Below are 57671 nucleotides of genomic sequence, written 5' to 3'. Positions count from 1 at the left end.
GGATGGCGGTCATCACGGACCGCGGCCGTATTCTGTATGCGAATGTTCGACGCAAGGATGGGGTCATACAGGAGATCAACCTGATCCGAGTGGTTTCCTTGCGTGCGCACAACGGCGCTGTTCTGATCGGCAGGCTCCGCGATTCCGAGGGGCTCGTGGTGGCACCTGACGGCACGGTCTATGTATCGTTCGAGGGTATTCACCGCGTGTCGCGCTACCGGCAGATCGATCGCGCATCAGAAAGCCTGAACAGACCCAAGGCCTTTCGCCTGTTGCCGAACAACGGTGGGTTCGAGGCGCTGGCAATGGATGATCGCCAACGCCTTCTGGCGCTGCCCGAACAGGCTTTCGATATCGACGGCAATATTCCTGTCTATCGCTGGGCCGATGACGTGTGGACGCAACCGTTCTGCCTGCCCAGCGACGGTGCGTTTCTGCCGGTGGGTGCGGATTTTGGCCCCGATGGTCGCCTCTACGTGCTCGAACGGGCGTATAACATCTTTGGCTTCCGCTCTCGCGTTCGAAGCTGGCGGATTGCGGATGACAGGGCCGTTGACGAACGAATCGAGATCCAGACCAGAACCGGCACACATGACAATCTGGAAGGGATTTCGGTCTGGCAGGACACACGGGGCCGATTGCGACTTACCATGGTCGCGGATGACAATTTCCTGTTCCTGCAACGCACCGAGTTTGTCGAATACGCCCTGATCAAATGACTTGCCTTGGGTGGTTCAAAGCGCTAGCAGCAGCCTGCTTGCCTCATGGCGGGCCAAGTCGCCGCAACCTTGAAAAAACGGGCATTCAGATGACACGTGCACATATTCCCGGCATTCTTGCAATGGCCGCCATCGTCGTGGCTTCCAACATCCTCGTCCAGTTCCTGTTTGGCCAATGGCTGACCTGGGGGGCATTCACCTATCCGTTCGCCTTTCTGGTCACCGACCTGATGAACCGGATCTACGGCGCGCAAGCGGCGCGCAAGGTCGTTCTGGCCGGTTTCATCGTGGGCATCATCTGTTCACTGATCGGAACCCGGATCGTCGGTGAATTCGGCCCGCTCGTGACACTGCGGATCGCCCTGGGTTCGGGCCTTGCCTTCTTGCTGGCGCAATTGCTGGATGTGAGCATCTTTTCCGCGCTGCGCGAGGGTCGCTGGTGGCGGGCACCGCTGCTCTCCACGCTGGTCGGGTCGTCGGTCGACACGGCGTTGTTCTTTACCGTCGCGTTCTCGGCGTCGCTTGTCTGGTTGGAGCCCTCCAACGATGTCGGTTGGGCGAACGAGGTATTGCCCTTGCTCGGCACTGGCCCGGCTGCACCGTTGTGGATGTCGCTCGCGCTGGCCGACTGGATGGTCAAGCTATCGCTCGCGTTGATCGCCCTGATCCCATTTCGCTTGATTTCTGAGCGCTTCAAGGCGACGCAGGTTTCGCGCTGACGATTTTTCTTTGCGATTTTAGTGAGCCATGGCAAGCTAAGGCCAACGTCAACAACGGAAAAGGAGGTGATCCAGTGTCAAGAAAGGTATTGGAGCGAGGTGTCGGAACAGCTTGGGAGGTTGCCCGGTAAGGCAGTCCTCGGCGGTCAATCCGCCCAAGGCGATCTGGCAAAGGTCTGACCGACCCTGCCTCCGAATGACTTTCGAAGGGGCGCCCGGGCAATCGGGCGTCCCTTTTTGATTCCGGTTTTTGATTTTGATCTGGGCCTGTATGCAGGGGCTATGTTGCGGATAAACGAAGATATCACCATTCAGGACTGGGAACTGTCCGAGAGTTTCATGCGGGCCTCGGGGCCGGGCGGGCAGAATGTCAACAAGGTTGCGACCGCCGTCGAATTGCGATTCGAAGCAGCCCGGTCGCCGTCACTGCCTCCAGCCGTCAAATCCCGGTTGAAACGTCTGGCCGGGCGACGCTGGACCAAGGAGGGCGCGCTGATCATCCAATGTGATGAAACCCGCAGCCAGGCGCGCAACCGCGACATTGCCCACGATCGCCTTGCCGACCTGATCCGTCGGGCGCTGATCGCTCCGAAACGCCGCATCGCGACGAAACCCACCAAGGGATCCGTGCGCCGCCGCCTGCACGCAAAAAAGGCACGCGGAGAGGTCAAGGCCCTGCGCGGATCGGTTCCGGACGAGTGACATTGTGATTGCGCGCGGCTTGCTGCTACGGTGCCGTCAAGCTGACAGATGACGTGGGGGGACACGGATGCGACTTGAGGGGAAAACTGCGATTGTAACAGGTGGGGCATCCGGCTTTGGCGCCGGTATCGTGCGCAAGTTCATCGCCGAAGGTGCGCGGGTGATGATCGCGGATATCAACGGCGATGCCGCCAGCGCGTTGGCAACCGAAATCGGCGAACGCGCCGTCGCGCAAACCGTCGATGTTGCCGATGGACTGTCGGTCGATGCGATGGCCACCACCGCGTTGGATCGTCTGGGACAGGTCGACATCCTCGTGAACAATGCCGGCGTGACCCACTTGCCGACGCCGATGGAAGACGTCAGCGAGGATGATTTTGACCGGGTCTACCGGGTCAACATGAAGTCGATTTACCTGACGGCGCGGGCGTTGGTACCGCATATGAAGTCGCGGGGGCAGGGCGCAGTTCTGAACGTTGCCTCGACGGCGGGCCTGTCGCCTCGCCCAAAGCTCAACTGGTACAATGCGTCCAAGGGCTGGGTGATCACGGCCAGCCGCACCATGGCCGTGGAGCTGGCCCCCGAAGGCATCCGCGTCAACGCGCTGGCCCCTGTTGCGGGCGAAACACCCTTGCTCAAGTCGTTTCTGGGAGAAGACACGCCAGAGATGCGCGCCAGGTTCCTGTCGACCATCCCCCTTGGCCGGTTCTCGCAGCCGGAAGACATGGGCAACGCCGCCTGCTACCTGTGCTCGGACGAGGCGAGCATGATCACCGGCGTTGTCATGGAAGTGGATGGCGGGCGTTGCATCTGATCCGTTTTCGGTCAGATGGCCGCAGGTCTCGTGAAGGCTGGCTGCCCGCCCCAAGTTTCACGCCGATGAGGACACGCGCATGATTCCCGGTCCCCGCAATCTTATCACCGATGTGCCGGGCCTGCTGGTTGGGAATGCACAGGACGAGTCCTTGAAATCCGGTACTACCGTCCTGCTTGGACCGGAACAACTGACCGGCTCCTATTGCGTCATGGGCGGCGCGCCGGGCACTCGCGAGACGGATCTTCTGGAGCCGGACAAATCTGTTGCGCAGATCGACGCGGTCGTCCTGTCAGGCGGCTCGACATTTGGGCTGGATGCTGCATCAGGGGTCGTGTCTGGCTTGCGCGAGCAGGGGCGTGGGTTTGCGCTGTTGCATCTGCGGATACCGTTGGTGCCTGCGGCCATCATATTTGATCTGCTGAACGGGGGCGACAAGGATTGGAGCGAAAACCCCTATCCGGCGCTTGGGCGCCATGCATTGGAGAATGCACGGGCCGACTTTGAAATCGGAAACGTAGGTGCCGGGACGGGGGCCTTGACCGGGATGCTCAAAGGCGGTCTCGGGTCGACGTCCCTGGTATTGGACAGCGGCGTCACGGTCGGCGCCCTGATCGCCGCAAATCCGGTCGGGAGCGTTACCACGCCGGGAGAGCGGCATTTCTGGGCGGCCCCGTTCGAAGTGGGGGACGAGTTCGGCGGCCTTGGGCCGGATCCGCGCGGCGGACTTGGCCGAAGCTTTGAAAGCCGCAAGGCCGGTGCATTTGCGCAATTGGCCCACACGGCCATAGGGATCGTTGCCACCGACGCCAGTCTGACTAAGGCACAGGCCAAACGGGTTGCGACGGTCGCCCATGACGGTCTCGCCCGGGCCATCGTTCCGTCGCATATGCCCAATGACGGAGACCTGATCTTTGCTGTCTCCACCAACAGCCGCCAGATGCACACGCCTGACGCTGACATTCGCGACATCGGTCATGCGGCTGCGCTCTGTATCGCGCGCGCTGTTGCGCGGGCCGTCTATCTTGCGCGTCCGGCACCGGGCGACCTGTTGCCCTGTTGGAGTGATGGCGAAACCTAGCGCATGGCGCTTGCCAGCGCTGGGACAGACCGTTACCTACAGATTTCCTGTCGCTAGGGACATTTTGCTACGTCATGAACGATCTGATCCCCGCCTGGGTCGACGGGGTCCTGACCCCCGTCGAAAAGCTCGCAGCCCATCGTGAAGGCATTCGGCACATGGCCGTTTCGGTCTTCGTGATCCGCAGGCACGACATTCTGATTCAGCGCCGTGCGCTGGGAAAATACCATACGCCGGGGCTCTGGGCGAATACCTGCTGCACGCATCCGCAATGGGGCGAGGATGCAGGCGACTGCGCTGTTCGGCGTTTGCAGCAGGAACTGGGCATCACCGGTCTTGAACCCGAGTACCGCCAAACACTCGAATACCGCGCGGATGTCGGCGGCGGCCTGATCGAGCATGAAGTTGTTGACGTTTTTTTGGCCCATGCGCCGGGCAATCTGGAGGTGACGCCCAATCCCGATGAGGTGATGGAGACACGCTGGATCAGCTATGAAGCGTTGCAGCAAGATGTCAGCGCACATGGTGACCGTTTCACGCCATGGCTGCGCATCTACCTGAGCGAACACTCCGAGGCCATTTTCGGATCGCACCTGGCATAGCGGCGGCCTGTGTCTCGATCCGATTGAGACATTGTCTTTCACATGTCGCGCCGGCGGTCCCCACTAAGGGCTTGAATAACCCTGAATCTCGGCCAGTATGGCATCGGAGTTGCCGCATAAGGCATCACGTCACCGACAGGGAGTTTAACATGAAATCCATTTCCGGGCTGGCCTTTGCCAGCGCCTTGGCCCTTGCCGCGTCGCTGGGCGCGGCGCAGGCGCAGAGCGACCTGACCGTCGCGCTGCAACTTGAACCACCTCATCTCGACCCGACCAGCGCCGCTGCGGGGGCCATCGACTCGGTGGTCTATTCCAACATCTTCGAGGGACTGACCCGCTTCATGGGGGATGGTTCGGTCGTGCCGGGGCTGGCCGAAAGCTGGGAGATTTCCGACGATGGGCTGGTCTACACCTTCCGCTTGAGGGACGGGGTAACGTTTCACGACGGTACGGCAATGGATGCTGAAGATGTGAAATTCAGCCTCGACCGTGCCCGCGGCGAAGACAGCGTGAATGCACAAAAGGCCTTGTTCGAAGCGATTTCTGACGTCGAAGTCGTGGATCCGCTGACCGTCAAGATCACGCTGAGCGAACCCAATGGTCTGTTTCTCTTCAATCTGGCCTGGGGCGACGCGGTGATCGTCGCGCCCGAGAGCATCGAGACGATCAAGACAAACCCGATCGGTACCGGCGCGTTCAAGTTTGTTGACTGGGTTCAGGGCGACAAGATCGAGATTGCCAAGAATCCGGAGTATTGGGGCACGCCAGCCGTTCTCGACACTGCGACGTTCAAGTTTATCAGCGACCCGACGGCTGCGTTCGCCGCAGTGATGGCCGAGGATGTCGACGCATACCCCAATTTTCCCGCGCCCGAAAACCTGCCGCAATTTGAGGCTGATCCAAGGTTTCAGGTGGTTTTTGGGTCCAGCGAAGGGGAAACGATCCTGTCGACCAACAACAAGCAGCCGCCGTTTGACAACATACTGGTTCGCCAGGCGCTCGCCCATGCCATCGACCGTCAGGCGATTGTTGATGGGGCGATGTTCGGACTGGGCACGCCCATCGGTACGCATTTTGCACCGCACCACCCTGCCTATGTCGACCTGACCGGCAATTCTGCCTACGACCCGGAAAAGGCCAAGGCACTGCTCGCCGAAGCGGGGCTTGCAGGCGGGTTTGAAACCACGCTGCACCTGCCGCCGCCGTCCTATGCCCGGCGAGGAGGCGAGATTGTTGCCGCGCAGTTGGCCGAGGTCGGGATCAAGGCCGAGATCATCAATGTCGAATGGGCCCAGTGGCTGGAGACTGTGTTTCGCGGCAAGAATTTCGGCTTGACCATTGTCAGCCACACCGAACCGATGGATATCGGGATCTACGCCCGCCCGGATTACTATTTCCAGTATGATAACAAGGCCTTTCAGGATCTGATGGCCGAGTTGAACCGCACCACGGACGCAGCCAAACGGACCGAGATGCTACAGCGGGCGCAAACCATCCTCTCCGAAGACTACGTCAACGGATATCTGTTTCAATTGGCTTGGCCTACGGTGGCAAGGACCGGGGTGCAGGGCCTGTGGCTGAACGCTCCAACGCAGGCAACGGATCTGACCGCCGTTCGCTGGGCAGAATAGCAACCTGATTTCCTCTGCGGCTGGCCTTGTCTGGCCCTAGACACGCCCTGTAGGAATCTGCCGCTGGACCCGGTCGGTTCAGCGGCATAACGTGCCTGCAATGCTGCGTTATACACTCAAACGCCTGATGTCGCTCCTGATCAGCCTGGCCGTGGCCTCGCTGGTCATATTCTTTGTGATCGAGGTCGCCCCAGGTGATCCCGCCAGCTTCATGCTTGGGATCAATGCCCAGCCGGACACGGTTGCCGCGCTGCGCAGTGAACTCGGGCTCGATGTCCCAAAATGGGCGCGGTACCTGAACTGGGCCGGTGGAATGCTCGGGGGAGATTTCGGCACCTCCTATACCTACCGCACGCCGGTCGCGGATATGATCGCAGACCGGCTCTGGGTCTCCCTGCCGCTTGCGCTGTATGCGCTGACGATCTCGACGCTCATTGCGTTTCCGGCGGGGATCTATGCCGCCGCGCGTCGGGGCGGCCCCGGTGACGTCGCGGTGATGGGCGCGACACAGCTGGGTGTCGCGATTCCGAATTTCTGGTTTGCGATGATGATGGTACTGGTCTTTGCCATCAACCTGCGCTGGTTCAACGCGGGTGGCTTTGTGGGTTGGGACAAGGGGCTCTGGGCGGGCCTGCACTCTCTCACGCTTCCGGCGATTTCACTGGCCTTGCCACAGGCGGCCATTCTTGCGCGGGTGATGCGCTCGTCGCTGCTGGATATCCTGGGAGAGGATTTCATGCGCACCGCCCGCGCCAAGGGGCTGAGCCGGCGGCAAACACTGTGGCGGCACGGGGTGCGCAATGCCTTGATCCCGGTTCTGACGATCATCGGATTGCAATTTTCGTTCCTGCTGGCCGGTGCGATCATCATTGAACAGGTGTTCTATCTGCCGGGGCTGGGGCGGCTGGTGTTTCAGGCGATCAGCTCCCGCGACCTGATCGTGGTCGAAAGCGTGGTGATGTTGCTCGTGTTTTCAGTCATCATGGTCAATTTCCTCGTTGATCTCGCCTATGCGCTGGTCGATCCCCGGCTAAGGGCGCGGACATGACGCGGAACCTGATCCTTGGCGTGGTCCTGTCCTCGCTGGTCTTGCTGATGGCACTGGTGTCCTTTGTCTGGACCCCATATGGTCACGCTTCGATGAACATCCCGGCCAAGCTGCAGGTCCCGAACGCGGCCCACTGGCTCGGAACGGACCATTTCGGTCGCGATATCTTCAGCATGATCATGGTCGGCGCCCGCACCTCGATCGCCGTGGCGTTGGTTGCGGTCGGCATCGGCATGCTGCTCGGTGTGCCACTGGGCCTCACGGCTGCGGCGCGCAAGGGCAGCTGGCTGGACGAGGTCATCATGCGCGGCAATGACCTCGTTTTTGCCTTTCCGAGCCTCGTCATCGCCATCCTGATCACGGCGGTGTTCGGGGCGGGTGCGGTCAATGCGATCATCGCCATCGGGATTTTCAACATCCCGGTTTTCGCCCGGATCACGCGGGGCGCTGCGCTGTCTCTTTGGGAGCGTGATTTTATCCTGGCTGCTCGTGTCGCGGGCAAGTCCGGAGCGCGCATCTCCATTGAACACATTCTGCAGAATGTTACCAACCTGCTGATCGTGCAGGGCACGATTCAGTTCAGCCTTGGTATTCTGGCCGAGGCCGGGCTGTCCTATGTCGGGCTGGGTGCGCAGCCACCGACGCCCAGTTGGGGGCGGATGCTGGCGGATGCGCAAACCATGGTCAGCATCGCGCCGCACCTGGCGCTGGCACCCGGCATTGCCATCGTGCTCACGGTGTTGGGCCTGAATCTCATGGGCGACGGGTTGCGCGATTATCTTGATCCCCGCTTGAGGATCAGCCGCGCATGAGTTTGCTTGAGATCGATAACCTGTCGCTGGCCATCCACAGAACCGAGATCCTCAGAGGCGTGTCGCTGACCGTCCAACCGGGAGAGATCGTTGCCGTAACCGGTGAGAGCGGGTCTGGAAAATCGATGACGGCGCTGGCCGTGATGGGGCTGTTGCCGACGCTCGCGCGCGCCAGCGGGACCATCCGACTTGAAGGCAGGGCAATCCTGAGCAGTACCGAAGCGGAGTTGTGCACAATACGCGGTCGCGCGGTTGGCATGGTGTTTCAGGAGCCGATGACCGCGCTGAACCCGGTCAAGACCATCGGTGATCAGGTCGCGGAAACCATCCTCGTTCACAAGGCGATGTCGCCCGATGCCGCCAAGGAGCGCGCGCGCGAGATGCTTGATCGCGTGGGATTGCCCGCGGAGCGGTTCCCGCTTTCGCGCTATCCGCACGAGCTGTCCGGAGGCCAGCGGCAGCGCGTGGTGATCGCGATGGCGATCGCCCTGCGGCCCAGGCTGCTCATCGCGGATGAGCCGACCACGGCGCTGGATGTGACGACACAGGCGCAGATTCTGGACCTGTTGAAATCGCTGGTTGCGGATTTCGGCATGGGGCTCTTGATGATCACCCATGACCTTGCCGTGGTCGCTGATATGGCCGACCGGATCGTGGTGATGCGTCATGGCGAGGTGGTGGAAACCGGGCCGACGGGTGAGCTGCTGGCAAACATGCAGCACCCCTATACCCGGATGTTGTTCAATGCGTCATCGCACAAGGTCGCGCTGCCCGCGCCGCCGCCGCCGGTGCCGCTGTTGGAGGTCAGGAACGTGGTGCGGGACTATCGTTTGCCCCGCACCACGCTGTTTGGCAATCCCGGCCATTTTCGCGCTGTCGATGATGCCAGCTTTATCCTGAACCGCGGCGAGCGCCTGGGTCTGGTAGGCGAGAGCGGTTGCGGAAAGTCGACGCTGACGCGGGCCATTCTGGGGCTGGAGCCGGTGCAAGCGGGACAGATTATGCTGAATGGTGCGCCGGTCTTTGCAGGAAACGCTCCGAACATTTCCGTCAGGCGCAAGATGCAGGTCGTGTTTCAGGATCCGTTCGGCTCGTTCAACCCACGCCACAGGGTGGATCGCCTGATCACCGAGCCGTTCCACCTGCTTGACATCCCGCCGCGCGGCACCGCGCGCCGCGATGCCATTGCCCAGGCGCTGACGGCGGTTGGCCTGCATCCGGAAGACGCAGAAAAATACATCCACGAATTCTCCGGCGGTCAGCGTCAGCGCATCGCCATTGCCCGCGCCCTGATCATCCGGCCCGAGTTGATCCTGTTTGACGAAGCGGTGAGTGCGCTTGACGTATCGGTCCGCGCCCAGATCCTCGATCTGCTCGCGGAACTCTGCGCCGCATACGACCTGACCTACCTGTTCATCAGCCATGACCTGAGTGTGGTGCGCACCGTCACCGACCGCGTTCTGGTCATGCAGGCCGGTCGAATCGTCGAGCAAGGCGTGACCGAAGCGGTGTTCTCTGACCCGCAACATCCCTATACCAAGTCACTGATCGCGGCTGCGCCGGTGTTGCCGGACTTCGACCGGGGGCAGGCGACTGGCTACTCAGAGATTTGATTTCAGCTTGCTGCCGATCCGGCTGGCAACTGTCGCACAGGCGGCGCAAATCGGAAGCAGCGCGAGAGGCTTGTTCTGGTGTTCTGCGGATCAGAAGCCCTAGACCAACACCTCGAGCCGCTGCTGATCCCCGACTCCGAATACACGCTTGTAGCGGTCGATCTCATCCGCAGGACCCATTGCCTTTTCCGGATTGTCCGACAGCTTGACCGTCGGATGGCCATTGGCGGAAACGGCCTTGCAGACGAGGGAAAACGGGGCCAACGCATCATCGGGAACAAGCCCGCGAAAATCATTGGTCAACAACGTGCCCCAGCCGAATGAAACGTTGGTTTCACCGGCAAACTGGCGGGATAGTTCGATGATCTTGTCCACATCCAGCCCATCGGAAAAGATCACCCGTTTCTGTTTTGGGTCCTCTCCGCGAGATTGCCACCAATCGATTGCAATGCGGGCGGCGGTGGCCGGATCGCCACTGTCGATCCGAATGCCGGTCCACCCGGCAAGCCAGTCGGGTGCGTTGTCCAGGAACCCCTGCGTGCCATAGGTATCGGGCAGGATGATGCGTAGATTGCCCTCGTGCTCTTCATGCCAATCCGATAACACCTCGTAGGGCGCGCGCGCCAAAGCCGCATCGTCCTGGGCCAGTGCGGCATAGACCATCGGCAGTTCATGGGCATTGGTGCCGATTGCCTCGACTTCGCGGCGCATGGCGATCAGGCAGTTTGAGGTGCCGGTGAATTTCTTGCCCAAACCTTCCAACATCGCCTGCACGCACCAATCCTGCCAAAGGAAGGAATGGCGGCGGCGGGTGCCGAAATCGGCAATTCCCAACGGTTCCACATCGCGCAACCGCTCGATCTTTTCCCAAACCCGGGTCATCGCCTGGGCATAGAGAACCTGCAATTCGAACCGCCCCATCCCGTCGAGAACCGCGCGCCCTCGCAGTTCCATCAGAACTGCAAGCGCGGGAATTTCCCACAACATGACCTCGGGCCAACTGCCTTCAAAGGTCAGTTCATATTGATCACCACGCCGTTCCAGATGATAGGCCGGCAGGCGCAGGTTCTCGAACCATTCCATGAAATCCGGGCGGAACATCTGGCGTTTGCCATAGAACGTGTTGCCCCGCAGCCATGTGCTCTCTCCCCGGCTCAGGCTGAGCGAACGGATATGGTCCAGTTGCTCGCGCAGTTCACCCTCGTCGATCAGATCGGCAAGCGGGATGCGGGTGGTGCGGTTGATCAGCGAAAACGCCACCTCGGTATCTGGCTTGTTGCGGAACACCGATTGGCACATCAACAGCTTGTAGAAATCGGTGTCTATCAGCGACCGTACGATGGGGTCGATCTTCCACTTGTGGTTATAGACGCGTGTGGCGATGTCGACCATGTGCGGTTCTCCTGCTGTTTGACACTTCTGCCAACCATCGACTGGGGGGGCAAGCCCTTCAGGGGGAGACATTTCGGCCGATGTCCGAAGCTCCCAGCACCACCGGGGCGAATTCGGAACGCGTTTGTCGGGTGCGATTGGCAGTTTATGTGCAATTGCCTTGGCGTTCGGCGCCGGGAAAGGGTTCGCCAGTAGGCCAGAACAAATATGCAACCTGTTAACGTATATCCTTGCGAACGGGCAGGTGGAATTGGCAGAATATCTATGCGCACAGGTCTTTGGGCAGCCAATTGTCGGGCTGGGACACTGTACGATTTGTTGGAAACGTGAGCGCCGTTAGAGGCGCTATTGTTGACATTTGAAGGGAAGAAGATCGTGATTTACCAATTCATTCGTAGTGCAGTTGACGAGCTTTCATCAACCGAACTCTTCGAGGAAATCCCCGCAGCGATTGCTCGGCAGATTTCAGGCGGCATGCCACCGGAAGACCCCAACGACTTTGATGAAGGCGATGAGGGAAACGAAGACAACGAGGGCGATGAGGGCAACGAAACGGGTGCCGACGAAGGCAACGAAGGCAACGAAGGCAATGAAGGCGACGAAGGCAACGAATCCGGTGCCGATGAAGGGAATGAGGGCAACGAAGGCAATGAGGGCGACGAAGGTAACGAATCAGGTGCCGATGAAGGGAACGAGGGCAACGAAGGCGCGGCTGATCCTTCGCAGGACGAAGGGAATGAGGGCAACGAGGGCAACGAAGGGGACGAGGGAGACGAACCCGGAGCTGACGAGGGCAACGAAGGCAACGAAGGCAACGAAGGGGATGAAGGGGACGAGCGTGGAGCCGACGAGGGCAACGAGGACAACGAGGGGGATGAGAACGACGAAGGCAATGAGGACGGCTATGACGAGGGGGATGAGGGCAACGAACCTGAACCCGAGGACGAAGGGAACGAAGGAAACGAAGGCAACGAGGGAGATGAGGGCAACGAACCCACGCTGGACGAAGGCAACGAGGGCAACGAAGGCGACGAAGGTAATGAAGGCGACGAACCGGGTGCCGACGAAGGCAACGAGGGCAACGAAGGCAATGAAGGCAATGAAGGGAACGAGGCCGGGAAGGATGAAGGGAACGAAGGAAACGAGGGCGGCGCAGACCCCACTCAGGACGAGGGCAACGAAGGCGACGAGGGCAACGAGAATGACGAAGGTGATGAGCGTGGTGCCGATGAAGGCAACGAAGGCAACGAAGGCAATGAAGGCGACGAAGGCAACGAACCCACGCTAGACGAGGGCAATGAAGGCAACGAAGGCGACGAAGGGGATGAAGGAGACGAATCCAACGCGGATGAAGGAGACGAAGGCAACGAAGGAAACGAACACGTCGGCCAGAACGAAGACAATGAATACAACGAAGGCAGCGAACACGACGAGGACAACGAAGGAAACGAATTCGACGAGGGGGACGAAGGTGACGAAAGCTGGGCCGACTCCGGTCCCGGCGACAATGAAAACACCGGTGACGAAGGCAACGAGGATAACGAATACAACGAAGGCAGCGAACACGACGAGGACAACGAAGGAAACGAATTCGACGAGGGGGACGAAGGTGACGAAAGCTGGGCCGACTCTGGTCCGGGCGACAATGAGAACGACGGCGATGAAGGTAACGAGGACAACGAATACAACGAAGGAAGCGAACACGACGAGGACAACGAGGGCAACGAATTCGACGAGGGGGACGAAGGTGACGAAAGCTGGGCCGACTCTGGTCCCGGAGACAACGAGAACAACGGCGACGAAGGTAACGAGGACAACGAATACAACGAGGGCAACGAACACGACGAAGACAACGAAGGCAATGAAACCGGCGTGAACGACGAAGGTAACGAAGGTGATGAGGACGACGAAGGCGATGAACTCGATGAGGGTGATGAAGGCGACGAGGATAATGAGGGCGATGAACGAGATGAGAACGATGAAGGCGACGAGGACAATGAAAACGACGAGCTAGATGAGGGCGACGAAGGCGACGAGGATAATGAGAAGGACGAACTGGACGAGCACGACGAAGGCGACGAGGACAACGAAGGTGATGAGCTGGACGAGGGAGATGAAGGTGATGAGGACAACGAAGATGACGAGAAGGATGAACACAACGAAGGCGACGAGGATAACGAGAACGACGAGAATGATGAAGGAAATGAAGGCGACGAGGACAATGAGGGCGATGAAGGCGTAGGCGAAGGAAACGAACATAACGAAGGCGACGAGCACGACGAAGACGATGAGGCCAACGAAAGTGACGAGGGGGATGAAGGCGACGAAAGCTGGGCTGACTCTGGCCCCGGCGACAACGAGAACAACGGCGACGAAGGCAACGAGGACAACGAATACAACGAAGGCGGCGAACACGACGAGGACAATGAGGCCAACGAGTTCGATGAAGGTGACGAAGGCGACGAAAGCTGGGCTGACTCTGGCCCCGGCGACAACGAGAACAACGGCGACGAAGGCAACGAGGACAACGAATACAACGAAGGCGGCGAACACGACGAGGACAATGAGGCCAACGAGTTCGATGAAGGCGACGAAGGCGACGAAAGCTGGGCCGACTCTGGTCCCGGCGACAACGAGAACAACGGCGACGAAGGCAATGAGGACAACGAATACAACGAAGGCGGCGAACACGACGAGGACAACGAAGGTAACGAGGGCGATGAAGGCGACGAGGGATGGAATTTTCCGGCTGCCGCCGCAGCAAGTGGTGAATGCGGTGGATATGCCTGTGGGGCGGATGGACTAGCCGAAGCCGAGATGTCATGTAGCGTCGATTCCTGTGCGCTGGATGCGGTTGGCGGCGAAGGCGGCGACCCTGACGAAGCCGTCATTGGAGCAGATCTGCTCGGTGGTCTCGACATCGATACCGGTGTCTGACGCCATTGCATTCAGCTTGGGTGTTCTCTTGTTGAACTGAAAAAAGAACCGTCCCGATCTCGGGGCGGTTCTGAAGGCTCAGCCGCCTCTCGTCATAATCCGGGGATCGCCGCGGGCAGGTCAGGCGCTTCGCGTGAAACTGGGATCATCTGGCATCACCTGACGCGTTGAAATCCATGAGTTCAGGCAGCGTCAGGTGTTGCAGGTTTGGGGTGAAACGCTCTAGTCGCCGGCTGGCAGTTGGCTGAGTTTCTGGATCTCACTGTCGACGTCCGTCGCGAACGGCGGCGGATTGTCGGGATTGATCATGGCCCTTACCTTCTGGAACTGTGCGAGGGCTTCTTCGGTCAGATCGAGCGCTGCCAGATTGGCCGCCAGATGGTACTGCACCGTCACATCCCTCGGCAAACCCTGGGCGGCGGCTCTCAGATGGTCCTGCGCGGCTTCATAGCTGCCGCGGCGGTGGGTGATCCATCCATACGTATCCTGAAACGCCGGAACGTTGCTGTCGCGCAGGCGGCGGGCTACCGTGTAGGCGCGCTGCAGGCTTTCGTCGTCACCGCGATGAGTCGCAAGCAGGCTTGCAAGGTTGTTGGCAACGATCAGTGAATCCGAGTTCACCGCATACATGGTCTCATAGATCTCGATGGCCGCGTCCAGATCGCCGGCGCGTTCGTATTCTCCGGCCTTGGCCCATAGCAACGTGCCATTTGTCGGAAGCTCGGCAAGAGCTTCTTCCAGAACGCCGTTGGCACCGTCCAGGTCGCCCGCCTGCTGCTTCATGCGATACAGCGCGATCCATACATTTGCGTATTTCGGATTTTCGGCGACCAATGCGCGGAACTGTTCTTCGGCCTCCGTGATTTCCTCGGCCTCGGCAAGAAAGCCGCCCTTCATGAAGCGCAGGGTCGGGTCTTCGGGGTTCTGGGCCAGCAATTCATTCAGATACGTTTCGGCAGCTTCCGGTCCGCTCGTTTCCAGCCGATTTCGAAGCAGCGCATATTGCGCACTCTTGCCCAGTGCCGGGTCATTCTCGAGCCCTTCCAGCAAGGCTGTCAGCTCCTCGGAGCGGTTCTGGCCAGTCAATTTGCGCGCTGTCAGTTCGGCGGCTTGGCGTCTGGCGTTCGGGTCGTCGAGCGCACCAAGAGCCGCAATCACATCGTCGGTTCGCGACCAGTCTTCCAGTCTGGTGTAGACATCTCCAAGCGCGCTCAGAAGTGCGGGATTCTGCGGGGTGAGTCGCAGCGCGTCGATCAGGATACCTTCCGCTGCCAGCAGATTGTCATTATCGGCAAGGGAACTGGCATAGCGCAGGGATTCGGCGGGGGCTTTGCCCGATGCCTGAACGGCCAGCGCCAGCATTTCAGAGCGCAGGTCCTGATTTCCTTCCCGCTCGTAGGCGCGGGCCATCAGTGACATGATGTCGGCGTCATCAGGGGAATCGTTCAGTGCATCCCGCAGCATGACAATCGCATCCGCAGTTTCATCGTCGTCAATCAGCCAATTCGCCTTGAGCTTGACCGCATCGGGTTGGGCGGGATCTTCGGCAAGGACCTTTTCCACCAGGGCCCGGGCACCAACGGCGTTGTCCTCCTGAAACAGCATTCGCGCAAGATCAACCTCAAAGCCGCGCGTCTGGTCGGTGCGCTCGGCATTCGCGGTCAGGTCTTCCATTTCGGCGATGGCAGAGTCGACATCGCCCATCTGGAATCTCAGCTTGGCACGCATGGACCGAAAGGTCGCGCTATCCGCGATGCCGGCGGCGAGCTGCGCTTCGACTTCTGCCAACGCCGCCTCTTGACCGCGCATCTGTTCCAGAAAGCTGATGAGAAACACCCGGTCATCGGGGCTGGCATCGTCACGCTCGGCCTCTGCCCGGATGAACGTTTCCGCCTCGTCGAGCTTTTTCTGTTTGATCAGAAAGCGGACCAGGGTCTGCTTGTATACGCCACGTTCCTGGGGGAAGCGTTCCATGAGGTCACGAAGCTGGGCATCGATTCCGTTCAGATCTCCGATCTGCTGCAGGATGCCCAAGCGAATGCTGTACAGCCCTTTTTGGTCAGGGTCGACCGCCAGACCGTCGTCGATTGCATCGAGCGCCGCGTACCAATCCTGTTTGCGCAGAAGGTTGTCGATCAGGACATTTCGCGCATTCTTGAGGCCGTTGTCGTCCGCGATCAAGGCTTGTGCCTTCACGATCGCCGCTTGCTGCCCCTCGTCCTCGCGCGCTTTGACGGCGTTGAAATAGTCAACGGCATTGTCGATGGAGAGCATCAGAATGTCGTCGGGGGCAAGCGCCAGAGCCTTGGCCACGTGAATTTCCGCATCAGACCAGTTTTGCGTCGTCGCGGCAATATCCGCCAGCGCGCGCTGACCTTCCACGTTTTCGGGGTACTGCTCGACCAGGCGAAGGTACTCGCCATACGCTTCGTTCAGTTGTCCGCGATCATGCAGTGCGCGGGCATAGGCGGCTCGGGCGCCCTCGTGGGTGCTGTTCAATTCAAAAACGTTGCGGAATTCGATCAGGGCGCGTTCAACATCGCCCTCTTCCAGTAGCGCCAGGCCGGATTGATAATGAGACTCGGCGCGTTCTTCGGACGAATCACATGCCGCAGCAACACTAAGCCCCGCCGTAAGAAGTATGGCGAGGCCTAAGCGACCGGCGCGCGCACGCACGCGGTTGATCCGAACATTCTGCACTCTACTAAACCTCGGGTTGTTGTGGTTACGGCGGAATCAGTATCCGGTTCCGCGGACCACGACAACAAAGGTTTTGGCAATGATCTTGCAGTCATTTGCGAATGACATGTTGTAGAAGTACTTGTCATCGTAACGCGCCCGATCGCTAAAGGCGCTTTCGTTGCGTTCGGTCACCTGCCAAAGGCCAGAAATGCCGGGACGCATCCAGTAGTAGGCACGCCCGGGATACATGTTCTCCTGGTCGATCATCATGGGGCGCGGTCCAATAAGGGCCATGTCACCCAGGAACACGTTGATGAGTTGAGGCAATTCATCCAGCGAACACTTGCGCAGATATGCGCCAATGCGCGTCACGCGCGGATCGTGCCGAAGTTTCTGGCTATGAGTCCACTCGTTGAGCGCCTGAGGGTGCTCTGACAGGTACTCGGCCAGCCGTTCATCGGCATTCGAGACCATCGTGCGGAGTTTGTACATGTTGAAGATACGACCGTTCTTACCGATCCGTTTCTGGACGTAGATCGGGGACCCTCCGTCACGCGCCACGAGAAAGGCCGTGAACAACATCAGAGGGATCGTGACCGGGGCGGTCAGCAGAACGATCATGATGTCGAAAACGCGTTTTCCAAGACCGGTATAAAGGTCTAGCTTGCGGCCATATGTGGATGGGACGAAATCGGAAAGAGACACTCCGTCGAGGCGTGTCGGTTCGTTAATTTGAATAGTCATCTAACACTCACTTAAATTTAACAAGGTTATTAGTTACAAGACACGACCAAAATCGGCCGCCACAGCTACACTAGCAATGATCTACAATTTAATGGAAATTTGCGCATAAACAACCGCTTTCTGTACTGCCATAAGTTGTGAACTTTAGGTAAGTGATTGAAAAATTGTAATCTTGTTGGATATTGTGGACATAAATTAATTGTGAGATCTGGCCAAACACCAGTTTCGCGCGCTGTTCAGGGTGCGGGCGCTGAGGCGAGCGGACGTTGCGTAACCCGGTGTTGCCACAATTTGGGCACACATCTTACATTGTTTCGATTTAGTTGACTATCATGACAACGGGGCCCGGGTGAAAAACGGGAGCTGAGTCGGCCCATCGGCGATCTGGCTGGGGCGAATCCTGTCCGTGCGCGGCAAGTATGTGCGACAAAACCACGTGTTTCGCCGTTTCAGGCGAGCACCTAGATCAAAGGTAGGTCAGTTCGTGTTGATTGATGGCGCATGCGGGTCTCTTGTATTCCGCAAAGGAATGACCCAAGTGGGTTTGGTGTTAACCGGTCTCAAGCAAGTCCGACAGTAGTGTATGAGTAGCAACCAGTTTTCAGGTACCTGATCCAAGATGACACAATCTTCATTCTACCTTGGCTATTTCGGCCTGACCGAGCGACCATTCACGCTCGTCCCTGACCCCGAATTCATCTATTGGTCCCCACAGCACCGGCGTGCCTACGCGGTGCTGGAGTTTGGCGTCCTGTCGCACGCGCCGATTACGATGCTGACTGGTGAGGTTGGCGCAGGCAAGACCACGCTGCTGCAAAACCTCCTTGGGCAAATGGAGGATGATGTGACCGTCGGCCTTGTATCCAACGCACAGGGAAGCCGCGGTGAACTCCTGCAGTGGGTGCTGAACGCGCTGGACATTCCGTTTGACGCAGACGACGCATATGTTCAGCATTTCCAGGCGCTTCAGGATTTTCTGATCAGTGAGTATGCGCGGGGCAAGCGGGTTGTGCTGGTTTTTGACGAGGCGCAGAACGTATCGCGCGAAGGCCTCGAAGAGTTGCGTATGCTGATCAATATCAACTCCAACAAGGATGAACTTGTCCAGCTGATCCTTGTTGGGCAGCCCGAATTGCGGGATATGGTGCGCCATCCAAGCATGAGCCAGCTGGCTCAGCGTATTTCGTCAAGTTTTCATCTCAATCGGATGAATGCAGAGGCGACGCAGGCCTATATCCGGCACAGGATGAAAGTTGCCGGCGCCGATACCGACATATTTACCACTGGCGCTTGCACACTGATACATGGCGTCACCGGCGGAGTGCCCCGACTTGTCAATCAACTGTGCGATTTTGCATTGCTCTATTGCTGGACCGAGGAAGTCAGCAAGACCATCACTGCTTTGGTTGTGCAGTCGGTCATTGACGATGGGGTGTTCTTTTGCGAGCGCAGCTACGATTCCGAAGCACATGCATAGAACGCGCGCCTCAGGTCATCAAATCCTTTGAGGCGCTTCGCGGTGAACCTGCATCAGCCAACCCTGCTTGAAATCATATATTTCAACGCGTTTGGCGATGCCAGATGGCCCAAGTTAACCGCGAAACGCTCCAAATCTCAGTGCTTTTGCCTCATGATGGATGCACCAGTGCGAGCAAGGGCATGATCATCGGCCAGTGGTTCCACCGGTTTCCACCATCCTGCATCGCTGTTCCCATGTCAGCAAAGACAGACTTACCGCATCAGATCGCATGAGTGTCCGATGCCGTGGTGCTGTCCCTCATGGACTGTGCGCTTGGCAGACATCTCGTTTCGACCGCCTGGGCTTGGCGCAGGTGCATTGGCAAAGAAAAACGGGGCCGAAATGGCCCCGCGAATTCTTGCGCTGTTCTCGGAACTGGCGCGGTCAGGACGCCTTGCGCCGGCGCCGCATGACGCCCAGACCACCCAGAGCGGTTAGGAGCAGCAATCCGGCGGCAGGTACGGGCACGGCGGAGACCTGTGTCGCATCGAACGACGTCATGTCAGTCTCGTCATTGTGGCGGATCATGAATGCGGTGGTCATCGAAAACGGATCGGTCAGGGACATGTTCATCGTATTTTGACCGGTCTGAAAGCCACCGACCGCACTCCTGAGCAGAACACCGCTCGGGTCGATGGTCGTGCCCCTGGAGAACAGCCTGTTTTGATCATCCACGTAACCCCTGACCATGAGAGATCTGCCTATGGTCGTTGCGGCCACATCCAGTTGAACGCTTGACGTGGTCATCCCGTTCGCGCCGGCGCCAAAATTGTCTTCGGAGACGAGAATCATGATCGCGCCGACACCGTGCGTTGTGACCGCGATCGTGTTCAATCGGGATTGCCCGGCGACATCCTGGGGGGTCACCGTGATGTCCCACGTCATGTTGGCGGCGGCCCCTGCCGAACTGGCACTGGTCATGTCGCCGGTATCCAGAACCCTTTCAAGCAGGACCTTGGGCTTTGAAGCGATGTCGTAAACACGGATGGTGGCGGCGGACGCCAAGGCTGGCAATGAGACCAGAACGGCGGCCATTCCCAGAGTTCTAAAACTGTTAAACATGGTATTCCTACTTGCTACTCAACTGGTCACTCGTTTGCGCCATACACCCACATGGTGCCTGCGCTCTGTATAGGGTTCACCTAATACATCTTTAAGAGTCTGCGGAATGATGTTCGCGATCTCTTGGTTAAAATCAAGGGAATCGCCTTGGATATTGGAAACAGTCACACATCTGATCTTGGATTGTTTCGTTTGGCGGCGTGCGAGAGGTATCAAGCCTGGTGATCCGAATCCTCTTGGCGCGGGATTACGAGCGTCGCGGCGAGCCATCCGGTCAGAAAACCGCCCAAATGCGTTTCCCATGCGACCTGCCCACCCTGAATAACCCAGAGCAGGATGTTCAGAAGGATCAGGCCCATGATGTCCGTGACAAGGGACCTGCGGCTGTAACCGTTCTGCAAACTGAAGAACCAATCTTGCCATTTCCACGCGCCAACCAGACCGAACAGGGCCCCAGACGCTCCGACCATGGGTTGCGCGCTGTCACTGAGCAGGGCAAACCCCAAGGCGCCGCCGATGCCGGACACGACGTAAATGGCGGCAAACCATGTCTGGCCGACCCGCCGAACCACGATGTGCCCGACAATCAGCAGTACAAGCATGTTACCCGCGAGATGGGAAAATCCAGTGTGCAGGCCCTGATAGCTCAGGAACATCAACCAGGGTTGCGCAGGATAGTTCGGTTTCCAGTTGTCGAGCAAACCGACCCAGAAAGCACCGTTTTCATAGGCAATCCCGCGCCATCGGGTGCTGCCGATCACGCCAATATCGCTGGCCTCCAACAGAAATTCGATAGAACAGGTGACGACAAAGATGGCAACGACAACGGGAGCAGGACGCCATGACCATTCGGGCTGGCGGCTAGATCGAATCGCGGTCTCTTGCTGCCCGTTCATTGCCTTTTTGTGCCGTGGAGTTGCGGGAACGACAAGAGGCAGCAGGCGAACAGCACCCGCTGGCAGGCCGCATTGCGGCGTGTTGGGTCGGGCGAAACCCGGGGATTTATCGAAACCCGTCGGCGCGGAAGGTGATCGAGGGCTTCACCTTGTGCGGTTTGCGCTGCAGAGTGGCGCCGCGATGCGTATCCGAAGATCTATGGCCATGACGGGACCTGTTCGGCTGCACGGAGGAGGTTGTCTTGCTGGAGTGTGGTTGTGACCGGGTGTCGAACCGTGATGGGCTCTGTCAATACGCGACGCGATCCTGTTGGGTGCAACGCATATTGTACACGGGGATGGTTGCGTTCGGACTTGCGGGGGCGGGCGCGGATGCGGCTGACCTGACCCTCACGCTGGACGATCTGACAAGGCTTGGTAGCGGGCCGATGATCGCTCAGGAAATTGCGGGCCTGCCAGCCGATCCGGCGCTGCCCGTTGTTGAACTTGCCGATGAAAGCAATGCGGCCCGACAATTGCGTGGCCTCGTGGCGCGTGGGGTCTCGCAGGGCTTTGACCGAATTCTCTATGACAACCGGGATCGGGACCATTCGACGCTTCCGTCATCCAGATTTCCAAACCTGACCTTCCTTCGATATGCGACGGACCTCGTCGCCGGCAGCGTTGACTACGGTTTGGCGGGACCGGTTCTAATACCGGCACTGGTCTTCGGGAACTCGTCGACGGCGATGACATCGGGTCTGCACGCGCGGAGTCTTGTCAGGCACGCCATGACCGCGCCCGGCGGGGCGGCGCGCGCCTATCGGGATTATGTGTCAAACAGCCTCTATATGTATCCAGAGCATCGCGATCATGATGCCGTCGATCTGTACCCGGCAAACTGGCCTTACACCACGATCAGCCAGGGGTCGTCCGGGTCCGATCATCCCTTCATGGACGCCATCGCGATGACGCTCGCCGCCTTTCCCGCCGATACGCGCGCGGCGCTCGAGGAAAACGGTCTTGTCGCTCCCACGGTGCAGATGATCATGCGGCGCAACCTGAACGGGGTCAGAACCCAGGCCAGCTACCTGTCTGCAATCGCGCATCCCACTGTGTTTTCATCGGACATGCTTCGGCCAGAACGCATGATCGGGCAGGCCGCCGCGATGCGACCCGATGACATTCCGCCAGTCGTTCGTCTCAAGATCGTCGAAGAGGACTTTGCCCAGGGTGCCGGATTGGCCGGGCTTGACGAGCATCTGTTCACGACGCCATCGGCCATTGCCCGCATCTGGCGCAGTTTCGCGTGGGAACGCCAGATGGTCGTGAGTGCTGCATCAACCGTTGATCCGAATGGCCATGAGTTGCGATTTGACTGGGTGCTGCTGCGCGGTGATCCGGCACGAGTTCGCATCGAACCGTTGGGACATGACAAGAAGATGGCGCGGATCACGGTGAACTGGCACAACACTTTTGTGCTTCCCTCTCGCAACCCTGCAGATGATCAGGGGCTGGAGACATCGCGGGTCGATATCGGGGTCTTTGCCTGGAACGGACGATCAGAAAGCGCACCGGCGATCATTTCCATCAGTTTTCCCACCCATCAGATCCGGACCTATGAAGCGCCGCCGGGACAGACCGCGCGCCTCGTCAGCGTCGACTACGATGCCAAGGGGCGAGAGGTGTATTATGACCCACGGCTGCATTGGTCCGCACCCTGGGTTGATCGATTCAACTATGCTCTGGACGGCACGCTTGAAGGATGGACCCGGACGACCGGCGGCGAACAGGAGGAATTCGATGCGGCAGGGCAACCCGCAGACGGCACCTCGGCTGACTATCATATCGTGTCGGCACCTGGCGAGGCCCCTTCGCTCGGCCTCATGCGTCAAGGCCAGGAAAACTAGGCCGACGTCTTAACGTCGCTTGGCACTGTTCGCGTCGGCACCACCGCGCTTTGCGTCCAGAACCTCTGCGTCCTGCGTTGCGCGTGCGAGATCATCTGCGGTGGTGATCTTGTAGTTCCGCTCCGTGCCTTGCACAAAGGTCACACCAAGACCGGCCTCTCTGGCAACGGCAACGTCGTCCGCTGCAGTCCCGTCATGATTGCGATGCGCCTTCAGGATCTTGTCGAATGAAAAGCCCTGCGGCGTCTGCGCCCGCCACACTCCGTCACGTGGCACCGGTGCCAGCGCCGCACCGTCACGCGATGTCCAGAGAGCATCTACCAGCGGCAAGGCAGCGCAGGCGCCGTCGCCGTGCTGCAAGGCGTCGATCACACCGGAAATCACGGTTGTCGGCAGAAAAGGGCGGGCAGCGTCGTGAATCAGCACCAATTCCGGGCCGTGGGGCACAAGGTGTTCCAATCCGCAGCGTACCGATTTGGCCCGTGTCTCGGCGCCGTCGACAGCAGGCAAGAGCCGCGCATCCCGCAGCCCCTCCAGCGCGTCCAGGCACAGGGTGCGGTCATCGGGGTGGATTACGGGAACGATCCAGCGCACGGCGCTGATGGACAGGAACGTCTCTGCGACCCGGCGCAACGCGCACGTCGGGCCAAGCGGGATATACTGCTTGGGTGTCTCCGCACCGAGCCTGCGACCCCGCCCTGCGGCGACGATGACAACGGCGACGCTCATGCGGTGCCCCGAGGCAAAGGGGGATTGTGAGCATCGCGATCGGATTTGATTGTGTCGGTCATTTCGTCTCTATGGGGTCGCCCCAGCGGTGAGTGAGGTGATTGACGATCTGGTCGCGGGTCTGTCGATAGCTGGCAAGCTTGGTATCGCGTGTCTCTCCGAGACCCGTCGGGTCAAGGATCGGCCAATATTCTACCGTCAGGTGAAAATAGCGGGTCAGTTCCAGCGCGCGGCGCTGGCTTGCGGGCGAGAGAGCCACCACCAGATCAAACGAAGACAAGTCGTCGCCCCATCGCTCCATCTCGTCAAAGCTGCGCGAACGGTGACGCGACAGTTCGACATTGATCTCTTCGCAGACGGTGATGGCAAAGCCGTCGATCTCCATGTCGTTGTTGACGCCGACGGATTGCACATAGGTATCGGTGCCGTAGAATTTTTTCATGATCCCTTCGGCCATGGGCGAGCGGACAGCGTTATGGTCGCAGCAGAAAAGGATCGACTGGGGCAGTGGCAGCACCCCTAACCTCCAAAATGCAGAATGGAAATCAGGGTGAAAAGGCGACGCGCGGTGTCGGTGTCGATCTCGGCCTTGCCTTCGAGCCGCTCCTGAAGGACGCGGCTGCCTTCGTCGTGAATGCCACGTCGCGCCATGTCGATGGTTTCGATCTGGCCCGGAGGCATGGTCTTGACCGCGTCGTAGTAACTCTTGCAGATTTGAAAGTAGTCCTTGACCACCTGGCGGAATGGGCCAAGCGACAGGTGAAACTCGGCGGCGAGCTGATCCTCTTGGGTCCGCACATCAAAGACAAGGCGCTTGTCCCGGATTGACAGGTTCAGGTTATACGGGCCGTCAGGCACCAGCCGGTCGTCGCGTTTGGGCAAGGCAAAGCTGTTTCCCTCGAGAAGGTCAAACATGGCGACCTTGCGCTCTTGTTCAATCTCGGGCGTTGGCGTTGGCAGATTGGCATCATCCAGCGCGATATGGGCTATGTGACTCATCCGGGCCTGTCCTTTGTCGATTTCGACAGGATTAGCTTGATCGCCCGACCGCCGCAATCCATGGTGCCGCACCGGTGCGGTGTCAACGGCGGCGATTTATGGAAAATGTGCCGGAATTGCCCCATCCCTGAGAGTTGCCCTGCAACCGGGCCAGTCGTTTCACGAGCTGTCTGATGTACCGACCAGCGTTTCCGCTGACAGGCCTGTTGGCAAGCGGAGGACGTCTAGGAGTCACCGTCCGAGCTGTTCAACGCCGATAGTCGTGCGGCGACCGAGAGACCATGTGCCTCGAGGCTCTCCGAGATTGCCAGTGTTTCCGCCGCCACGCCAACAGCGCGCAGCGCACCCGGGGTCATGCGGGACAGGGTCGTGCGCTTGAGAAAATCGATCACCGACAATCCCGAGGAAAAGCGGGCCGAGCGGGCTGTGGGCAAGACGTGGTTGGGGCCTCCGACATAGTCGCCAATCGCCTCCGGCGTCCAGCGTCCGAGAAAGATCGCACCGGCGTGGATTGTCTGTTCCGAGAGTGTATCCGGATCGGCAACGCACAATTCCAGGTGCTCTGGCGCAATGCGGTTGGACAGGGCCGCCGCTTCGTCCAGATCGCGCACCGTGATGATCGCGCCAAAATCGCGCCAGCTGACCCCGGCGATGGCAGCACGCTCCAGCGTTTGCAGGCGTGTTTCTACGGCATCGGCCACGGCGCGGCCAAATCCGGCATCATCGGTGATCAGGATCGACTGCGCGCTTTCATCGTGCTCGGCCTGGCTGAGCAGATCCAGCGCAATCCAGTCAGGATCGTTGTCCTTGTCCGCGATGACGAGAATTTCGGACGGGCCGGCAATCATGTCGATACCGACCTTGCCAAAGACACGTCTTTTTGCTGCTGCCACGAAGGCATTTCCGGGGCCGGTGATCTTGTCCACGGGCGGGATGGTCGCCGTGCCGTAGGCGAGCGCGGCAATCGCCTGTGCACCGCCGATGCGATAGATTTCGTCCACCCCGGCGATCTGCGCTGCGAGCAGAACCAGCGGGTTGATCACGCCATCGGGTGTCGGCACGACCATTGCGAGGCGTTCGACCCCGGCGACCTTGGCGGGAATCGCGTTCATCAGGACCGACGACGGGTAGGAGGCCAAACCGCCCGGCACATAGAGCCCGGCCGCAGAAACCGCCGACCAGCGCCAGCCAAGGGTTGCACCTTCGGGATCGGTCCATGACTGGTCTTCGGGCATCTGCCGAACGTGATATGCACGGATGCGTTCGGCGGCGAGCGCCAGCGCGGTACGCTCCTTTTCCGTTACCTGCGCGACGGCCTGTTTGATTTCCATTGGTGTGAAACGCAGGGTTTCGGGAGAGAGTTCCAGCCGGTCAAGCCGTGCGGTGAGTTCGATCACGGCATCATCGCCACGGGCACGCACGTCGGCGATGATGTTGGCGACAACCGTATCCACATCCGGGCTGTCCTCGCGCTTGGCTGACAGCAGAGCGGTGAATGCTGCTTCAAAGTCAGGCAACGTGGTGTCCAGAAATTGGGGCATGTAGAACTCCTTTGGCGGCCCACATACCCGTACGACCGGGGTGCCTCAAGGACTAAGGGCGGCGGTGTGGCAATGCGGCGAGGCCAAGCCCGACGCTTGCCAGTGCTGTGCCCGAAGCCACGGTCCGAACCTGATTCCAGAATTGCCAGACGTCGGAATAGTTGGTCCAGACACGTTCGGCCTCATCCGGCGCGAGCGGTGTGGCAAGGGTGCCAAGTGCTTCGTTCATGGGGACATTGATCTGCATGGTCAGGATCAGGCCGCCCGCGATATAGATGATCCCGGCCAGAGCGAACCAGATTGCCGATCGCGTTGCGCCGGATTTCCACGCTATGACAGTTGTCAGCAAGAGCGCGACCGGCGTACCGAAAAAGGCCGGGGCAAAGACCGCGTTGCGGACCGAGGCGTTCATGGCCTGCATTGCCTCGATCGCAATGTTCGGATCGATCTGATCCAACCCCCACATCGTGGAGCATACCCAAGCAAAAAAGAAGCCGAATATGGCGCCGGTCAGCAACACTGAAAGCAACGACATCGGGAAAAGCAGAAAACGCATGAAACAATCCTAGTGTGAAATGGCTTTGATCTTCCAACGCAGCCCGACACGGTTTCCGGCGTTGCTGCGGGCTCTTTTTTGCCTCGCCACTTATTCGTGTGGCAATTCGAGCACGTAAAACCAGTCGTGTTGCGGGCCGTCTGCGGTGACGATTGCGTTGGGCCAGCGTCCTTCGCGCCGAAACCCGTGTCGTTCGTAGAATGCAATCGCTCGCGCGTTCGCCGCAGCGACACAGAGTTCAAGCTGCCAGACACCTGTTTTGACTGCATGGTTCAGGAGTGCCGCGATCAGGGTGTCGGCTGCCCCGGAGCCCTGCGCCTGCGGTGTAATGTAGAAAGGGCCGATCGACGCCCTGTGACGCGCCCGTTCAAAGCCCTCCTGTCTGAATGCCGCGATGCCCAGGGCGGTCGCGTCATCAAATACGCCATACCGCCCGCCCTGCGCGATCATCCTGGTATCTTGTTCTTCGCTGACGGTCGCGACCTCATTCGGCGAAGGCAGAAACGCGTCGGGGAAAAGCCGCACGCCCTCACTGCGCAATGCGCGCCAGATGCCGACGTCAGCCGGGCCAAGCAGGCGCGCCTGAATCATTCGGGATGGCCCGGCGCTTTCCCTGAGGGCGCCACATAGGGGCGCGTGACGTCCTTGAGCGTGGCGTCGAGCGCCTCGACCCGCAACCGGAGCGCTCCGTCCCCCGCGAGCGTCAGAACTAGATCGCCCGCCCCGTCCTCGGATGGTTCGAAATCAACCGACAACAGCGACAGGATCAGATCCGTGTCGCTGCGGTCGATGCCTTGCGAGGATACCGCAACGACGTTGTCGAGCACCAGCAACGACTGAACCCGCTCGGGTGCATGGCGATTGCGCGCACCATCTTCCCAGCGAAACCGGTTCAGCAAGAGTGCAAATCGATGCTGTTTTGCCTGCCAGCGCATTTCCGTGATCGGAAAGACCGAATCCTGTACGAGCGAGGAAATGACCTGCAGATCACTGGCATCCTGCGCGCCGAGGTTCAGCGGGCTTTCGCGGCCGTCTTCGAATGTCGCGTCCTGTGTCACTGCTCTTTGATCCGTTCGATTTTTGCACCCACGCCTTCCAGCTTGCGCACCACATGCTCATAGCCGCGGTCAAGATGATAGACCCGGCTGACTGTCGTGTCGCCCTCGGCGGCGAGCCCGGCGAGGATCAACGAGACCGAGGCGCGCAAATCGGTCGCCATCACCGGAGCGCCCTTGAGCCTGTCGACGCCGGTGACCGTGGCGGTGCCGCCATGGACTTCAATCCGTGCCCCCATGCGCAAAAGTTCCGGAGCATGCATGAACCGGTTCTCGAAAATCTTCTCTTCCAGCACGCTGACACCGTCAGCCGTGCACAACAGCGCCATCATTTGTGCCTGCAGATCGGTTGGAAACCCCGGAAAAGGTTCAGTCGTGACATCAACCGCCTTCACGTGATCGCTGCGGCGTTTGACCGACAGGCCCTGTTCCGTTTCGCGAACGTCGATCCCGGCCTCGTCGAGCTTTTCACAGAATGCGCCGACAAGGTTCATACGACCGCCCAGCAGTTCGACCTCGCCGCCACAGATGGCGGGGGCGAGCATATAAGTTCCAAGCTCGATCCGATCCGTGACCACGGGATGAGTGGCCCCATGCAGCCGGTCGACACCCTGGATGGTGATCGTGCTCGTGCCTTCCCCCTCGATCTGAGCGCCCATCTTTTGCAGGCAATGTGCAAGATCGACAATTTCCGGTTCTCGCGCGGCATTCGTAATCACCGTTGTGCCCTTGGCCAGAGTCGCCGCCATCAGCGCGTTTTCCGTCGCCCCGACCGACACCAGCGGGAAGTCGACTTTGCCGCCTTTCAGCCCCCCCCGCGCCCGGGCATGCACGTAGCCGTCCTTCAGCTCCAATTCGGCCCCGAGAGCCTCCAGCGCCTTGAGGTGCAGGTCAACCGGTCGCGCACCGATGGCGCACCCCCCGGGCAAAGAGACGATCGCGTGCCCGTCCCGCGCAAGCATCGGCCCGAGAACAAGAATCGATGCCCGCATCTTGCGGACGATGTCATAGTCTGCGGTGTGATTGTTCAGGTCGTGGCTGGACATGGCGAGGACCTGCCCGTCCTGCAGCTGGCTGACCTCTGCCCCGAGCGATGCGAGCAGTTCGGTCATCGTCCGGATATCGCTGAGCCGGGGTGCGTTGGTCAGGGTCAGCGGTTCGTCACTCAGCAACGTCGCAGGCATCAGGGTCAGGCAGGCATTCTTGGCCCCCGCAATGGGGATTTGCCCGGACAAAGGTCCGTTCCCCGTTACCAAAATCGAATCCATCTACTCTTGTTCCTTGTCATCTTTATTGCCCGCCTCGTCGGCACGTGCCCGCGCTTGCGCCTTGCGTCGTGCCAAGTTCGCCTTGAGCGCGGACTTGAGCCGATCCTCGCGGCTCTGACCTCTTGGCTTGTTCGGACGGGGAGGGGTGTTGCCTGCCATGCCCCTCTCTAGCGCAGCGCACAAAAAGGGTCCAGTTTGTCCTTGCAGGATATCTCGTTTGCGTCTAATGAGCCGCGCACGGCGCTGCTGTAGCTCAGAGGTAGAGCACTCCCTTGGTAAGGGAGAGGTCCAGAGTTCGATTCTCTGCAGCAGCACCATGAATTCTCAATTTGTTGCCGTTTATCAATACTTTGATTGGTGGGATGATGAATTGACTCCTTCCTTTCCTACCTCGGCGGGCTTCTCGCCGCGTAATCGAGCCAGTTGTTCGTCACCGTCGAACAGTTGGACGGCGTTGCGTTGCATGTGGACTGTGGCAGGACTGCGGCATAGGCTCGACCCATGTTGAACAAGGTCGTTTCCGCCGCTGATGCCGCCGCCCTCGTGAAGGACGGCGATACGCTAACCACCTCGGGTTTTGTTGGGATCGGAGTGCCGGATGAACTCCTGGCCGCCATCGAGACGCGTTTCCTCGAGACCGGGAACCCCCGCGACCTGTCGCTGGTCTTTGCCGCCGGACAAGGCGATGGCAAGACACGAGGGTTGAACCGGCTGGGGCATGATGGTTTGCTGAGCCGGGTTGTCGGCGGTCATTGGGGACTGATCCCCAAAGTGGCGGCGCTTGCGGTGGCCGGCAAGATCAAGGGTTGGAACCTACCGCAGGGCTGCATCAGTCAGCTGTACCGCGACATCGCGGCCGGCAAGCCTGGTATGCTGTCCAGGGTAGGTCTTGAGACTTTTGTCGACCCGCGCCAGGGCGGCGGAGCGATCAACGATATCTCGACCGAGCCGCAGGTCGAATTGATGGAGATCGGCGGCGAGGAGATGCTGTTCTATCCTGCGCAACGCCTGACCGTCGCCTTGTTGCGTGGCACCACGGCCGACGAGGCGGGCAATGTGACGATGGAGCGCGAGGCGCTTACCATCGACAACCTCGCACAGGCGATGGCGGTGAAGAACGCCGGTGGCGTGGTGATTGTGCAGGTTGAGCGGATAGCCAGAGCCCGCACGCTGCCCGCGCGCGATGTGCATATCCCCGGCATTCTTGTCGATGCGGTGGTGGTCGCAAAGCCAGAGAACCATGTCCAGACCTATGCCACGGCCTTTAATCAGGGGTTCACCAACCGGATGCGCACTCCGTCGGGGGAAATTCCGCCGATGCCGCTGGATGCCCGCAAGGTGATCGCGCGGCGCTGCGCGTTCGAATTGCCGGTGAACGGCGTGGTCAACCTGGGCATCGGCATGCCCGAAGGCGTGGCCGGCGTGGCCGCGGAAGAAGGTCTGCTGGAGCACATGACCCTCACGGCCGAGCCGGGCGTGATTGGCGGACAGCCGGCATCGGGGCTCGATTTCGGTGCAGCGGTGAACACCGATGCGGTGATCCCGCAGAGCAATCAGTTCGATTTTTACGATGGCGGCGGGCTCGACATGACCTGCCTTGGGCTGGCGCAGGCGGACCGGTACGGCAACGTCAATGTTTCTCGCTTTGGCCCGCGGCTGGCGGGTGCCGGTGGGTTTATCAACATAAGTCAGAATGCGCGCGCAGTGGTGTTTGCCGGTACGTTTACCGCACAGGGTCTCGAGGTCGCGGTGTCCGATGGCGCGATCGAGATCCACCGCGAAGGCCAATCCCGCAAATTTCTGGAAGAGGTTGAACAGATCACCTTTTCGGGTGCCCGTGCTGCGCGTCTCGGCCAACCGGTGACCTATGTGACCGAGCGCTGTGTTTTCGAGCTGACTGCCGAGGGACTGAAGCTGATTGAAATCGCGCCGGGCGTCGATCTGGATCGCGATATTCTTGCCCAGATGGCAGTGCGCCCGATCATTGAAGAGGTCGCCGTGATGGATGTGCGCATTTTCCAACCGGCCGAAATGGATTTGAGGACCGATCTTCTGCATCTGGATCTGCCCGACCGCGTCGCACTGGACCCAGAGAACCACCAGCTCTTCCTCAATTTCGAAAAGATGCGGGTGCGCTCACGGGCCGAAGTGGACCGCGTCGGCCACCTGGTGGCGGAAACCTGCGCTCCATTGGAGCAGCGTGTGGATGTGGTCGTCAACTATGACGGGTTTCGCATCGACGAAATGATCGAAACGGATTGGGCCCGCATGGTCGCCAGCCTTACAGAACGCTACTACCGCGAGGTTTCACGTTATTCCGGATCGGCCTTCATGCGCATGAAGCTCGGCAAGGTCTTTCCCGAGGCTCGCACGCACATATTTGAAACCAGCGATCAGGCGCGCCGCTTTCTGGACTGAGCCGTACGCGGGACGGTGCTATTCATGAAAGAGCGGGTCACAGACGGACCATCACGCTGCTGGCGGCGGATCGGGGTGGGGCCGAATATGGTCAAGAACACAATCGAGGTTGGCGATCTGTTGTCGTAACGGTTGTGGACCATGTCGCCACCGTGCTGTGCCACGCCCTCGTCCTCGACACTGGCTCGGAACAGGGGATCGCCTCGCCACCGGTCGATCCGGGCACCTCCGCCTCCGCCGTCAACGTTCTGACCGATCAGCTTGCCCTTGAGCTGCGCGAGACGGCGGCCCCCATATCGCCCGGTCAATAGTTGCGTGCGGCTGCGCAGCCAACCCGATCAGGCATGGAGAGCGCCTGATCGCATGCGGTTTCGACGACGGATCCGATCAGAGATATCAATCCAGCTGATATCCCGAGGTGGAACGGGAAATCGCGATTTCTTCCTCGGACATCTCCTCGGGAATATGCTCGAACATCGGGGTCGAGAGGTAGCGCTCTCCGGTGTCCGGCAACATGCAGAGGATCGTCGTGCCCGGTTTTGCCTCCTGGGCGATCTCAATGGCTATCGCAAAGGTCGCGCCGCCGGAAATTCCGGTCAGGATGCCCTCTTTGCTGGCCAGCTTGCGTGCCCATTCGATGCCCGCAGGGCCAGCCACCGGCCGGAGCTCGTCATAGTTGCCATTGTCGATCGCTTCCTGCAGGACCGCTGGGATGAAATCCGGTGTCCAGCCCTGGATCGGGTGCGGCTCAAATGCCGGGTGGCCGGATGTAGGGGCACCAGAGGCGTCGCGATCGGTCGGAATGCCGCTATCGATCAATGCGGCGTTGGCGGGTTCAGAGAGGATGATCTTTGTGTCGGGCCGCTTGTCGCGAAGCACCCGAGCCACACCCGTCAACGTTCCGCCGGTGCCATATCCGGTCACGAAATAATCCAGCGGAACGTCGTCGAAGTCGCCCAGAATCTCCTGCGCCGTGGTTGCGGCATGGATCTGGGCATTGGCCTTGGTCTCGAACTGATGGGCAAGGAACCAGCCATGCGCCTCGGCAAGTTCCGCCGCCTTGCGGTACATGCCAAACCCCTTTTCCGCGCGCGGAGTCAGGATGACCTTGGCGCCCAGCATCCGCATCAACCGACGGCGTTCGACCGAAAAGCTGTCGGCCATGGTGACGACGAGCGGGTAGCCCTTTTGCGCACAAACCATCGCAAGCCCGATACCGGTGTTGCCGCTTGTTGCCTCGATCACCGTCTGACCGGGCTTGAGCGCGCCGTCGCGTTCGGCGGCCTCGATGATGTTGACGGCAAGGCGATCCTTGACCGATCCGGCCGGATTAAACGCCTCGAACTTGACGTACAGGTTGATCCCCTCGGGACCCAGATTGTTTACGCGGATCGTCGGGGTGTTACCAATCGTATCAAGAACGCTCTCATATCTGCGCCGGTTGCCCTGGGTTGTCCTCAGTTTGTTCTCGGTCATCGCTTTCCCTCGTCTTGGTGAACAGGCTGGTGTCTGAAAATCCGAAAACAGCCTCATGGAGCAAACCTAGCACCGAAACTGCCAACTTGTCTTGCCGATCACCGGCATCAACAGAACAGACCTAGTACCTGAGCACCCGTCCGCCGCCCCCGACCACAAATTTACGCACGTCGGCAAAGCCCGGTGGGTTCCGCTCGGCCAGAACCTGAAAGGGGCGCTGCGGCAGGATGATGGCGCGTTCGGTCTGTGTGGCACCGGTATCGGCCCCACGCCCGGCAAAGGGATCGAGCGCAAAGACCTCGCGTTCGACTTTGGAAAACCAGCCGGCGCGCTCCTCTACAACCCGTTCGCTTTGGAGGTCTTCGGCGGTCCAGGCGAGCGCCCAATCCTGCCCCTCCGGCGCGGCTGCATCGGCCAGCACCTTGGGCAAAGGGCCGGATTGTCGGGTGTAGGCGCTGGAATACATCGGTCCCAGATGGAACCGGCGCAGGCGCTTGGGGTGCAGATCCGAAAAATCCTCGTCAAATCCGCGTGCGATGGTCAGGAGTTTCAGCCCTCCGAGGCTCTGCGCGGTCAGATGCGCCTGAACTCCGGGCCAGCGCCGTTCGTCCTTTGGCAGTGCCTTGCTGCCGGTGTCCTCAAGCTCCATCAGGTAGACCACAGGCAGGTTGGTCTGACTGTCATAGACGGCCCAATGCAGCAGGAACCTGCGGCGATCTTCGGCCACATTTCCCAGCCAGACGCAGTCGGGGTCATTCTGCGTCCAGAACAACTGTCCCTTGAGCAATTCCTGATAATACAGCCTTTGGGACAGCGCGAATTGCAGCTTTGTCGGGATTTCACGGTCTGTGATGATGACCCGCACCATATCGTCCTTGAGTGCCGCCTCCGACGGCATGTTCGCCAGATGCGCTGCCGCCTGCTGTGCATCGTTGGCCATGGTCATCAGCTCGGTCGCGACCGGAAAGCCGCTCTCGTGCGTGTCAATCGTAAGCGAGCCAAAGAACCGTCCGGTGTCACGCCCGACCAGCAGGTATTTCATAGACAGGGCGCGGAAGGTGAATGTCAGCGCCATGACATAGCGGGTCAGTACCTTGACCTCGGTCTTGTTCAGGGATCCGTCGGCCTCCATCGCGCCGGCGACCCGCGTCAGGTGCCCGGTGATCGCCTCGAACTTGCGGAAATAGCGGCGGCTGGCGAACAGGTCCGTCAGCCCGGTGTGATCGTGATCTGGCGCGTCGATCACTGCGGACTACCCGCCATACAAATTCTTGTCATGCTTCTCGACAATTGCCGCGAACCGGCGGGCGAACCGTTCATCTGCCTTGGCCTTTTTCTCAAGCACATCGCGGGCGAAAACCATGTGATCCTCATGCGCGTCCAGCATGTCGGCCATCTTCTGGTTGGTTGCTGTGCCGATGGCGGCCATCGCGGTTTGCGCCTCTTGATCGGTCTTGACCCCGATCTCGTTGATCCGGTGCGCCACGTCCTGCTGTTGCGCGGTCTTCAGCGATTTGGTCAGCGCATCATAAAGCACCACCCGCTGCGCGGTGTCTGTCTGTAGCTTGTTGATCAGAACCATCTGCGTTGCTGCCTGATTTTGCAGGCTGTCGACCCAAGTCTTACCCTTTTCGATATAGCGTTCCAGCGTCTGGGACTTTGCCAGCTTGACCTGTTCGTCCTGAACCATGGCGTTGTATTTCGCGTTCAAATCGGCCAGTTCGGTTTCCAGCTTGGTCCGAGCCGCGGCGTCCTGTTCAACGCTGATCTTGTTTTCGAGTTCGATGATCTTGGGGTCCATGGCCAGAATGTCGGCCCGCACGGCCTCCAGCGCACCAACGGTGCTCTCCCGCTCGTCCAAAGTGCTGGCGAGGTTGGTCCCAACCTTTTCCTTCTGCTCGTTCAGAACTTCGAGCTGGCCTTCCAGCAGCTTGACGATCACGTCGGATTTGCCGATCAGGTCCTGCAGCTTGTCATCGATGTTGGCCATGCGCATGCGTTCCTGACGCATCGATTCCGATTTTCCACGGCTGAAAATCCCGACGAAGCTCTCCCATCCGGTCTTGGAGCGCATTTCGTCGAAATCCTTGGAAAACGCGCTGGTCACGTCGTCGAGCCCCATGATCAGTTCTGCGATATTCGCGGTCATCACATCGGTATGGGCGTGCACATCGTCCAGCGTCGCGTTTTCGATGTCGATACTGGCGTCCTCGCCCGCTTCGATCTTGGCGCGCGCCGCCTCGATCCGGCTGGTCATGGCCTTGATCTCGGATTGGCCCTTGGCGACCTGAGCCTGGGACTCGCGCACCATTTCTTCGAAATTCGTCATCACAGTCTCTCCGTCTCAAATCCCATGGGGTTCATATAGAGTTTGTAACAGTCATTCACATTAGCCACCCTGCGCAATTGCACGAACTCTTGCAAATCAGCGGGTGAAAGAAAAGCAGCGTATGCCCGATCGGGACGACCGGGCACCCGATATCACTGTGTCTTGAGATAGGCGATGATCGCCATCCGTTCATCCGGGGTCAGGCCTGTCTTGGGGAATTCATGCCCCATGTTGCCGTTCCCCCGCAGCGATGTGTCAAACCGGAATAGCCCCGGCGCCTCGTCGCTGACAAATCCGAGCTGCTCGCGGTCAACCTCGCGACCGCCGGTCCAGAACACCGCCCGCCGCTCGGACGGAGGTGAAAGCAGTTCGTAGACGGTCGGCACGGACCCGTTGTGCAGGTAGGGGCCGGTGGCCCAGACCCCGGCGAGCGGCGGCGCTTTCAGTTGCATGAAGGTCTCTTTGGTAGGGCTGTAGGGCACGGGTTTGCCATCGTCGCCTTTGGTGAAGCGGAAACCGTGCAGTGCGATTTGAGTGTCCTGGCTCATCCCCTGATCCGCCATCGCCTTGCCGACGACCTTGGCCACCGTGGAGATAAAGAACTCTGCCGCCGGGATCACCGGCCTGTCGCCGAAACCCGCAGCGGTAATCGCGTTGGTTTTTACCAGACGGAACAGCAGCGATTCGATATAGGCGGGATCGGTTCCGACAGTGCGATAGTTCACCCGCCCGATTTCGATGAAATCCTTGCCAAAGTAGTTCTTGACGGGATCGGTCCGCTTGTAGGGCGCCATGTTGTGACACCCGGCGCAGTTCTTTTCAAACAGCGCCTTGCCCGTTTCGGCACGGGCCTGATCAATATCACCCATGATCTCTTCGTCCCAGGCGGGCGGAGACAGTTCGGTCAGCCACGCCTCCATGGCCGCAAGCTGCTCCAGCAGGATCGTCGATTCATAGGGGGCTCCCGATGTCGCATTCAGGTTGGCATGGCCAAAAACGCCAAGAACCTCGCCGCTGTTGCGACCGATGGGGCTGGCGGCAATGGGGCTCCATTGCACAAACTCCAGGTCGGGCGCCAGCCATAGCGGCGGGTAGCTGGTAGGGGCCTCGACAGGATACAGGTTGGCCGTCACGTTCTGATCCCTGAAGGCCAGCGAATTGACGATCTGCGTCAGCGCATCCACCCGGCCAAAGCCAGACTGCAGTGCCGGGCGGCGCAGCGCTGCTTCGGCCGTGAAATCCACCTGGAACATCGCAAACCCGCCTTTGAGACGCGCGGCATTCTCGGGTGTCAGGTCGTCACCCAGAACAGCCCCGGCAAAGCGTTTGAAGCGTTCTTCGTCTACCAGCGTGATTTGGACGACGCGGGCCAGATCCTGAAAGAAGTTGTCAAAATCAAAGTTTGCAGGGGCCCCGTCGACGCGGATTGTGCGCCCGTCCACGGTGACAGCCGAGGTGTGACAGGCCGCACAGGTCAGCCCGACGGCAGGCCCGACGCCCGGCGCACCGGGCGCGGGATCAATTGCAAAGCCCACCGGGTAGCCATCAGGGTTCAGGTCGTGCTCTCCCACGGGCGCGATCAGACCATATTTTACCAGATTTTCCGGATTGCTGAATCGTCCGTCGCCGACCAGTGTCTCAAGCGCCCTGAACCACGCGTTGGGCATCATTTGTGACCCCTGTGGCGTGAAATAGAACATTTCGCGCAGCTCGGCCGACCATCCCTGATCAAGATAAACCGGTTCATCCGTCATCGCCGGATCGCAGGCGACCAATCCGGCGGCCAGCAATCCCGCAGTCAGTGCGCTCAACCGCATGTTCTTGCCGGAAACCATCATCACTCTAACCTCAAAATCTGTCCGCGCCGGACACAGAACCGTCCGGCTAAAAAAGGAAAATACGTTCCAGACGCGAAATGGCACCGGGACGGCGTACGTTGTCCACCAGCGCAGATTACACCAAAAGCCGGGCAAACGGAAACCTTGCTTCAACCGGTGATTGCGCGATTGGAACGAGGGCGGGCAGGGGACCGTGCCGTATCAAGGTTGGGGTGCCCTACGGCGACCGCAAACAGGTCAATGCATCACCCGACAACGTTGAACTCCGGCCCATAGGGATAGCCGGTGATGTTGTCGTTTCCATCTTCGGTAATGACCAAGATATCATGCTCGCGATATCCGCCAGCGCCGGGTTGCCCCTGCGCGATGGTCAGCATCGGCTCCATCGAAATCACCATGCCGGGTTCCAGCACCGTGTCGATATCTTCGCGCAATTCCAACCCTGCCTCCCGACCGTAGTAGTGCGAGAGTACGCCAAAGGAGTGACCATACCCAAAGGTCCGGTGCTGCAGCAGATCGCGCTCTTCAAAGAAGGCGTTGATCTTTTGCGTGATCTCGGAGCAGCGTGCGCCGGGCTGCAAGAGCGACATGCCGTATTCGTGGGCGGCGACGTTGGCTTGCCAAATTTTCAGGCTGGCGGGATCGACCTCTCGCACGAACAGCGTGCGTTCCAGTGCTGTGTAATAGCCTGAAATCATCGGAAAGGTATTGAGACTGAGAATATCGCCGCGTTCCAGCCGCCGTCCGGTGACTGGATTATGGGCACCGTCGGTATTCAGACCCGACTGGAACCACACCCAGGTGTCGCGGTACTCGGCATCGGGAAAACGCCTGGCGATCTCGGCCTCCATTGCGCCCCGTCCGGCCATCGCCACGTCAATCTCGCGCACACCCGTCTTGATTGCGTCCCGGATCGCATATCCGCCCACATCGGCAACCTGCGCACCTTGGCGGATCAGCGCAATTTCGGCCTCGCTCTTGTACATGCGCTGGCGCATGGTGGTCTCAAACAGATCGACCATCGTGAGCGGCTGCAGGAAATCCTCGAGATTGTCCCGTTGCATCAGGGTCAGGTGATCACCTTCGTAGCCAATGACCTTGCCAGTGCCCGTGATCGAGGCAATCGCCCGCCAGAAATTGTCGCGCTGCCAGTCGGTATAGGTGATGTTGTCGCAAAAGCTGCGCCGCCAAGGTTGCCCGGCATCGATCCCGGCGCTGACGGTCACACACTCTGTTTCGGTCACCACGAGGCCATAGGGACGCCCGAAGGCGCAATAGAGAAACCCTGAATAATAGGCGACGTTGTGCATCGACGTGAACACTGCGGCGGCGGCACCTGTGGCCTCGATGCGTTCACGCAATTCGGTGATCCTGGCCTCGTATTCCGCGGGCTCAAACGGGAGAACGGCCTTTTCGCCGTTGTGAAATCGGTACATTTCCGGACGCGTGGTCATGAATGCTCCTCCGTTGCAGAAAGGTCGCGGCGTACAGGTCGAAGAAGAAGCGATTAGATCGGGCGACGCCATCCACCGGGCGGTTCCATAGGTCGCGAAAAACCGCGGGCGTGACAAGAAGTTTTGTCGCAGCCATTCCGAATTGGAGATCAGCGACGCGAACAATTCGTTTAAGATCGAGTTTATTTTGCGCGGCCCGATTTCAGCGAACATTAAGCCGTCGCGGCACTACTGGGACAACCGGAGATCGTCAGACAGGCGATCCCCCGAAAAACCCGGACGTGGTGCGAGCAGGATAGCAATGGCGACGACTTTCAATGTGATCTCCCTTGGGAGAACGGCGGATCTTGACACAGTAGAGGGCAACAGCACAGCTGAAGGCGCCTCTGATCTGGTAGGGACGAGTTTTGGCTCAGACACTGACCCCCTTTGCCATCAGGTTCAGATCCTGTCGCCGGGTAACACCGGCTTTCGCAGTGGCGTCAGCAACGTCTATGATCTGGACAATTCTCCATCCGAGACATTTCGAATCGATGGCGGCCCTGAGCAGGTGTTCGACGGCACGGCCATTTTCGGAGCAACGCTCACCTACACCGATGGCACCACCGCGCAAATCAGCGCCGTGTTGTTCCAGGATACGTCCGGGAACACCTATCTTGCACCCGAGTTTTCGGCAAATGCCGACCAGAGAGCGCTGGTCGCGAAACCGATCCAGTCTCTGAACCTCGATAGTGTTGAACGTGATTTTCTGCTGAGTGGCCTGACCGGTGATCGTGAAGTCGATAGCTTCATGGTTTGCTTTTCACAAGGTACGCAAATCGACACACCGTCAGGGCCCGTCCCGGTCGAACACCTGAGAGTCGGCGATGCCGTCAGCAGTATCGATGGCGGCCCCCGGGCAATCCGCTGGATCGGCTCGAGGGTCGTCTCCGCGACACCATCTATGCGCTCGGTCCGGATCAAGGCCGGTGCGCTCGGCAGCGGTCTTCCATTTCGCGACCTGCATGTTTCCCAACAGCATCGGATCTTGGCCCGTTCCAGGATTGCCAAGCGGATGTTCGGACAGGGCGAGATCCTTGTCGCGGCCAAGAAACTTGTAGGCTTGCCCGGTATCGACCTCGTATTCGAACAGCCCCTGATCACTTATTGGCACATCTTATGTAATCGGCACGAGATTGTTTTCGCGGAAGGTGCACCGGCGGAAACCCTGTTCACCGGAAAGGAGGCGAGCGTGGCATTGGGCCAACGAACGGTCAGGGATATCAAGGCAAAATGCCCCGATCTGGCCTTTCGGTTCGCTGGGGACATTCCGGCCCGTTTGCTGCCATCTCCCAAAGAGCAGAAGGTCTTTGCACGACGCCTCTTGAAGAACGGCAAGTCTGTTTTGGAGCTTGGTTTGTCAAGGTCCCTGATTTCATCGGGGCCGAACGCACCTGAGGAACATCCGGGACGCGTCGCCGCGCTAACAAGGTCCGAACCCGTATCCGACTTCGGGCCGCAAACGTCGCAATGGCTGTTCCTCGGCGTGACGCCCATTTCAACCTGCCAGACGTCGGCCAGCCAACGGGCATGAGTCAGAACGGCCTGACGCCCGTTTGAACCCAGCCGGTGCACGATCTCAATCGCGGATCGATCCCGCATCAGGATCGTGTTCGTGGGCTCGGCACCCGCGTGCGTCTTCCTGATATCGGCGTTCATGGTTGTTCGCACAGGCATCTTCCCGTTCTCGCCGGTTTTCCCCGCAGAGCCCTCTGGACAAAGCTGGCCTCACCTGCTTTGCGTGCGCGAGTAGATTACCTTGCTGGAGGGCATTTCAATGCTTGACACGACAACCGACCTAAAATCCCTGTTGAATGATCCCGATCTTCTGGTCACCAAGGCCTATATTGGCGGCGAATGGATTGATGGCGACAATGGAACTTTTGCCGTTACGAACCCTGCGCGAGGAGACGTGATCGCCGAGGTCGCCGATCTGAGCCGTGAACAGGTTGCCGATGCCATCGCTCAGGCCGAGACCGCCCAAAAGGACTGGGCGGCCATGACCGGCAAGGAACGCGCGGGCATCCTGCGCAATTGGTTCGACCTGATGATGGAGAACGCGCAGGATCTTGGCCGTATCCTGACGGCGGAACAGGGCAAGCCCCTGACCGAATCCGTGGGCGAGATCGCTTACGGGGCGTCCTTCATCGAGTTCTTCGGCGAAGAAGCCAAACGGATTTACGGTGAGATGATCCCCGGGCACCAGCGTGACAAGCGGATCATGGTTCTGAAACAACCCATTGGAGTGGCGGCCTCCATCACCCCGTGGAATTTCCCGAACGCGATGATCACCCGCAAGGCAGCACCTGCGCTTGCCGCCGGATGTTCCTTTGTCGCACGCCCAGCCAAGGAAACGCCGCTTTCCGCACTGGTCATGGGGGTGCTGGCCGAACGCGCGGGCGTTCCTGCGGGCGTGTTCAACGTGGTTACATCCTCGTCCTCGAGCGCCATCGGCAAGGAATTCTGCGAAAACCCCGCCGTGCGCAAGCTGACCTTCACTGGCAGCACGGAAGTCGGGCGCATCCTGCTAAAGCAAGCCGCAGATCAGGTGATGAAATGCTCCATGGAACTGGGTGGGAACGCGCCGTTCATCGTATTCGATGACGCCGATCTGGACGCGGCGGTCGAAGGCGCGATGATGTGCAAATTCCGCAACAACGGCCAGACCTGTGTCTGCGCCAACCGCATCTATGTGCAGGCCGGTGTCTATGACGCGTTCGCGGCCAAGCTGAAGGTGGCGGTCGAGAATCTGAATGTCGGTGACGGGCTGAATGACGGCGTTACGACAGGCCCGCTGATCAATCAGGACGCGGTCGAAAAGGTTCTGGAACATCTGGGCGACGTCACAGCCAAGGGCGGCGAGGTTCTGACAGGTGGCAAACGCCACGAATTGGGCGGAACTTTCTTCGAACCGACTGTCGTCACCGGTGTGACGCAGGACATGGCCGTTGCCAAGGAAGAAACCTTTGGTCCGCTGGCGCCTCTGTTCAAATTCGATGACGAGGACGAAGTGATCGCGATGGCGAATGACACCATCTTTGGTCTCGCCGCCTATTTCTACGCCAAGGATCTGAGCCGCGTCTACAAGGTCGCCGAGGCGCTGGAGTATGGTATCGTCGGTGTCAACACCGGTATCATCTCTACCGAAGTCGCGCCCTTTGGCGGGGTCAAGCAATCCGGCCTTGGTCGCGAGGGCAGCCACCATGGAATCGAGGATTACCTCGAAATGAAATATGTCTGCCTGTCGGTCTGAGACCAGATACAGAAATTATGTTCGGGGCGGCCTGCGGGTCGCCCCGATGTCATTTGCCCAAGCGGGTTGCCCGCACCGTCGATCGCAGATATTTTTATCAACCCGGCCAAGGATTGACCGATTGCATACGTCTCAGTCTATGTGATGCGCATGGATGTGAGTGATGAGGATCTGGCAGTCGCTGCGGCCCGGGGAGACCGGGCGGCGTTTTCGGTGTTGGTCGAGCGATCCTATGACCGGATGTTCGGCCTTGCCTTTCGCCTGACCGGATCGCGCGCCGAGGCCGAGGATCTGACGCAGGACATATGCGCCGCTCTGCCTGCCAAGATCGCACGTTTTGGCGGGAAGGCGCGGTTTACCACATGGCTCTACCGGGTCGTGGTGAACGCGGCCCATGACCGGCGCCGAAGATTTGCCAGCCACGCCCGCGCCGCCGATGGCTGGGGCACGTGGGAGATTGCGCGCCGCGAGGCTGACGCGGAAACCGCAGAACAGGTTGATTGGCTGGTACACGCCATGCGTGGGCTGTCGGATGATTTGCGTGATACGCTGGCGCTGGTTCTGGACGACATGACTCATGCGCAGGCTGCCGAAATCCTGAACATTTCCGAAGGCACGGTGAGTTGGCGCATTTCCGAGGCCAAGAAGAGGTTGAAAGCCACGCGGATGAAGGAGGACCAGGCATGACCGACGATCTCGACGATCTCAGGGCCGCGATGCGTGCAGCGACCCCAGACGCGGATGCCGCGACCAGGGCGGCGCATCTGGCATTGGCACAGAAAAATTTCGAAATGCTCCAAGAATCGCGCGATCCGACGCGTCCCATATCCGATGGCTCGAAAACGGGCCTCTGGACAGGAGTGAAGACCATGCTGAACACGTTTACATCCCGCGCGGCACTGACTGCGACAACGGCCATTGTTGCAGTTGCCTTTGTGGCACTGACCCCGATGCGCGACGTTTTGATCCCGACCCAAGGCCCGCAGTTCGAGCGCGCGCCTGCGGTGCCGTCGCAAGAGCGCGACAGGGTTGCAGACGCGATGGCGCCAATTGCCGGGGAACCCCGTGCCGAAATACTGTTCGCCGAAGATGAAGCGGATGTTGCGCCTGCGGCCAGCCGTCTCTCCAAGACGCTTGCGGCGCCTGCTCCCTCCGCTGCTGAAGGCTATGCGATCGCACCAGTACCGCAGCCGGATGTCGCCCTGCGCCCCGAAGCAGACACCGAAGCCTTTGCGAATGCCGACTCCAACCCTCTTCAGATCACGGAAGAGAGCCCCGTTTCGACGTTCTCCATAGATGTAGACACAGTATCCTATTCGGTTCTGCGCAATTCATTGATGCAAGGCTATTTGCCGACCGCCGAGATGGTTCGGATTGAGGAACTCGTGAACTATTTTCCCTATGACTATGCCGCGCCCGACGGGAACGTGCCGTTTCAACCGACGGTATCGGTCAGTCAGACGCCATGGAACCCGGACACGCAGCTGGTTCACATCGGTATCCAGGGTGCGCTTCCCGATGTTGCGGATCGGCCGCCGCTGAACCTGGTGTTCCTGATCGATACGTCCGGTTCGATGGATCAGGCGAACAAGCTGCCGCTGCTCAAACAGTCCTTTGCGCTCATGCTGGGGCAGCTACGTGACGAAGATCAGGTTGCGATCGTGACTTACGCAGGCAGCGCGGGGCAGGTTCTGGAACCCACTGCCGCCTCTGACCGGCAAACGATCATGGCGGCATTGAACCGGCTGGATGCAGGTGGGTCCACGGCGGGACAGGCCGGGCTACAGCAAGCCTATGCAACCGCCGCCGCCATGGCCGCAGAGGGCGAGGTCAGCCGCGTGATCCTGGCGACGGATGGAGATTTCAACGTGGGGCTCTCGGATCCGTCCGCGTTGAAGGACTTCATCGCGGACAAGCGCGACAGCGGCACCTATCTCAGCGTTCTGGGGTTTGGCCGGGGCAATCTGGATGATGCAACGATGCAGGCGCTTGCACAGAATGGAAACGGGCAGGCGGCCTATATCGACACGCTGGCAGAGGCGCAGAAAGTTCTTGTCGATCAGTTGACGGGTGCGTTGTTTCCCATTGCCAATGACGTCAAGATTCAGGTCGAATTCAACCCCGCCACCGTCGCCGAATACCGGCTGATCGGCTACGAAACCCGCGCGTTGCGGCGCGAGGATTTCAACAATGACAAGGTGGATGCAGGCGATATCGGGGCAGGGCACGCGGTGACCGCGCTCTATGAAATCACCCCGGTCGGCTCACCGGCTCAACTGAGCGATCCACTGCGCTACGGGGCCGCGCCAGAGGCCGGGTCAGGCGATGAACTGGGATTTCTGCGGTTGCGCTACAAGACGCCGGGCAGTGACACCAGCAACCTGATCGAAACGGCGATCACCACCGATCTGCCCGCGCAAGCCGATACCGGCTTTGCCATGGCGATTGCAGGGTTCGGGCAACTCCTGCGCGGTGGGACCTACCTGGGCAACTGGGGCTATGATGCGGCCATCGATCTGGCCACGGCAAACAAGGGTGTTGATGCGTATGGATATCGCACCGAGGCCATACAGCTGATGCGCCTGGCACAGAGCCTTTCCGCACAATAGGCAATCGCCCGGCCCGACGCTTTACGTCGGGTCGGGGCTGTAAATGCGCCAGTTCCGGCTAGGCTGACCTGACCTGCACCAAGCTCTGAGGCGCCAGATGCCAAAATCCGTCCGCGACATCCCCGAGTTTCCGGCCTATGTCGAAGGTCAGACCGACCATGAGTTCATGGCCGCGGCGCGCGCGCAGGGGCCGCTGGCGCGAAATCGACTGGGGATCATCTCGGGGTTCTCTCTGGCAAACATGGACATGATCAACGACGATCGCTGGACGCGGCAGATCGAGTTGGAGGGCCTGTTCGTCTCGGGCGTGCGTGACGGGCCAATGTTCGATTTTCAGCGGAACGCCTTGCTGTTTTCCAATGGCCAGACTCACCGCAACCGGCGCGGCCCATTGGTGCGCAGCTTTGCGAACAAGGTCATCGCCGAGATGCGCCCCAATATCGCGGCCCGGAGCCGTTCGCTGGTCGCAACCTTGCGTGGGGCCGGGTCGATCGATTTTGTGGAGGCCATTGCCGGCCCATTTCCGGCGCAGGTCATCGCTGCGATTATCGGAGCCTCGGAGGATGACACCGGCATGTTCGCGCGCCATGTCTACTCCGCGATTCGCGGTTTGTCGCATTGTTCCGACGAGATACGAGCCGAGTCCGATGCCGACATGGCCGCCTTGGACTCCTATGTCGCCGATCTGATCGCGCCGCGCCGCGCCTGTCCCGAGACGGATTTCCTGAGCACATATCTGGAGCGTGTCAAAGACGGCCCGCTGACCGAGGACGAAGTGCGCGCGCAGCTAGCGGCGCTGGTGCTTGCCGGTTCGGACACGACACGTGGTGCGCTGACGTCAACAGTGTCCCAACTCCTGCAACATCCCGAGCAATGGGCCTTGTTGGTCGAAGATCCGGATCGCTGGGCCGAAGCGGCAGTTCTGGAAGGGTTGCGATTTGACCCGGTGATCGGGTCTTTGCCCCGAATCACGCTCGAACCGCGCGAGATTGAGGGTTTTCTCATCCCCAAGGGCAGTTTCGTCGCGGTCTCCATGCTGACAGCGTTGCGCGATCCGGATGTCTATCGCGATCCAGATCGTTTCAACATCACCCGAACGGACCACCCGCGACTGCATCCGGTTTTTGGCGGTGGTCCACATCGCTGTCTGGGCGAGGCGTTGGCACGGATCGAGCTGGAGGAGGCGCTCAAGACACTCGTCCGGATGGTGCCAGACATGCAACTGGATGGCCCGCCTGTCCGCCTTCGCGGCTATGGTGCGGTGCGCAATCTGAGCGGCATGAGCGTGCTGATCTGAGGTCAGGACGCAAGAACCCCGCACCTGTCTGACCAGATGCGGGGTATGCGTCTATCCGAGGAAAGTCAGAAGGACGATGAGTGCGTTTCGCGTTTGACTTGGGTCATCCGACATCACCTGGCGCATTGAAATCTATGATTTCGGGCAGCGTTGGGTGATGTCGGTTGCCAAGTGAAACGCCTCAGTTCACGGCTTTGGCGTCTACGACGTCGGTCTCGACCGGCTTTCTGCTGACGCTGGCGATCTCGATCCGGCGCGGTTTCAATGCCTCGGGGATCTCGCGTGTCAGGTCGATGTGCAGCATGCCATCCGCATGGCTGGCGCCGGTCACGCGCACATGTTCCGCGAGATGGAACCGGCGCTCGAAAGCGCGGGTCGCGATTCCACGATGCAGATAGGTGCGTTCGTCGTCGTCCTCGGCCTTGCGTGCGGCGACCACGAGGGCATTTTCCTTGACATCGACGCTCAGATCGCTGTCCGAGAATCCGGCAACGGCAATGGAAATCCGATAGGAATCAGCAGCGGTCTTTTCGATGTTGTAGGGGGGGTAGCTGGATTGGCTGACATCATTGGTCATGACGCGATCCATCAGATCGGCGATTTGGTCAAAACCCACGGTGGCGCGGTGCAGCGGTGCAAAGTCAAAATTACGCATGATCGTTATCCTCATTCGTTGAGCGATTTCCGAGAGCCCTCCATCATGGACGGGCCTGATTGCTTGGCGGAACCCGGTATGGCGTTCCGACACCAGTGATGTGGGGAGCCAAAAACGCGGTTTCAAGACCTTTAGTTGCGGATAAATTTTGCGCCTGTGGATTGGTTCCGGTCGCCAACCGACAACCGCTTGATCTGGTCGGGCACAGGTCGTGGCGCGTTGCGCAGTTGTACCTTGAGACGGGCAACATTGGCGGGCAGGTACGGGCCCAATGACACCGGGTGGCCATCCAGGGTGCCGACGCCCGAAATGACGGACACAATGCGGCCACGCGAACCGACCAGTGCAAAGACCGGGGCCCCGGAGGAGCCGAAGGTCACGTCACAGTCAAAGGCCATCACATCGTCCGTGGCCGCTATGATGTTGCAGCTTCGTTGCCGCGACAGAGCTTCGGATCGGCCCTGTCCATAGGACGTGACACTTACCGTGGTGCCAATGGCCTGTCCGGAATGAAGGATGAACGGGTCTGCATCGCTGCTGACGATCGGTTTTGCGAGCCGGAGCAGCGCCACGTCGTGGCGCACCTGTTCAGTAGTCAGCGCAGCACCCGGAACGAATTGTTCCGTTACCGCGATCTGTGAAACCGCGCGTTCGGCAATGGCGACGCCATCGCGCAGGCCGGCACGAAACGATGGCGTTTGTGGATCGTGTAAGACGTTCGTCTGTTTGTCATAGACGCAATGGGCCGCAGTCAGAACGAGGTCCGGCGCGATCAGGGTGCCGCTGCAATAGCCGCGCCCCCGGATGTCGAGCCGGCCAACGGCTTCCCACCCCAACAGGTCATCACGGTCACTTAGCCGGGTCAATCTCGTCGACTGTGCATTTGCGAGCGCGGGCAAGAGGAACAGGCTCGCGATCGCCAGAACGACAGAGTATCGAATTGCGACGGTCATGGTCTGATAAACTTGGCGCCGGTGTCCCGCCGTGCGCCGCCGACGGTGATCCGGCTCGTTCTTGGCGCGACGGGCACGGCAAATCCGTCGCCGTTCTCAAGTTGCGCCTTCAGGTGTGCAAGCGGTTCGGTCAGATCGGTGCCAAGGGCAACACGCTGCCCTTGCACCTCGGCCTTGGCAGACACCACCGACACGATACGTGGCGCCTCTCCGGAAAACGAAAAGATCGGGGCACCCGAAGAGCCATGATCGACATCGCAGGACATGATCAACATGCCCTCCTGTCGGGCCATCACCTTGCATACTTCTTGCAGCGAGGGCGCATTGGCCCGGTCCTTGGCATAGGACACGACGCCAACCTCGTCGCCACGGCGCGGGCGATCGGATGTGTCAAACGGCACCACGGTCGTATTGCGGATCGGTTGTTGCAGTTCCAACAGCGCCAGATCGTTCCGAACCCGTGTCGACGTCACATCCTGATCATAGACATAATCGGGATGGACCACAGCACGGCGCACCTGCCGATAGGCCGAAGCACGACCGTTGCGCCAGCCGGCGAGGAATTCAAACGATCCGGGATCAATTCGTGTTTTTGTCGGCCTGTCAAACATGCAATGCGCGGCGGTCAGTACAAGATCGGGTGCAATCAGCGCACCGGTGCAGAACCCCGCCCCGTTAATGTCGAGCCGTCCGACCGCATCCCACTGGCGACCCGAATCGGTGGTCTCCAATCGCTCGAGCACGGCGTCCTGCGCCGATGCCGCAGGCGGGATCAGGATGAACACGAGACAGACAAGCCAGTGGCGCACTCAACCACCTCCAAAGGGTACCCAGGCAAAGGATACGCAAGTGTTGCGGCGAAACTTGGGCGCCTGCAAGTGTTACCTGAGGCTGGGCACCGCGACATCGGTTCCGTGATCTGCTGTCATCGCCGGGGGCTGAGGCCCGCCCGTGGCCCAATCCAGAAGTTCGACGGTGTGCACGATGGGAACACCCGCACCGGTCCCAAGTTGCATCATGCAGCCGATGTTGCCCGCAGCGATGATATCAGGCGACTTTGCCCTAAGCGTGCGCAGCTTGCGCGCCTTGAGCTCCGCCGAAATCTTGGGCTGCATCAGATTGTATGTACCTGCAGACCCGCAGCAGAGGTGGCTGTCGGCGGGTTCGACCACCGTAAACCCGGCGCGTTTCAGCAGGGTTTTGGGATAGGTCTTGATCTGCTGCCCATGCTGAAGCGAACAGGCGGCATGATAGGCGACAACCATATCCTTTGGCGCGGATTCGGGAATATCAAGGCGCGTGAGGATCTCGCTCACGTCCATTGCGATCTTCGATACCCGCACCGCATCTGCCGCCAGAGGATCATTGCGGAACATATGGCCGTAATCCTTGACAGTGGTGCCGCAACCGGAGGTGTTGATGACGATGGCGTCCAGCCCTTCGCCGTCCATTTCCGCCGCCCAAGCGCGGATGTTTTTGGCTGCGGTCGCATGGCTCTCGTCGGTCTTGCCCATGTGATGGGTCAACGCCCCACAGCATCCGGCCCCGCGCGCCACGACCACGTCGCAGCCAAAGCGCCGCAGGATGCGGATCGTGGCGTCGTTGATATCGGTATTCAGGGCTTTTTGCGCACAGCCTGTCATCAGAGCCACGCGCATTCGTTTGGGTCCGGTGGCGGTGAAACTCTGTGGATCGTCGTTTCGGCTGACCGGGGGGATCGTCTTGGGCGCCATGTCCAGCATCGCCCGCAGCCGCGCATCAGGCATCAGCCGGGCAAGAGGCCGCCCGATCCTGGCCCCAAGCAATGCGAGCCGGAACCTTGTGGGATAAGGCAGAATGCGGGCCAGTATCCAACGCAGCGCACGGTCGCTGAACGGGCGCTTGTACCGGTCCTCGATATAGGCGCGGGCATGGTCGACCAGATGCATGTAATGCACCCCGGACGGACAGGTCGTCATGCAGGCCAGACAACTCAGGCAGCGGTCGATATGCAGAACGGTGCGTTCATCCGGGACGCGTTCGTTTTCGAGCATGTCCTTGATCTGATAAATCCGGCCGCGCGGGCTGTCGAGTTCGTCGCCGAGCACTTGATAGGTCGGGCAGGTCGCAGTGCAAAACCCGCAATGCACGCAGGATCGCAGTATCTCGTTGCTGCGCCGGATTGCGGGATCATTCAACTGTTCCGGGGTAAAGGTCGTCTGCATGGATCAGGTTCTCCCCATCAGGCCCGGATTGAAAATGCCGCGCGGGTCGAACTTCGCGCGCAGGCCTGCGCTGATTGCCTCGAGCGCGGGCGATTGGGGATGAAACATGCCCAACGCCGCGCGGGTTTCGTCGTCCGCGCGGATCAATGTAGCGTGGCCATCCATTTCGCCCGCCCGCGCGCGCAGGTCGGTGCCCGCTGGCATGCGCGCCCAGATCAAACCGCCGCCCCAGTCCAACAGCAGTGCATCGGCATTCAGCCTGCCGGCAATCTCGGGCGCGTCCGATGGTTTCACCGACAACCGCCAGACGTCGCCCGGTGCATGCGCGAACATCGCGACATCGCGAATCTGCTTCCAGAGACTCGCGGAGTCGTCTGCGTCTTCAATGATCTCAACCGTGCCTTGACCATTGAGCAGATCCGTCAATCGTCCAATGCGATAGGCGACCGAGTCTGAAAACCCTTCAACCCGGATCATGACCCGGTCTGCCTGCGGATCAAACGCCGCGCCCGACACCTCGAACGGCGATCCGAGTGCAGCAGACATGGTGCGGACTGCCTGCGCAGTTCCAACGCCATTGATCGTCACGGTGCCCTGCGTCTGGGAGCGCGGCAAGACCTTGAGCGAGACTTGCGTCAACACACCCAGCGTACCCCAGCTGCCTGCCATCAACTTGACCAGATCATACCCTGTCACGTTCTTCATCACCCGACCGCCATTCTTGATGACGGTCCCGGTGCCATCGACATAGCGGACGCCCAATAGAAAATCGCGGCATGCCCCGGCCTGTATCCGGCGCGGTCCAGAAATATTTCCTGCCACGACTCCGCCGATGGTTGGTTCTCCTGCGGTCCCTAACAGCGACCGATGATCCATCGGCTCAAACGCCAGCCGCTGGTTTTCCGTGGCCAGCAGGCGATCAATCTCCGCGACCGGCGTGCCCGCTGCGACCACCAACGTCAGTGCACCCGGCTCGTACAGGTCCACTCCGGTCAAACCCGCTGTGCTCAACACGTCGCCCGACGGGCGCACACCGCGTGTTCCGCCGCCCCGTATCGCCAGCGGCCGGCTTGCGGCAGCAATCATACCGGCCAGTTCGGCCTCGGTTTCAATGGTGTTCATACTGATCTTGCCTCATTGGTTCTGAGGGGCAATGGCGTGTCGTAGACGTTTCATGCGGCGATATCTGTCGATCGCCGTGTTTCGGATACGGAGAGTGGAAAGACCTTGGCCGGGTTCAACAGCCATGCCGGATCGAAGACGTCCTTGACGGCCATCTGCGCCTCGAGATCCTCGGGCGCGTATTGATGCAGCATCAGGTCGCGCTTTTCTATGCCGACACCGTGTTCGCCCGTCAGGCAGCCGCCAACATCGACACATAGCTTGAGGATTTCGGCCCCAAGTGCCTCGCACCGTTCAAGATCGCCCGGTTTGTTGGCATCAAACAGGATCAGCGGGTGCATGTTGCCATCGCCCGCATGAAACACGTTGCCGACCTCAAGGCCGACATCCTTGGCCATTTCGCCGATACGGCGCAAAACCTCGGGCAGAGCCGACACCGGGATCGTCCCGTCCAGGCACATGTAATCGTTGATCTGCCCGATTGCGCCAAAGGCGCTCTTGCGGCCGAGCCAGATGCGGGCGCTTTCCTCCGGCGATTTACTCTCCCGCAGTTCGACCGGGTTGTGCCTGCGCGCGATCTCGATGATCTTGGCCAATTGCGAGTCGATTTCGGCCTCGGACCCCTCGACCTCGACGATCAACAAAGCTTCGCAATCCGGGTATCCGGCGTTGGCGAAGGCATCGCTGGTGCGGATGCACAGGCGATCCATGAACTCGATGGCAACGGGCAGGACGCCGGCCTTGATGATGTCGCTCACGCAGGCGCCGGCAACTTCGCTATCGTCAAATCCCATCAGGACGGGGCGTGCACCTTCGGGTTTACGCAGAATACGCAGAGTTGCCTCGGTCACCACGCCAAGCTGGCCTTCGGACCCGCAGACCAATCCCAACAAATCAAGCCCTGCGGCGTCCAGGTGCCCGCCGCCGATTTCGACAACGGCACCGTCCATCATCACCATCGTGACGCCCAACAGGTTGTTGGTGGTGACACCGTATTTCAGACAATGCGCCCCGCCGGAATTCATCGCGATATTGCCTGCAATCGCGCAGGCAAGTTGGCTGGACGGATCGGGTGCGTAAAAGAAATCCTCTTCTTCGACCGCTCCGGTGACGGACAGGTTGGTACGACCGGACTGCACCCGGATGATGCGGTTGTCATAGTCGGTTTCCAGCACGTCATTCATCCGTGCAACGCCCAGGATCACACAATCTGCGGTTGGCAACGATCCTCCGGCCAGCGACGTCCCCGCACCCCTGGGAACCACCGGAACACCCTCCTGATGGCAGATGCGAAGTACGTCGGACACCTCCTCTGTCGAGGCGGGTAGTACGGCCAGCATCGGTGGACACCGATAGGCAGTCAGCGCATCGCATTCATAGGCACGCGTTTCCGCAAGTTCATGGATGATCGCGTCAGCAGGCAACACCTCTGACAACCGTTCGATCAGGCGGACCTTGCGAGCCAGTACAGCAGGGTTGGGGGTAGGCATTTCCATACGGATCTCCATTTTGGTAAAAATATATTACCAATTTAACGGTCTGGCAAGTGATTTAGAAGCATCCTACTGTCGCACGATGACCGTTGCACAGACCTTTGACCTGTTTTCCCCGCTCGATTTTGCCGCTCTCGCCTGGTTGTTCCTTGGGGCGATGTGGATCGGGTGGAGGATCGAATCGCCGCCCAAGGACCAACCTTCGGTATCAATTCTCATGGTGAGTTTTCGGCGCGACTGGATGCGCAACATGGTGTCGAGAGAACCGCGCGTCTTTGATGCACAACTGATAGGTAACTTGAGGCAGGGGACGGCTTTTTTCGCCTCGGCCACTATGATCGCGATCGGCGGCACGTTGGCCGTGATGGGAAACACCGAACAACTCGCCGGCCTGGTCACGGACCTGACCCAGGGCAATGCGCCGTCGATTGTGTGGGAGATCAAGGTGCTGCTGGTGCTGCTGCTGTTGGCAAACGCGTTTCTCAAGTTTGTCTGGGCGCATCGCCTTTTCGGATATTGCGCCGTTCTGATGGCGTCGGTGCCCAATGATCCGGCAGATCCACGCGCCTATCCGCGCGCCGAACAGGCGGCGGAGGTCAATATCACTGCTGCGCGCAGCTATAACCGGGCAATGCGATCGGTCTATTTCGCGCTGTCTGCCGTTGCCTGGCTGCTGGGGCCGGTGGCATTGATGATTGGAGTGGTTCTGACCACAGCGGTGATCTATCGGCGCGAATTTGCGTCGGAGTCGCGCACATTCTTGCTGCGCACTCCCTCTGATGCAGGATCGCAGTCACCGGTATAGAGCGTATGGCGCCAAAATTGGACGCCCGAGGTGTCGAATTCCATATTACCAGACAGCGCTACATGGCTCAGGTTTCACGCGAAACCCTGTAGCGGTAAGATTTTGCCGTGATCGCCGTTATTGAGCTTTCAGACTCCTTGACAGGATCACATCGGGAACCACCAGTGCTTCGATCAATTCCTTGCACAAGCCGTCGCATTCGGAACACCCGATACAGGGACCGTTCAGCTTGGCAATTTCGGTGGTCAGGGCGGTGGTGCGCGGCGCTTCGGCAATATGGCGACTGATAAACATAGACAACTCCAATACACGTATCATTCGGGAAAATAACCCGGTTGTGAGGCAAAAATAAGTCCCTCGTGATTCTAAGCCTATCACGTCTTGTCGATTCAGCAAAATTCTTTGAGTCTCGGGCCCGCACCCAGCAGGTCGCGGCGCTCAGAGTCTCACATGCTGCGGAGCGCGAACCAGGGTTGTCAGTTTGGCAACAGGAACAGCGTGATTGCAGGGAACATGACCAGGATCACGACGCGGACGAGATCAGAGCCGACAAAGAACAACACTGCCTTGTAGGTTTCGACCATCGGCGTCTTGCGATCCATCGCGTTGATTATGAACAGGTTCATGCCAACCGGTGGCGTGATCAGGCCAACCTCGACGACGATCAGAACAAGAATGCCGAACCAGATCGCAACATGTTCCGCGCTCATCCCGAAATCAAGCACACTGATCACCGGGAAAAAGATCGGGATGGTCAGCAGGATCATAGACAGGCTGTCCATCAGACAGCCAAAGAGCAGATAGAACACGAGAATCAGCGAGAGAACCATCCAAGGGCTCAACCCTTGGCTCACGACGAAATTCGAGAGTTCCTGCGGCACCTGCGTCAGTGCAAGAAAGCCGTTGTAGAACCCCGCCCCGAGAACGATGAAGAAGACCATCGCAGTGGATCGCGCCGTGACATAAAAGCTCTCTATCAGTGTCGAGAAGGTCAGCCCGCCGTTGAGAAACGCGATCAGCCCTGTGCCTGCGGCCCCGACTGCGGCGCCTTCGGTAGGGGTGAACCAGCCGAGATAGATGCCACCAACCACCAGGCCGAACACAAGCAGGACGGGCCAGACCCGCAACAACGCGCTGAACCGTTCGCCGTAGGGAACCGGGGGGCGGGTGCCGGCGGAATCGGGATACAGACGCACATAGATCGAGATTGCGATGACATAGCCAAGCGCGGCCAACAGCCCCGGAATGAAAGCCGCGAGAAACAGCTTGGCGATATTCTGTTCGGTCAGGATGGCATAGATCACCAGCACCACCGAAGGCGGGATCAGGATACCCAGCGTGCCACCGGCGGCCAAAGTCGCGGTCGAAAACCCGCCCGCATAGCCATATTGGCGCAGTTCCGGCAGTGCGACACGGCCCATTGTGGCGGCAGTTGCAAGCGAGCTGCCGCAGATGGCACCGAACCCGGCACAGGCCCCGATGGAGGCCATCGCCACACCGCCCTTGCGGTGACCAAGAAACCCTTCAGCGGCCTTGAACAGGGCCGAGGACATGCCGCCCAGCGTCGCGAAATGCCCCATCAATAGGAACATCGGCACGATGCTGAGCGAATAGCTTGAGAAAGTTGTATAGGTTTCGTTCTTGAGCCGCGAGAACGCCACGTTGGTGCCATCGGTAACGATCACGAGGCCGACCAGTCCGACGACGAACATTGCCAGACCAATCGGCACCCGCAAGAAGATCAGGACCATGAGCGCTGGAAATGACGCGATGCCGATTTCAAGCGCGCTCATGCGTCTGCCTCCATGCCGTCCACGATGACGATCCGGCCGGTAGAGAATTCGTAAATCCGGACCGCCGCGACATATACTCCGACAATTGCGGAGACCACGGCGCCAAAGAGGCTGGCGGCATAGGCCCACCAGGTCGGGAACTGCAGCAGAAAGCTGGTTTCGCCATAGCGCATCTTGCTCGCCATGCCGTCATAGAGCTTGACGGCGATCAGGATCAGGACAGCGGCGAAAACGGTTTCGGTGACCATGCGCAGGAAGCGGTTCACGCGGGCGGAAAGCGTACTGGTGAAAATATCGACCGACGCATGCCCCGCCGTGATCTGACAAAGAGGAATAAAGGCAAAGATGGCAAAGGCGACACCGGATTCGACCAGTTCGAAATCGCCGTTCACCGGGCCGACTCCGATCTCGATCATCCAGTTCGAGAATTCCGGCAGGAGGCCTTGCATGAAATCCTTGTGGAAAAATCCATTCAACAGACGTCCGGCGATGGAAATGCAGGTCAGCAGAATGAGCGCGCTCAGGGCAATTCCGCCCAGCACGGCCATGAACCGGGCGAGACTCATCATTATCTTGTGCATGTTCCTACCCTGTCCATCACGAGCCAAATGGGACCGCCGCGTATCTCACACGACGGTCCAGACCAGCGGTTGCCGGTTTAGTCGGTGTACTGCTCGATCAGTGTCTTGGCTTCGTCGATCAGGGCCTGACCGTCGATTCCCTTGCTGTCCATGTCGGCCACCCACTCTTCATAGATGGGCTGGCTGGCGTCTTTCCAGACAGCGGTCTGCTCGGCATCCAGGGTGATGATGTTGTTGCCCATGTCGGCCGCGATCTGACGCGCGGGTCCATCGGAATCTTCCTGTGTACCGCCCGCAAAGATCGAGAATTCGAGACCGGAATTGTCGTCGATCACCTTTTTCAGGTCGTCAGGCAGGCTCTCGTACTTGTCCTTGTTCATGGCCAGAACAAACGTGAGCACGTAAAGGGCGTTGCCGGTGAACTCGGTGTGGTTCGTGACCAGTTCGGGCACCTTCAGCGCGGGAGTCACTTCCCATGGAATCGTGGTTCCGTCGATCACACCCTTGGACAGACCCTCGGGAATGGCGGGCACCGGCATGCCGACCGGGGTTGCGCCCAGTTCCGACAGCAGCGAGTTGATCGATCGCGAGCCGCCACGGATTTTCATGCCGCGCAGGTCATCCGGCGTCGCGACAGGGTCCTTTGTGTGGAACATGCCGGGGCCATGCACCCAGGCACCGAGTATATGAACGTCCTGGAAATCGGTGTCTTTCCAGTGCTTTTCGAACATTTCCCAATAGGCTCGGCTGGCGGCACGGGCATTGGTCATCATGAACGGCAGTTCAAACACCTCGGTGCCGGGGAAACGGCCCGGCGTATATCCGACCACGGTCCAGACGATATCGGCGACGCCATCAACCGCCTGGTCCATCAACTCGGGCGGGCGGCCGCCAAGCTGCATTGACGGGTAGCGGTCGATCTTGATGCGACCGTCCGAGTCCGCTTCGATCTTGTCCGCCCAAACGTCCAGAATCAGCTTGGGCACATTGGCCTGCGCTGGCAGAAATTGATGCAGTTTCAACGTGACTTCCTGCGCCATCGCCGAGGTCGCGGCAAACCCGGTGGACAATGCAGCCACTGCAGCCGCCCCCGCCAGGTTCAGCAGATTTCTCCGACTGATCATATATTCTCTCCCTGATTTCTTCGTGTTTTGCTTTTAGGACGTTTTGACCATGAACGGCAACAACGACGCAACACGACATTTGTGTGAAGCGTGATCATTTGGCTGATTTGCCAAGGTATCGTTGGTAAACCCCCTGACGGAACCTGGTTTGTTGCGGATCACGAAACAGGTCCATAGGGTGGAGAGTGCACCGGAAATCCGGCAGGGCGCAGGCGGTGATGCAGGCGCGGGTTACGCGGTGGAGCATTGGCTCGACGCTGCCCTTTCAATCCAGAGACGTGAGTGTCAGCTGGATCGGATCAAGCCCGTCGATGCCGCCCTCGATGACATCGCCCGCCACAACCGGGCCAACGCCGGCAGGCGTTCCGGTGAGAATCAGATCACCGGGTCGCAAGTGGTAAAAGCCGGAGAGGTGGGCGATGATCTCGTCGAGTTTCCAGATCAATTCCGCAAGCGTTCCATCCTGCTTGGTCTCTCCGTTGACCGAGAGGTGGATGCGCTGATCCCTGATCGGGGCGAGATCCACCGCTCTGGTCATCGGGGCGAAAACGGCGGAGTTCTCGACATCCTTGCCAAGTGACCAGGGGCGTTGCTTGGCCCGTTCGCTGAGTTGCAGATCGCGCCGGGTCATGTCGAGCGCGCAACAATAGCCATAGATCGCATCCTGCGCCTGTTCTCGGGTGGCGCGAAACACCGGTGCGCCGATCGCCAGCGCCAGTTCCACTTCGTAGTGATAGTTTTCGGTTCCCGGCGGATAGGGTGCGCTGGTCCCGCTCAGCACCGCGGACGCAGGAGACTTGGTGAAATAGAAAGGTTTCTCCCGATCCACCGCGATGCCCATTTCAGCGGCATGCGCCGCATAATTGCGCCCGACACAAAAGATGCGCCCGATCGGATAGGTGGCGGTTTCGCCACGAACCGGGATGCCGGGCACCGGAGGCAGGGGAAAAAGGCTGTCGCTCATCCGGTTGGTGTCCTTGTGGCACATGTCGTGTTCTTGCTGTTTCCATGAAACAGGTACGGCCCGGTTTTTCAAGGGCGACTGCCTGTGGGTCTGGCAGACCGTCGCCTGGGCGGCGGTTTGCGCGGCACCGGTCCGTGCGGAATTGGTGTTGGGTGTTACTCTGCGACAATTGCCGTTGCGGGTTCTACCTTGACAGCGGCGAATTTGAATTCGGGGATTTTGCCGTATGGGTCGACGGCGGGGTTGGTGAGGAT

At 59.8% G+C, this 57671-nt stretch carries 51 protein-coding genes and 1 tRNA gene (1 of these 52 running past the window's edge); 21 read left to right on the top strand and 31 right to left on the bottom strand.

The features are described from left to right. The 10 genes from QO231_RS20150 to QO231_RS20105 all read left to right on the top strand — a co-directional run. Positions 1-719: the 3' portion of an esterase-like activity of phytase family protein gene (locus QO231_RS20150; RefSeq protein ID WP_316780680.1), read on the top strand. 166 nt of this gene lie to the left of the window's left edge; only the last 719 of its 885 coding nucleotides appear in the window; the start codon falls outside the window, past its left edge; it ends in the stop codon at positions 717-719. A gap of 89 nt (positions 720-808) precedes the next feature. Further along, on the top strand, positions 809-1438 hold the full coding sequence (locus QO231_RS20145) for a queuosine precursor transporter (RefSeq protein WP_316780678.1): 630 nt from the start codon (positions 809-811) through the stop codon (positions 1436-1438). A 282-nt stretch (positions 1439-1720) separates the two neighbouring features. After that, positions 1721-2140, top strand: a complete 420-nt coding sequence (gene arfB / locus QO231_RS20140; protein WP_316780676.1) for an alternative ribosome rescue aminoacyl-tRNA hydrolase ArfB — start codon at positions 1721-1723, stop codon at positions 2138-2140. A gap of 67 nt (positions 2141-2207) precedes the next feature. Next, entirely contained in the window at positions 2208-2954 is a 747-nt protein-coding gene (locus QO231_RS20135; protein ID WP_316780673.1) for an SDR family oxidoreductase, read from the top strand. A gap of 79 nt (positions 2955-3033) precedes the next feature. After that, complete coding sequence (locus QO231_RS20130) at positions 3034-4035, top strand: P1 family peptidase (RefSeq protein ID WP_316780671.1); 1002 nt, start codon at positions 3034-3036, stop codon at positions 4033-4035. A gap of 74 nt (positions 4036-4109) precedes the next feature. Continuing rightward, a complete protein-coding gene (gene idi / locus QO231_RS20125) occupies positions 4110-4637 on the top strand; it encodes an isopentenyl-diphosphate Delta-isomerase (RefSeq protein ID WP_316780669.1) in 528 nt (175 codons plus the stop codon). A gap of 149 nt (positions 4638-4786) precedes the next feature. After that, complete coding sequence (locus QO231_RS20120) at positions 4787-6268, top strand: ABC transporter substrate-binding protein (RefSeq protein ID WP_316780667.1); 1482 nt, start codon at positions 4787-4789, stop codon at positions 6266-6268. 100 nt (positions 6269-6368) lie between these two features. After that, entirely contained in the window at positions 6369-7316 is a 948-nt protein-coding gene (locus QO231_RS20115) for an ABC transporter permease (protein ID WP_316780665.1), read from the top strand. Further along, complete coding sequence (locus QO231_RS20110; RefSeq protein WP_316780663.1) at positions 7313-8128, top strand: ABC transporter permease; 816 nt, start codon at positions 7313-7315, stop codon at positions 8126-8128. The genes QO231_RS20115 and QO231_RS20110 overlap by 4 nt, the downstream gene beginning before the upstream one ends. Further along, positions 8125-9741, top strand: coding sequence for an ABC transporter ATP-binding protein (locus tag QO231_RS20105; protein ID WP_316780661.1), 1617 nt, complete (start codon positions 8125-8127; stop codon positions 9739-9741). The genes QO231_RS20110 and QO231_RS20105 overlap by 4 nt, the downstream gene beginning before the upstream one ends. A 99-nt stretch (positions 9742-9840) precedes the next feature. On the opposite strand, the gene pncB is transcribed toward QO231_RS20105, so the two are convergent. Then, complete coding sequence (pncB, locus tag QO231_RS20100; RefSeq protein ID WP_316780659.1) at positions 9841-11133, bottom strand: nicotinate phosphoribosyltransferase; 1293 nt, start codon at positions 11131-11133, stop codon at positions 9841-9843. A 375-nt stretch (positions 11134-11508) separates the two neighbouring features. Here pncB and QO231_RS20095 point away from each other — a divergent pair, with 375 nt between their 5' ends. Continuing rightward, positions 11509-14070, top strand: a complete 2562-nt coding sequence (locus QO231_RS20095; protein ID WP_316780656.1) for a hypothetical protein — start codon at positions 11509-11511, stop codon at positions 14068-14070. Positions 14071-14292: 222 nt separating this feature from the next. Here the strand turns inward: QO231_RS20095 and QO231_RS20090 are convergent, their stop codons facing one another. Next, complete coding sequence (locus tag QO231_RS20090; protein ID WP_316780653.1) at positions 14293-16770, bottom strand: tetratricopeptide repeat protein; 2478 nt, start codon at positions 16768-16770, stop codon at positions 14293-14295. Between the two features lie 36 nt (positions 16771-16806). Next, positions 16807-17496, bottom strand: coding sequence for a sugar transferase (locus QO231_RS20085; protein ID WP_316780650.1), 690 nt, complete (start codon positions 17494-17496; stop codon positions 16807-16809). A 619-nt stretch (positions 17497-18115) separates the two neighbouring features. Here QO231_RS20085 and QO231_RS20080 point away from each other — a divergent pair. Next, on the top strand, positions 18116-18973 hold the full coding sequence (locus QO231_RS20080) for an ExeA family protein (RefSeq protein WP_316780648.1): 858 nt from the start codon (positions 18116-18118) through the stop codon (positions 18971-18973). A gap of 426 nt (positions 18974-19399) precedes the next feature. Here QO231_RS20080 and QO231_RS20075 read toward each other — a convergent pair whose 3' ends face one another. Continuing rightward, positions 19400-20077 carry a VPLPA-CTERM sorting domain-containing protein gene (locus QO231_RS20075; RefSeq protein WP_316780645.1) on the bottom strand — a complete coding sequence of 226 codons (678 nt, stop codon included), beginning with the start codon at positions 20075-20077 and terminating at the stop codon, positions 19400-19402. 212 nt (positions 20078-20289) lie between these two features. Beyond that, entirely contained in the window at positions 20290-20973 is a 684-nt protein-coding gene (locus tag QO231_RS20070) for a rhomboid family intramembrane serine protease (RefSeq protein ID WP_316780643.1), read from the bottom strand. Between the two features lie 314 nt (positions 20974-21287). Between QO231_RS20070 and QO231_RS20065 the strand changes: the two genes are divergently transcribed. After that, a complete protein-coding gene (locus QO231_RS20065; protein WP_316780642.1) occupies positions 21288-22862 on the top strand; it encodes a hypothetical protein in 1575 nt (524 codons plus the stop codon). Between the two features lie 9 nt (positions 22863-22871). Here the strand turns inward: QO231_RS20065 and ispD are convergent, their stop codons facing one another. The 9 genes from ispD to QO231_RS20020 form a co-directional block, all read right to left on the bottom strand. Next, a complete protein-coding gene (ispD, locus tag QO231_RS20060; RefSeq protein WP_316780638.1) occupies positions 22872-23591 on the bottom strand; it encodes a 2-C-methyl-D-erythritol 4-phosphate cytidylyltransferase in 720 nt (239 codons plus the stop codon). A 58-nt stretch (positions 23592-23649) separates the two neighbouring features. Next, positions 23650-24108 (bottom strand): arsenate-mycothiol transferase ArsC, encoded by a 459-nt coding sequence (locus QO231_RS20055; RefSeq protein WP_316780635.1) that lies wholly within the window; start codon positions 24106-24108, stop codon positions 23650-23652. 2 nt (positions 24109-24110) lie between these two features. Continuing rightward, positions 24111-24590, bottom strand: a complete 480-nt coding sequence (locus QO231_RS20050; RefSeq protein ID WP_316780633.1) for a UPF0262 family protein — start codon at positions 24588-24590, stop codon at positions 24111-24113. Between the two features lie 224 nt (positions 24591-24814). Continuing rightward, entirely contained in the window at positions 24815-26131 is a 1317-nt protein-coding gene (hisD, locus tag QO231_RS20045; protein WP_316780631.1) for a histidinol dehydrogenase, read from the bottom strand. A gap of 52 nt (positions 26132-26183) precedes the next feature. Next, positions 26184-26687: an anthrone oxygenase family protein gene (locus QO231_RS20040; protein WP_316780628.1), complete on the bottom strand. Its 504-nt coding sequence runs from the start codon at positions 26685-26687 to the stop codon at positions 26184-26186. 90 nt (positions 26688-26777) lie between these two features. Further along, the gene (locus QO231_RS20035; protein ID WP_316780625.1) at positions 26778-27278 is read right to left on the bottom strand and encodes a GNAT family N-acetyltransferase; all 501 of its coding nucleotides are present in this window, start codon (positions 27276-27278) and stop codon (positions 26778-26780) included. After that, positions 27275-27745, bottom strand: coding sequence for a DUF2948 family protein (locus QO231_RS20030; protein ID WP_316780623.1), 471 nt, complete (start codon positions 27743-27745; stop codon positions 27275-27277). The genes QO231_RS20035 and QO231_RS20030 overlap by 4 nt, the downstream gene beginning before the upstream one ends. Further along, a complete protein-coding gene (murA, locus tag QO231_RS20025; RefSeq protein ID WP_316780621.1) occupies positions 27742-29010 on the bottom strand; it encodes a UDP-N-acetylglucosamine 1-carboxyvinyltransferase in 1269 nt (422 codons plus the stop codon). The genes QO231_RS20030 and murA overlap by 4 nt, the downstream gene beginning before the upstream one ends. Next, complete coding sequence (locus tag QO231_RS20020; RefSeq protein WP_316780618.1) at positions 29011-29169, bottom strand: hypothetical protein; 159 nt, start codon at positions 29167-29169, stop codon at positions 29011-29013. 83 nt (positions 29170-29252) lie between these two features. Here QO231_RS20020 and QO231_RS20015 point away from each other — a divergent pair. Continuing rightward, positions 29253-29327: transfer RNA gene (locus tag QO231_RS20015), tRNA-Thr, on the top strand. Between the two features lie 184 nt (positions 29328-29511). Beyond that, on the top strand, positions 29512-31428 hold the full coding sequence (locus QO231_RS20010; protein ID WP_316780616.1) for an acyl CoA:acetate/3-ketoacid CoA transferase: 1917 nt from the start codon (positions 29512-29514) through the stop codon (positions 31426-31428). On the opposite strand, the gene QO231_RS20005 is transcribed toward QO231_RS20010, so the two are convergent. The 6 genes from QO231_RS20005 to QO231_RS19980 all read right to left on the bottom strand — a co-directional run bounded on the left by QO231_RS20005 (position 31404) and on the right by QO231_RS19980 (position 38525). Then, complete coding sequence (locus tag QO231_RS20005; protein ID WP_316780613.1) at positions 31404-31736, bottom strand: hypothetical protein; 333 nt, start codon at positions 31734-31736, stop codon at positions 31404-31406. The two genes, QO231_RS20010 and QO231_RS20005, sit on opposite strands and share 25 nt — an antisense overlap. An 88-nt stretch (positions 31737-31824) precedes the next feature. Beyond that, positions 31825-32904, bottom strand: a complete 1080-nt coding sequence (locus tag QO231_RS20000) for a PLP-dependent cysteine synthase family protein (protein WP_316780611.1) — start codon at positions 32902-32904, stop codon at positions 31825-31827. Positions 32905-33025: 121 nt separating this feature from the next. Next, complete coding sequence (locus QO231_RS19995; RefSeq protein WP_394356648.1) at positions 33026-34150, bottom strand: hypothetical protein; 1125 nt, start codon at positions 34148-34150, stop codon at positions 33026-33028. A gap of 6 nt (positions 34151-34156) precedes the next feature. Continuing rightward, on the bottom strand, positions 34157-35233 hold the full coding sequence (locus tag QO231_RS19990; protein ID WP_316780608.1) for a hypothetical protein: 1077 nt from the start codon (positions 35231-35233) through the stop codon (positions 34157-34159). Between the two features lie 152 nt (positions 35234-35385). Further along, complete coding sequence (locus QO231_RS19985) at positions 35386-37071, bottom strand: di-heme-cytochrome C peroxidase (RefSeq protein WP_316780605.1); 1686 nt, start codon at positions 37069-37071, stop codon at positions 35386-35388. 245 nt (positions 37072-37316) lie between these two features. Continuing rightward, on the bottom strand, positions 37317-38525 hold the full coding sequence (locus tag QO231_RS19980) for a M24 family metallopeptidase (RefSeq protein WP_316780602.1): 1209 nt from the start codon (positions 38523-38525) through the stop codon (positions 37317-37319). A 301-nt stretch (positions 38526-38826) separates the two neighbouring features. Between QO231_RS19980 and QO231_RS19975 the strand changes: the two genes are divergently transcribed. The 5 genes from QO231_RS19975 (at position 38827) to QO231_RS19955 (ending at position 45723) form a co-directional block, all read left to right on the top strand. Beyond that, positions 38827-40098: a Hint domain-containing protein gene (locus QO231_RS19975; protein ID WP_316780599.1), complete on the top strand. Its 1272-nt coding sequence runs from the start codon at positions 38827-38829 to the stop codon at positions 40096-40098. A gap of 243 nt (positions 40099-40341) precedes the next feature. Beyond that, the gene (locus QO231_RS19970; RefSeq protein WP_316780595.1) at positions 40342-41817 is read left to right on the top strand and encodes an NAD-dependent succinate-semialdehyde dehydrogenase; all 1476 of its coding nucleotides are present in this window, start codon (positions 40342-40344) and stop codon (positions 41815-41817) included. Positions 41818-41967: 150 nt separating this feature from the next. Further along, positions 41968-42504: an RNA polymerase sigma factor gene (locus tag QO231_RS19965; RefSeq protein WP_316780592.1), complete on the top strand. Its 537-nt coding sequence runs from the start codon at positions 41968-41970 to the stop codon at positions 42502-42504. Continuing rightward, on the top strand, positions 42501-44426 hold the full coding sequence (locus tag QO231_RS19960; protein ID WP_316780589.1) for a vWA domain-containing protein: 1926 nt from the start codon (positions 42501-42503) through the stop codon (positions 44424-44426). The genes QO231_RS19965 and QO231_RS19960 overlap by 4 nt, the downstream gene beginning before the upstream one ends. Positions 44427-44523: 97 nt before the next feature. After that, positions 44524-45723, top strand: a complete 1200-nt coding sequence (locus QO231_RS19955; RefSeq protein ID WP_316780588.1) for a cytochrome P450 — start codon at positions 44524-44526, stop codon at positions 45721-45723. A gap of 181 nt (positions 45724-45904) precedes the next feature. On the opposite strand, the gene QO231_RS19950 is transcribed toward QO231_RS19955, so the two are convergent. The 6 genes from QO231_RS19950 to QO231_RS19925 all read right to left on the bottom strand — a co-directional run bounded on the left by QO231_RS19950 (position 45905) and on the right by QO231_RS19925 (position 52153). Next, the gene (locus tag QO231_RS19950) at positions 45905-46378 is read right to left on the bottom strand and encodes an Hsp20 family protein (protein ID WP_316780585.1); all 474 of its coding nucleotides are present in this window, start codon (positions 46376-46378) and stop codon (positions 45905-45907) included. 131 nt (positions 46379-46509) lie between these two features. Continuing rightward, positions 46510-47331: a trypsin-like serine peptidase gene (locus QO231_RS19945; RefSeq protein ID WP_316780583.1), complete on the bottom strand. Its 822-nt coding sequence runs from the start codon at positions 47329-47331 to the stop codon at positions 46510-46512. Beyond that, a complete protein-coding gene (locus QO231_RS19940) occupies positions 47328-48140 on the bottom strand; it encodes a trypsin-like serine peptidase (RefSeq protein ID WP_316780580.1) in 813 nt (270 codons plus the stop codon). Before QO231_RS19940 ends, QO231_RS19945 begins: the two co-directional genes overlap by 4 nt. Before the next feature lie 72 nt (positions 48141-48212). Continuing rightward, positions 48213-49535, bottom strand: a complete 1323-nt coding sequence (glcF, locus tag QO231_RS19935; protein WP_316780578.1) for a glycolate oxidase subunit GlcF — start codon at positions 49533-49535, stop codon at positions 48213-48215. A gap of 3 nt (positions 49536-49538) precedes the next feature. Further along, positions 49539-50657, bottom strand: a complete 1119-nt coding sequence (locus QO231_RS19930; protein ID WP_316780575.1) for an FAD-binding protein — start codon at positions 50655-50657, stop codon at positions 49539-49541. Positions 50658-50707: 50 nt separating this feature from the next. After that, on the bottom strand, positions 50708-52153 hold the full coding sequence (locus tag QO231_RS19925) for an FAD-linked oxidase C-terminal domain-containing protein (protein ID WP_316780573.1): 1446 nt from the start codon (positions 52151-52153) through the stop codon (positions 50708-50710). A gap of 79 nt (positions 52154-52232) precedes the next feature. On the opposite strand from QO231_RS19925, the gene QO231_RS19920 reads away from it, so the two are divergent. Beyond that, positions 52233-52955, top strand: coding sequence for a DUF599 domain-containing protein (locus tag QO231_RS19920; protein WP_316780571.1), 723 nt, complete (start codon positions 52233-52235; stop codon positions 52953-52955). 117 nt (positions 52956-53072) lie between these two features. Here the strand turns inward: QO231_RS19920 and QO231_RS19915 are convergent, their stop codons facing one another. The 5 genes from QO231_RS19915 to QO231_RS19895 form a co-directional block, all read right to left on the bottom strand. Then, positions 53073-53249, bottom strand: coding sequence for a hypothetical protein (locus QO231_RS19915; RefSeq protein WP_316780568.1), 177 nt, complete (start codon positions 53247-53249; stop codon positions 53073-53075). Positions 53250-53431: 182 nt separating this feature from the next. Further along, on the bottom strand, positions 53432-54748 hold the full coding sequence (locus QO231_RS19910) for a TRAP transporter large permease (protein WP_316780565.1): 1317 nt from the start codon (positions 54746-54748) through the stop codon (positions 53432-53434). Further along, the gene (locus QO231_RS19905; protein WP_316780562.1) at positions 54745-55329 is read right to left on the bottom strand and encodes a TRAP transporter small permease; all 585 of its coding nucleotides are present in this window, start codon (positions 55327-55329) and stop codon (positions 54745-54747) included. The genes QO231_RS19910 and QO231_RS19905 overlap by 4 nt, the downstream gene beginning before the upstream one ends. 77 nt (positions 55330-55406) lie before the next feature. Next, positions 55407-56453: a TRAP transporter substrate-binding protein gene (locus tag QO231_RS19900; RefSeq protein WP_316780560.1), complete on the bottom strand. Its 1047-nt coding sequence runs from the start codon at positions 56451-56453 to the stop codon at positions 55407-55409. Positions 56454-56718: 265 nt separating this feature from the next. Continuing rightward, positions 56719-57417 carry a fumarylacetoacetate hydrolase family protein gene (locus tag QO231_RS19895; RefSeq protein WP_316780556.1) on the bottom strand — a complete coding sequence of 233 codons (699 nt, stop codon included), beginning with the start codon at positions 57415-57417 and terminating at the stop codon, positions 56719-56721. Between the last annotated feature and the right edge of the window lie 254 nt (positions 57418-57671).

This window comes from Sedimentitalea todarodis (assembly GCF_032595355.1).
Taxonomy (GTDB): domain Bacteria; phylum Pseudomonadota; class Alphaproteobacteria; order Rhodobacterales; family Rhodobacteraceae; genus Sedimentitalea; species Sedimentitalea todarodis.
This window is presented reverse-complemented; position numbering and strand designations above follow the sequence as displayed.

What these genes read in the sequence shown, in the direction of transcription:
- QO231_RS20085 (WP_316780650.1), bottom strand. Translation starts at nt 17,496, where the DNA reads ATGACTATTCAAATTAACGAACCGACACGCCTCGACGGAGTGTCTCTT.
- ispD (WP_316780638.1), bottom strand. Translation starts at nt 23,591, where the DNA reads ATGAGCGTCGCCGTTGTCATCGTCGCCGCAGGGCGGGGTCGCAGGCTC.
- QO231_RS20040 (WP_316780628.1), bottom strand. Translation starts at nt 26,687, where the DNA reads ATGCGTTTTCTGCTTTTCCCGATGTCGTTGCTTTCAGTGTTGCTGACC.
- QO231_RS20070 (WP_316780643.1), bottom strand. Translation starts at nt 20,973, where the DNA reads ATGAACGGGCAGCAAGAGACCGCGATTCGATCTAGCCGCCAGCCCGAA.
- QO231_RS20130 (WP_316780671.1), top strand. Translation starts at nt 3,034, where the DNA reads ATGATTCCCGGTCCCCGCAATCTTATCACCGATGTGCCGGGCCTGCTG.
- QO231_RS20105 (WP_316780661.1), top strand. Translation starts at nt 8,125, where the DNA reads ATGAGTTTGCTTGAGATCGATAACCTGTCGCTGGCCATCCACAGAACC.
- QO231_RS19930 (WP_316780575.1), bottom strand. Translation starts at nt 50,657, where the DNA reads ATGAACACCATTGAAACCGAGGCCGAACTGGCCGGTATGATTGCTGCC.
- QO231_RS20075 (WP_316780645.1), bottom strand. Translation starts at nt 20,077, where the DNA reads ATGTTTAACAGTTTTAGAACTCTGGGAATGGCCGCCGTTCTGGTCTCA.
- QO231_RS19945 (WP_316780583.1), bottom strand. Translation starts at nt 47,331, where the DNA reads ATGACCGTCGCAATTCGATACTCTGTCGTTCTGGCGATCGCGAGCCTG.
- QO231_RS20000 (WP_316780611.1), bottom strand. Translation starts at nt 32,904, where the DNA reads ATGACCGAGAACAAACTGAGGACAACCCAGGGCAACCGGCGCAGATAT.
- pncB (WP_316780659.1), bottom strand. Translation starts at nt 11,133, where the DNA reads ATGGTCGACATCGCCACACGCGTCTATAACCACAAGTGGAAGATCGAC.
- QO231_RS19985 (WP_316780605.1), bottom strand. Translation starts at nt 37,071, where the DNA reads ATGATGGTTTCCGGCAAGAACATGCGGTTGAGCGCACTGACTGCGGGA.
- QO231_RS19975 (WP_316780599.1), top strand. Translation starts at nt 38,827, where the DNA reads ATGGCGACGACTTTCAATGTGATCTCCCTTGGGAGAACGGCGGATCTT.
- glcF (WP_316780578.1), bottom strand. Translation starts at nt 49,535, where the DNA reads ATGCAGACGACCTTTACCCCGGAACAGTTGAATGATCCCGCAATCCGG.
- QO231_RS19960 (WP_316780589.1), top strand. Translation starts at nt 42,501, where the DNA reads ATGACCGACGATCTCGACGATCTCAGGGCCGCGATGCGTGCAGCGACC.
- QO231_RS19970 (WP_316780595.1), top strand. Translation starts at nt 40,342, where the DNA reads ATGCTTGACACGACAACCGACCTAAAATCCCTGTTGAATGATCCCGAT.
- QO231_RS19980 (WP_316780602.1), bottom strand. Translation starts at nt 38,525, where the DNA reads ATGACCACGCGTCCGGAAATGTACCGATTTCACAACGGCGAAAAGGCC.
- QO231_RS19895 (WP_316780556.1), bottom strand. Translation starts at nt 57,417, where the DNA reads ATGAGCGACAGCCTTTTTCCCCTGCCTCCGGTGCCCGGCATCCCGGTT.
- QO231_RS19925 (WP_316780573.1), bottom strand. Translation starts at nt 52,153, where the DNA reads ATGGAAATGCCTACCCCCAACCCTGCTGTACTGGCTCGCAAGGTCCGC.
- QO231_RS20080 (WP_316780648.1), top strand. Translation starts at nt 18,116, where the DNA reads ATGACACAATCTTCATTCTACCTTGGCTATTTCGGCCTGACCGAGCGA.
- QO231_RS20120 (WP_316780667.1), top strand. Translation starts at nt 4,787, where the DNA reads ATGAAATCCATTTCCGGGCTGGCCTTTGCCAGCGCCTTGGCCCTTGCC.
- QO231_RS19920 (WP_316780571.1), top strand. Translation starts at nt 52,233, where the DNA reads ATGACCGTTGCACAGACCTTTGACCTGTTTTCCCCGCTCGATTTTGCC.
- QO231_RS19900 (WP_316780560.1), bottom strand. Translation starts at nt 56,453, where the DNA reads ATGATCAGTCGGAGAAATCTGCTGAACCTGGCGGGGGCGGCTGCAGTG.
- QO231_RS20035 (WP_316780625.1), bottom strand. Translation starts at nt 27,278, where the DNA reads ATGATTCAGGCGCGCCTGCTTGGCCCGGCTGACGTCGGCATCTGGCGC.
- QO231_RS19910 (WP_316780565.1), bottom strand. Translation starts at nt 54,748, where the DNA reads ATGAGCGCGCTTGAAATCGGCATCGCGTCATTTCCAGCGCTCATGGTC.
- idi (WP_316780669.1), top strand. Translation starts at nt 4,110, where the DNA reads ATGAACGATCTGATCCCCGCCTGGGTCGACGGGGTCCTGACCCCCGTC.
- QO231_RS19905 (WP_316780562.1), bottom strand. Translation starts at nt 55,329, where the DNA reads ATGCACAAGATAATGATGAGTCTCGCCCGGTTCATGGCCGTGCTGGGC.
- QO231_RS19990 (WP_316780608.1), bottom strand. Translation starts at nt 35,233, where the DNA reads ATGACGAATTTCGAAGAAATGGTGCGCGAGTCCCAGGCTCAGGTCGCC.
- QO231_RS19915 (WP_316780568.1), bottom strand. Translation starts at nt 53,249, where the DNA reads ATGTTTATCAGTCGCCATATTGCCGAAGCGCCGCGCACCACCGCCCTG.
- arfB (WP_316780676.1), top strand. Translation starts at nt 1,721, where the DNA reads ATGTTGCGGATAAACGAAGATATCACCATTCAGGACTGGGAACTGTCC.
- QO231_RS20135 (WP_316780673.1), top strand. Translation starts at nt 2,208, where the DNA reads ATGCGACTTGAGGGGAAAACTGCGATTGTAACAGGTGGGGCATCCGGC.
- QO231_RS20145 (WP_316780678.1), top strand. Translation starts at nt 809, where the DNA reads ATGACACGTGCACATATTCCCGGCATTCTTGCAATGGCCGCCATCGTC.
- QO231_RS19950 (WP_316780585.1), bottom strand. Translation starts at nt 46,378, where the DNA reads ATGCGTAATTTTGACTTTGCACCGCTGCACCGCGCCACCGTGGGTTTT.
- QO231_RS20020 (WP_316780618.1), bottom strand. Translation starts at nt 29,169, where the DNA reads ATGGCAGGCAACACCCCTCCCCGTCCGAACAAGCCAAGAGGTCAGAGC.
- QO231_RS20010 (WP_316780616.1), top strand. Translation starts at nt 29,512, where the DNA reads ATGTTGAACAAGGTCGTTTCCGCCGCTGATGCCGCCGCCCTCGTGAAG.
- murA (WP_316780621.1), bottom strand. Translation starts at nt 29,010, where the DNA reads ATGGATTCGATTTTGGTAACGGGGAACGGACCTTTGTCCGGGCAAATC.
- hisD (WP_316780631.1), bottom strand. Translation starts at nt 26,131, where the DNA reads ATGCCCCAATTTCTGGACACCACGTTGCCTGACTTTGAAGCAGCATTC.
- QO231_RS20050 (WP_316780633.1), bottom strand. Translation starts at nt 24,590, where the DNA reads ATGAGTCACATAGCCCATATCGCGCTGGATGATGCCAATCTGCCAACG.
- QO231_RS20110 (WP_316780663.1), top strand. Translation starts at nt 7,313, where the DNA reads ATGACGCGGAACCTGATCCTTGGCGTGGTCCTGTCCTCGCTGGTCTTG.
- QO231_RS20115 (WP_316780665.1), top strand. Translation starts at nt 6,369, where the DNA reads ATGCTGCGTTATACACTCAAACGCCTGATGTCGCTCCTGATCAGCCTG.
- QO231_RS19965 (WP_316780592.1), top strand. Translation starts at nt 41,968, where the DNA reads ATGGATGTGAGTGATGAGGATCTGGCAGTCGCTGCGGCCCGGGGAGAC.
- QO231_RS19955 (WP_316780588.1), top strand. Translation starts at nt 44,524, where the DNA reads ATGCCAAAATCCGTCCGCGACATCCCCGAGTTTCCGGCCTATGTCGAA.